The organism is Streptomyces sp. CLV115 (assembly GCF_038448545.1).
GTDB lineage: Bacteria > Actinomycetota > Actinomycetes > Streptomycetales > Streptomycetaceae > Streptomyces > Streptomyces sanglieri.
This window is the reverse complement of the sequence record NZ_JBCEWQ010000056.1, coordinates 1-49,433: the sequence shown is the minus strand read 5'-3', so window position 1 is coordinate 49,433 and position 49,433 is coordinate 1. Positions and strand designations below refer to the sequence as shown.

42 protein-coding genes are annotated in these 49,433 nt (G+C 72.2%); 26 read left to right on the top strand and 16 right to left on the bottom strand.

The features are described 5' to 3' along the window. From AADR41_RS20465 to AADR41_RS20455, 3 genes are all read left to right on the top strand, one after another. Window positions 1-1,105 (top strand): S1C family serine protease (locus AADR41_RS20465; RefSeq protein WP_342282831.1); only part of this gene is annotated, 1,105 nt, incomplete at its 5' end. Window positions 1,106-1,204: 99 nt separating this feature from the next. Beyond that, entirely contained in the window at window positions 1,205-1,690 is a 486-nt protein-coding gene (locus tag AADR41_RS20460) for a sec-independent translocase (protein WP_342282830.1), read from the top strand. A 120-nt stretch (window positions 1,691-1,810) separates the two neighbouring features. Further along, window positions 1,811-2,470, top strand: coding sequence for a hypothetical protein (locus AADR41_RS20455; RefSeq protein ID WP_342282829.1), 660 nt, complete (start codon window positions 1,811-1,813; stop codon window positions 2,468-2,470). A gap of 101 nt (window positions 2,471-2,571) precedes the next feature. Here AADR41_RS20455 and AADR41_RS20450 read toward each other — a convergent pair whose 3' ends face one another. Genes AADR41_RS20450 through AADR41_RS20440 form a run of 3 tightly spaced genes read right to left on the bottom strand, consistent with a single transcriptional unit; the run spans window position 2,572 to window position 5,572 of the window. Further along, window positions 2,572-3,705, bottom strand: a complete 1,134-nt coding sequence (locus tag AADR41_RS20450) for an Mrp/NBP35 family ATP-binding protein (protein ID WP_124716552.1) — start codon at window positions 3,703-3,705, stop codon at window positions 2,572-2,574. 45 nt (window positions 3,706-3,750) lie between these two features. Next, on the bottom strand, window positions 3,751-4,308 hold the full coding sequence (locus AADR41_RS20445) for a DUF1003 domain-containing protein (RefSeq protein WP_342282828.1): 558 nt from the start codon (window positions 4,306-4,308) through the stop codon (window positions 3,751-3,753). Beyond that, window positions 4,298-5,572: a magnesium transporter MgtE N-terminal domain-containing protein gene (locus tag AADR41_RS20440; RefSeq protein ID WP_342282827.1), complete on the bottom strand. Its 1,275-nt coding sequence runs from the start codon at window positions 5,570-5,572 to the stop codon at window positions 4,298-4,300. The genes AADR41_RS20445 and AADR41_RS20440 overlap by 11 nt, the downstream gene beginning before the upstream one ends. A 204-nt stretch (window positions 5,573-5,776) precedes the next feature. On the opposite strand from AADR41_RS20440, the gene AADR41_RS20435 reads away from it, so the two are divergent. Beyond that, window positions 5,777-6,541 carry a hypothetical protein gene (locus AADR41_RS20435; protein ID WP_342282826.1) on the top strand — a complete coding sequence of 255 codons (765 nt, stop codon included), beginning with the start codon at window positions 5,777-5,779 and terminating at the stop codon, window positions 6,539-6,541. A 50-nt stretch (window positions 6,542-6,591) separates the two neighbouring features. On the opposite strand, the gene AADR41_RS20430 is transcribed toward AADR41_RS20435, so the two are convergent. Together AADR41_RS20430 and AADR41_RS20425 are read right to left on the bottom strand one after the other, a co-directional pair. After that, the gene (locus AADR41_RS20430) at window positions 6,592-7,113 is read right to left on the bottom strand and encodes a hypothetical protein (RefSeq protein ID WP_342282825.1); all 522 of its coding nucleotides are present in this window, start codon (window positions 7,111-7,113) and stop codon (window positions 6,592-6,594) included. Between the two features lie 35 nt (window positions 7,114-7,148). Beyond that, the gene (locus AADR41_RS20425; protein WP_342282824.1) at window positions 7,149-8,264 is read right to left on the bottom strand and encodes a magnesium and cobalt transport protein CorA; all 1,116 of its coding nucleotides are present in this window, start codon (window positions 8,262-8,264) and stop codon (window positions 7,149-7,151) included. Between the two features lie 407 nt (window positions 8,265-8,671). On the opposite strand from AADR41_RS20425, the gene AADR41_RS20420 reads away from it, so the two are divergent. Further along, a complete protein-coding gene (locus AADR41_RS20420) occupies window positions 8,672-9,256 on the top strand; it encodes a suppressor of fused domain protein (RefSeq protein ID WP_342282823.1) in 585 nt (194 codons plus the stop codon). A gap of 192 nt (window positions 9,257-9,448) precedes the next feature. Here AADR41_RS20420 and AADR41_RS20415 read toward each other — a convergent pair whose 3' ends face one another. Next, entirely contained in the window at window positions 9,449-10,681 is a 1,233-nt protein-coding gene (locus AADR41_RS20415; RefSeq protein ID WP_342282822.1) for an MFS transporter, read from the bottom strand. A 156-nt stretch (window positions 10,682-10,837) separates the two neighbouring features. Between AADR41_RS20415 and AADR41_RS20410 the strand changes: the two genes are divergently transcribed. The 3 genes from AADR41_RS20410 to AADR41_RS20400 all read left to right on the top strand — a co-directional run bounded on the left by AADR41_RS20410 (window position 10,838) and on the right by AADR41_RS20400 (window position 13,189). Next, the gene (locus tag AADR41_RS20410) at window positions 10,838-11,476 is read left to right on the top strand and encodes a DUF6758 family protein (RefSeq protein ID WP_342282821.1); all 639 of its coding nucleotides are present in this window, start codon (window positions 10,838-10,840) and stop codon (window positions 11,474-11,476) included. Window positions 11,477-11,575: 99 nt separating this feature from the next. Beyond that, the gene (locus tag AADR41_RS20405) at window positions 11,576-12,442 is read left to right on the top strand and encodes a PHP domain-containing protein (protein ID WP_342282820.1); all 867 of its coding nucleotides are present in this window, start codon (window positions 11,576-11,578) and stop codon (window positions 12,440-12,442) included. A gap of 141 nt (window positions 12,443-12,583) precedes the next feature. Further along, on the top strand, window positions 12,584-13,189 hold the full coding sequence (locus tag AADR41_RS20400) for a MarC family protein (RefSeq protein ID WP_342282819.1): 606 nt from the start codon (window positions 12,584-12,586) through the stop codon (window positions 13,187-13,189). 76 nt (window positions 13,190-13,265) lie between these two features. On the opposite strand, the gene AADR41_RS20395 is transcribed toward AADR41_RS20400, so the two are convergent. After that, complete coding sequence (locus tag AADR41_RS20395) at window positions 13,266-13,418, bottom strand: hypothetical protein (protein ID WP_266729866.1); 153 nt, start codon at window positions 13,416-13,418, stop codon at window positions 13,266-13,268. 221 nt (window positions 13,419-13,639) lie between these two features. Between AADR41_RS20395 and AADR41_RS20390 the strand changes: the two genes are divergently transcribed. Continuing rightward, entirely contained in the window at window positions 13,640-14,527 is an 888-nt protein-coding gene (locus tag AADR41_RS20390; RefSeq protein ID WP_342282818.1) for an NYN domain-containing protein, read from the top strand. 18 nt (window positions 14,528-14,545) lie between these two features. Here AADR41_RS20390 and AADR41_RS20385 read toward each other — a convergent pair whose 3' ends face one another. After that, the gene (locus tag AADR41_RS20385) at window positions 14,546-15,391 is read right to left on the bottom strand and encodes an alpha/beta fold hydrolase (RefSeq protein ID WP_342282817.1); all 846 of its coding nucleotides are present in this window, start codon (window positions 15,389-15,391) and stop codon (window positions 14,546-14,548) included. A 109-nt stretch (window positions 15,392-15,500) separates the two neighbouring features. After that, entirely contained in the window at window positions 15,501-17,348 is a 1,848-nt protein-coding gene (locus tag AADR41_RS20380) for a DEAD/DEAH box helicase (RefSeq protein ID WP_342282816.1), read from the bottom strand. A gap of 484 nt (window positions 17,349-17,832) precedes the next feature. On the opposite strand from AADR41_RS20380, the gene AADR41_RS20375 reads away from it, so the two are divergent. Beyond that, window positions 17,833-18,567 (top strand): ferritin-like fold-containing protein, encoded by a 735-nt coding sequence (locus AADR41_RS20375; RefSeq protein ID WP_342282815.1) that lies wholly within the window; start codon window positions 17,833-17,835, stop codon window positions 18,565-18,567. A gap of 34 nt (window positions 18,568-18,601) precedes the next feature. Here AADR41_RS20375 and AADR41_RS20370 read toward each other — a convergent pair whose 3' ends face one another. The 4 genes from AADR41_RS20370 to AADR41_RS20355 form a co-directional block, all read right to left on the bottom strand. Beyond that, window positions 18,602-18,871 carry a hypothetical protein gene (locus AADR41_RS20370; protein WP_342282814.1) on the bottom strand — a complete coding sequence of 90 codons (270 nt, stop codon included), beginning with the start codon at window positions 18,869-18,871 and terminating at the stop codon, window positions 18,602-18,604. Window positions 18,872-19,086: 215 nt separating this feature from the next. Further along, window positions 19,087-19,314 carry a DUF3107 domain-containing protein gene (locus AADR41_RS20365; protein WP_266748385.1) on the bottom strand — a complete coding sequence of 76 codons (228 nt, stop codon included), beginning with the start codon at window positions 19,312-19,314 and terminating at the stop codon, window positions 19,087-19,089. A 142-nt stretch (window positions 19,315-19,456) separates the two neighbouring features. Beyond that, window positions 19,457-20,098, bottom strand: coding sequence for a TetR/AcrR family transcriptional regulator (locus AADR41_RS20360; protein ID WP_018105511.1), 642 nt, complete (start codon window positions 20,096-20,098; stop codon window positions 19,457-19,459). Between the two features lie 168 nt (window positions 20,099-20,266). Next, window positions 20,267-20,482, bottom strand: coding sequence for a hypothetical protein (locus AADR41_RS20355; protein WP_342282813.1), 216 nt, complete (start codon window positions 20,480-20,482; stop codon window positions 20,267-20,269). Window positions 20,483-20,591: 109 nt separating this feature from the next. Between AADR41_RS20355 and AADR41_RS20350 the strand changes: the two genes are divergently transcribed. From AADR41_RS20350 to moeZ, 12 genes are all read left to right on the top strand, one after another. After that, window positions 20,592-21,557: an alpha/beta hydrolase gene (locus AADR41_RS20350; RefSeq protein ID WP_342282812.1), complete on the top strand. Its 966-nt coding sequence runs from the start codon at window positions 20,592-20,594 to the stop codon at window positions 21,555-21,557. Between the two features lie 8 nt (window positions 21,558-21,565). Then, window positions 21,566-22,909 (top strand): DUF3152 domain-containing protein, encoded by a 1,344-nt coding sequence (locus AADR41_RS20345; protein ID WP_342282811.1) that lies wholly within the window; start codon window positions 21,566-21,568, stop codon window positions 22,907-22,909. A gap of 167 nt (window positions 22,910-23,076) precedes the next feature. Then, window positions 23,077-23,172: an Ms4533A family Cys-rich leader peptide gene (locus AADR41_RS20340; RefSeq protein WP_323180069.1), complete on the top strand. Its 96-nt coding sequence runs from the start codon at window positions 23,077-23,079 to the stop codon at window positions 23,170-23,172. 221 nt (window positions 23,173-23,393) lie between these two features. Further along, window positions 23,394-25,118, top strand: coding sequence for an ABC transporter substrate-binding protein (locus AADR41_RS20335; protein WP_342282810.1), 1,725 nt, complete (start codon window positions 23,394-23,396; stop codon window positions 25,116-25,118). A 2-nt stretch (window positions 25,119-25,120) separates the two neighbouring features. Continuing rightward, on the top strand, window positions 25,121-26,104 hold the full coding sequence (locus AADR41_RS20330; RefSeq protein ID WP_342282809.1) for an ABC transporter permease: 984 nt from the start codon (window positions 25,121-25,123) through the stop codon (window positions 26,102-26,104). Further along, entirely contained in the window at window positions 26,101-27,090 is a 990-nt protein-coding gene (locus AADR41_RS20325; protein ID WP_342282808.1) for an ABC transporter permease, read from the top strand. Before AADR41_RS20330 ends, AADR41_RS20325 begins: the two co-directional genes overlap by 4 nt. After that, a complete protein-coding gene (locus tag AADR41_RS20320) occupies window positions 27,087-28,664 on the top strand; it encodes an ABC transporter ATP-binding protein (protein WP_342282807.1) in 1,578 nt (525 codons plus the stop codon). Before AADR41_RS20325 ends, AADR41_RS20320 begins: the two co-directional genes overlap by 4 nt. Before the next feature lie 190 nt (window positions 28,665-28,854). Then, window positions 28,855-30,663 (top strand): DUF3492 domain-containing protein, encoded by a 1,809-nt coding sequence (locus tag AADR41_RS20315; RefSeq protein ID WP_342282806.1) that lies wholly within the window; start codon window positions 28,855-28,857, stop codon window positions 30,661-30,663. Window positions 30,664-31,216: 553 nt separating this feature from the next. After that, the gene (locus AADR41_RS20310) at window positions 31,217-32,398 is read left to right on the top strand and encodes a hypothetical protein (RefSeq protein WP_342282805.1); all 1,182 of its coding nucleotides are present in this window, start codon (window positions 31,217-31,219) and stop codon (window positions 32,396-32,398) included. A 148-nt stretch (window positions 32,399-32,546) separates the two neighbouring features. Further along, window positions 32,547-33,512 carry an NAD-dependent epimerase/dehydratase family protein gene (locus AADR41_RS20305; protein ID WP_124716526.1) on the top strand — a complete coding sequence of 322 codons (966 nt, stop codon included), beginning with the start codon at window positions 32,547-32,549 and terminating at the stop codon, window positions 33,510-33,512. Beyond that, window positions 33,500-34,330: a spherulation-specific family 4 protein gene (locus AADR41_RS20300; protein ID WP_342282804.1), complete on the top strand. Its 831-nt coding sequence runs from the start codon at window positions 33,500-33,502 to the stop codon at window positions 34,328-34,330. The genes AADR41_RS20305 and AADR41_RS20300 overlap by 13 nt, the downstream gene beginning before the upstream one ends. Before the next feature lie 85 nt (window positions 34,331-34,415). After that, window positions 34,416-35,594: an adenylyltransferase/sulfurtransferase MoeZ gene (gene moeZ / locus AADR41_RS20295; RefSeq protein ID WP_124716524.1), complete on the top strand. Its 1,179-nt coding sequence runs from the start codon at window positions 34,416-34,418 to the stop codon at window positions 35,592-35,594. 85 nt (window positions 35,595-35,679) lie between these two features. Here moeZ and AADR41_RS20290 read toward each other — a convergent pair whose 3' ends face one another. From AADR41_RS20290 to AADR41_RS20280, 3 genes are all read right to left on the bottom strand, one after another. Beyond that, a complete protein-coding gene (locus AADR41_RS20290) occupies window positions 35,680-37,260 on the bottom strand; it encodes an alpha/beta hydrolase (RefSeq protein WP_342282803.1) in 1,581 nt (526 codons plus the stop codon). 107 nt (window positions 37,261-37,367) lie between these two features. Beyond that, window positions 37,368-38,960 (bottom strand): alpha/beta hydrolase, encoded by a 1,593-nt coding sequence (locus tag AADR41_RS20285; protein WP_342282802.1) that lies wholly within the window; start codon window positions 38,958-38,960, stop codon window positions 37,368-37,370. Between the two features lie 145 nt (window positions 38,961-39,105). Beyond that, on the bottom strand, window positions 39,106-41,868 hold the full coding sequence (locus AADR41_RS20280) for a lysylphosphatidylglycerol synthase domain-containing protein (RefSeq protein ID WP_342282801.1): 2,763 nt from the start codon (window positions 41,866-41,868) through the stop codon (window positions 39,106-39,108). Between the two features lie 221 nt (window positions 41,869-42,089). Between AADR41_RS20280 and AADR41_RS20275 the strand changes: the two genes are divergently transcribed. The 4 genes from AADR41_RS20275 to AADR41_RS20260 form a co-directional block, all read left to right on the top strand. Further along, a complete protein-coding gene (locus tag AADR41_RS20275; protein ID WP_342282800.1) occupies window positions 42,090-42,509 on the top strand; it encodes an MGMT family protein in 420 nt (139 codons plus the stop codon). Further along, window positions 42,496-42,972: a hypothetical protein gene (locus AADR41_RS20270; RefSeq protein ID WP_342282799.1), complete on the top strand. Its 477-nt coding sequence runs from the start codon at window positions 42,496-42,498 to the stop codon at window positions 42,970-42,972. The genes AADR41_RS20275 and AADR41_RS20270 overlap by 14 nt, the downstream gene beginning before the upstream one ends. 58 nt (window positions 42,973-43,030) lie before the next feature. Next, entirely contained in the window at window positions 43,031-46,684 is a 3,654-nt protein-coding gene (locus AADR41_RS20265; protein ID WP_342282798.1) for an ATP-dependent helicase, read from the top strand. A 76-nt stretch (window positions 46,685-46,760) separates the two neighbouring features. Then, the coding region (locus tag AADR41_RS20260) for an ATP-dependent helicase (RefSeq protein ID WP_342282797.1) at window positions 46,761-49,433 on the top strand (2,673 nt) is incomplete at its 3' end.

The window sequence follows — 49,433 nt, the reverse complement described above, 5'->3', positions numbered from 1 at the left end:
CCGGCGCGGCTCGCTCCTGGTCGGCGCGGTACTGCTCGCGCTGGTGGCGGGCGGCATCGGCGGCGGCATCGGGGCCTACATAGAGCGCAACGGGGGCCTCACCCGGGTCGAACTCCCGCAGGCCGGCCGCAGCAGCGGCGGCCGTGCCCCGGACAGCGTCGCCGGTATCGCCGCCAGTGCCCTGCCCAGCGTGGTCACCCTCCACGTCAGCGGCTCCACCGAGTCCGGCACCGGCACCGGCTTCGTCCTCGACAACTCCGGCCACATCCTCACCAACAACCACGTCGTCGCCCCGGCCGGCCAGGCCGGCGAGATCACCGTCACGTTCAGCGGCGGCGAGACCGCGCGCGGCGAGGTCGTCGGCAAGGACAGCGGCTACGACCTGGCCGTGGTCAAGGTCACCGGGGTCTCCGGCCTCAAGCCGCTGCCGCTGGGGAACTCCGACAATGTGCAGGTCGGTGACCCCGTGGTGGCCATCGGCGCCCCCTTCGACCTGTCCAACACGGTCACCTCCGGCATCATCAGCGCCAAGGACCGGCCGATCACCGCGGGCGGCGAGAAGGGCGACGGCAGCGACATCAGCTACGTCGACGCGCTGCAGACCGACGCGCCCATCAACCCCGGGAACTCCGGCGGTCCGCTCGTCGACGCCGACGCCCATGTCATAGGCATCAACAGCGCCATCCGGGCCGCCGACAGCGGCGCGTCCGAGGAGGGCGGGCAGGCGGGCTCCATCGGCCTGGGCTTCGCCATCCCGATCAACCAGGGCAAGCGGGTCGCCGAAGAGCTGATCAACACCGGCAAGGCCACCCACCCCGTGATCGGTGTCACGCTCGACATGAAGTACACCGGGGACGGTGCCAGGGTCGGGTCGAAGGGCACCGAGGGCAAGCCCGCGGTGACGCCGGGCGGTCCCGGTGCCAAGGCCGGGATCAGGCCCGGGGACGTCATCACCGAGGTCGACGGACAGCGTGTGCACAGTGGTGAGGAGCTGATCGTGAAGATCCGCGCGCACCGCCCGGGCGACCGTCTGGACCTCGCGCTGACCCGCGGTGGTAAAGACCTGTCCATCTCTTTGACGCTCGGCTCCGCAAGCGGCACGTGACGAGCCCGGGACGCTACCGCGCGGACAGTTCCGGCGGGTACCGTGGGCCGGGTCCGGACCTCGACCGACATGGTCTCGGAGAACACGAAGGGCAACAGGGTGTTCAATGACATAGGCGCACTCGAGCTGGTGACGCTCGCGGTTCTGGGCGTGCTGATCTTCGGCCCGGACAAGCTGCCGAAGGTTATCCAGGACGCCTCGCGCTTCATCCGCAAGATCCGCGAGTTCTCGGAGAGCGCCAAGGAAGACATCCGCACGGAGCTCGGCCCGGAGTTCAAGGACTTCGAGTTCGAGGACCTCAACCCCAAGACGTTCGTCCGCAAGCAGCTCATGGACGGCAGCGACGATCTGGGGCTGAAGGAGATCCGCGAGAGCTTCGACCTCCGCAAGGACCTGGCCGAGGTGACCGACGCGGTGAACGGTCGCGAGAGCAAGGAAGTGGAGTCCGAGGACTCCCGGGCAAGCGTTTCGAGTGGCTCCGCGATCACCGCCGCCAATGGCTCCGCCGGTGCTCCGGACCTGCTCAAGAAGCGTGACCAGCCCGCCAAGGACGACCGGCCGCCGTTCGACGCCGACGCCACCTGACCCCCCGCCAATCCCGGCTCGTCGGGAGGCTATGGCTATTCTCCATCTGTCCGGTTGTGAGTACGCCCGTTGGGGGGCGGGCCGCTCCGGACCCAACGGATCGAGGAGGCGGCCGGGCAGATGGAGACGACAAGTCGGGTGGGCGCGGAAGATGCGCCGAGCACAGGCACGGCAGAGGGGATGCCGGCGGCCCGGCGCACTGTCGACGGCTATCTGGCGGCCACGTTCCCCTGGTACGGACTGGACGAGGCCTTCACCGGGCCCCGCCGGCTGATGCAGGTCGGCACCGCGGCGGACGGCACGGTCCAGCACGGTTCCATCGGACACGGTGACGAACCGTCGGTCCGGGCCGATGCGGGCGCCGAGAAGCAACGGTTCGCCGTCGTCGTGTCCATGGCCAGCAGCCCGGTGCGGCACAGCGGCGACGGCACGGGAGTGCTGGACGCGACCACGGTGTCCTCCGCGGCCTGGCTGGCCGGCTCCGGCCTGCTCGCCTGCACCTGGCCGCCGCAGATGGACCACGCGCTGCGCGACGACTGGCTGGACCAGCAGACGGAGACGGCGTTCGAACTCGCCGACGACCTGGACGGCCCGGCGTGGTCGGTGCTCTCACTGCCGGTGGACGGCGTCCCCGTCCCGTTCCACTACCGCGAGTCCGAGTTCGGCTGGGTGCTGGCCGGATCGGCGCTCGGCGGGGTGCACATCGGCGCGTACGGACGCGGGATGAGCGCGTACGGGCTGGGCTTCTCGGTGATCGGTGACATCACGACGTACGCGTAGTACGGGGACGTACCCGCGGCACGGGGACGTACCTGCAGCCACGAGGACGTACGCGGAACACGCAGCGGTGACCGGCCCGGGGCCGGTCACCGTCCGCCGTCTCAGAACTTGTTGCGCGGGGTGATGCCCAGCGACATGCCCGACAGGCCGCGCTGACGGCCGCCCAGCTTGTCCGCGATGGTGCGCAGCGCCTTGCCGGCCGGGGAGTCGGGGTCGGACAGGACGACCGGCTTGCCCTCGTCGCCGCCCTCACGCAGCCGCACGTCGATCGGGATGGAACCGAGCACCGGTACCTCGGCGCCGACCGTCTTCGTCAGCCCCTCGGCCACCCGCGCGCCACCGCCGGTACCGAACACGTCGACCATCTCGTCGCAGTGCGGGCACGGCATGCCCGACATGTTCTCGACGACACCGACGATCTTCTGGTGGGTCTGCACGGCGATCGAACCGGCCCGCTCGGCGACCTCGGCCGCCGCCTGCTGCGGGGTCGTGACGACCAGGATCTCGGCGTTCGGCACCAGCTGCGCCACCGAGATCGCGATGTCGCCGGTGCCCGGCGGCAGGTCGAGCAGGAGGACGTCGAGGTCGCCCCAGTACACATCGGCGAGGAACTGCTGGAGCGCGCGGTGCAGCATCGGCCCGCGCCAGACCACCGGGGCGTTGCCCGGGGTGAACATGCCGATGGAGATGACCTTCACGCCGTGCGAGGACGGCGGCATGATCATGTTCTCGACCTGGGTCGGCTTGCCGTCCGCGCCGAGCATCCGCGGCACACTGTGCCCGTAGATGTCCGCGTCCACGACGCCGACCTTGAGGCCGTCGGCGGCCATCGCCGCCGCCAGGTTCACCGTCACCGACGACTTGCCGACGCCGCCCTTGCCGGACGCGACCGCGTAGACCCGGGTCAGCGAGCCGGGCTTGGCGAACGGCACCTCGCGCTCCGCCGTGCCGCCGCGCAGCGAGGAAGCGAGCTCCTTGCGCTGCTCGTCGCTCATCACGTCGAGCGTCACGTCGACCCGCGAGACGCCCTCGACGCGGGCCACCGCGTCCGTCACGTTCTTGGTGATCGTCTCGCGCATCGGACAGCCTGAGACCGTGAGATAGACCGTGACAGCGACCGCACCGTCAGCATCGATCTCGACCGATTTCACCATGCCGAGCTCGGTGATCGGGCGGTGGATCTCCGGGTCGTTCACTGTCGCCAGTGCTTCAAGCACAGCGTCTTCCGTAGCCATACGGACGATGTTACGGCGCTTGTCGCTACGCGCGAGTAGCCCCCGTCAGCGGTCTTCGTCACTCTCGGCCGCGAACAGGGCCCGGCGGTCGTCCAGGTCCCTCACGAGGTCCTCCAGCTCGGAGCGGATCCAGTCGCGGGTGGCGACCTCGCCGAGCCCCATCCGCAGCGAGGCGATCTCCCGGGTGAGGTACTCGGTGTCCGCGATGGAGCGCTCGTTCTGCTTGCGGTCCTGCTCGTGGGTGACCCGGTCGCGGTCGTCCTGCCGGTTCTGCGCGAGCAGGATCAGCGGCGCCGCGTACGAGGCCTGGAGCGACAGCATCAGCGTCAGGAAGATGAACGGGTACTGGTCGAACCGCCAGTGCTCGGGCGCGAAGACGTTCCACACCACCCAGACGATGATGACCAGCGTCATCCAGACGATGAACCGTCCGGTGCCCAGGAAGCGGGCGATCCGCTCGGAGAACCGGCCGAACGCCTCCGGGTCGTAGTCCGGCAGCATCCGCCGGCGCGGATCCTTCGGCTGGTCCAGCCGGGAGCGGGGCGGGCGCGCGATGCCCGAGGCCCCCACCGGCGCCGCCCTGGCGCGTTCCTCAGCGGCCACCGGCCACCCCCTCCTCGCTGTGGAAATCCGTCTCCCGCCAGTCCTCGGGCAGCAGGTGGTCAAGCACGTCGTCGACCGTCACCGCACCGAGCAGCGAGCCGCTCTCGTCCACCACGGGCGCCGAGACCAGGTTGTACGCGGCCAGATAGCTCGTCACGGCCGGCAGCGGGGTGTCCGGGGCCAGGGGGACGAGATCGCTGTCCACGATCGAGCTGACCAGGGCGTACGGCGGATCCCGCAGCAGCCGCTGGAAGTGCACGGTGCCCAGGTACTTGCCGGTCGGCGTCTCGTCGGGCGACCGGCACACGTACACCTGGGCGGCGAGCGCCGGGGACAGGTCCGCCTGCCGGACCCGGGCGAGCGCGTCGGCGACCGTCGCGTCCGGCCGCAGGATGATCGGCTCGGTGGTCATCAGCCCGCCCGCGGTCCGCTCCTCGTACGACAGCAGGCGCCGCACATCGGCCGCGTCGTCCGGCCGCATCAGCGTCAGCAGCCGCTCCTTGTCCTCCTCGGGCAGCTCGGACAGCAGGTCGGCCGCGTCGTCCGGGTCCATCGCCTCCAGGACGTCGGCGGCGCGCTCCTCCTGGAGCTTGCCGATGATCTCCACCTGGTCGTCCTCGGGCAGCTCCTCCAGGACGTCGGCGAGCCGGTCGTCGTCGAGAGCGGCCGCGACCTCGGCCCGCCGCTTCGGCGACAGGTGGTGCAGCGCGTTGGCCACGTCCGTCGGGCGCAGCCGTTCGAACGTGGCGACCAGGGATTCGGCGCCCTGCCCGTCCTCCTGCAGCGAGAACCCGCTGACCGCCGACCACTCGACCGTCAGCGTCTCGCCCTTGCGGCGCAGCGCCCCGCCCTTGCCCTTGCGTACGAAGTACTTGTCGATCTCCCAGTCGCGGCGGGCCGGGAGCTGCTGGACGGAGACGTCGAGGACGGTGACCTCCTCGCCGGTCTCCACCAGGCGGACCCGCCGGTCGAGGAACTCGCCGAGCACCAGACGTTCGGTGGGCCGCTGTTCGAAGCGCCTCATGTTGACCACGCCGGTGGTGATGACCTGGCCGGACTCGATCCCGGTCACCCGGGTCATCGGGAGGAAGATCCGGCGGCGGCTGAGCACCTCGACGACGAGCCCGAGCAGCCGGGGCGGCCTGCCGCCGACCCGGAGCATCGCGACCAGATCGCGGACCCGGCCCACCTGGTCGCCGTTGGGGTCGAAGACCGGGACACCGGCGAGGTGCGAGACGAACACCCGGGGGGCGCCTGCCGCCATGGTGCGCCTCCTTCTTCCGTGTGCGACTTCACCGACTGGTCCGTTTAGCAGCCAATCAACCGTTATGACGGGATCAGGCTAGCCCGTACCGCTCCGGGTTGCCCCGGTGGAGCCGTCCGTACGGCTCCCTGCCGGAAGGTGTGCACGGCACAGGTACGCTGCCGTCTGCCACCCCCCGAGATGCAGATGAGAGGCAGTGCGCCCGTGACCTCCTCCGTTCCGCCCGTCCGGGCCCGACGCCGGACCGCTCTCGCCGCCCTGCTCTGTGCGGGGCTGGCCGTGACCCTCACGGCGTGCGGCGGCGAGGACCCGGACCAGGGGACCAACGGCGTCGGCAAGCTGGAAGCCGGCCAGATCGAGAAGAAGGCCCAGGACGCGGCGGACGCCGCCGGCACGGTGCGCCTCGCCGGGACGCTGGTCAGCAAGGGCGGCACGTACAAGCTGAACATGCAGCTCAAGGAGGACGGCGGCACCGGCTCCGTGGTCTCGAAGGACAGCACCTTCGAGCTGCTGCGGATCGGTGACGAGCTCTACCTGAAGGCGGACTCCGGGTTCTGGAGCCACGAGGAGAAGTCCGGCGCCGACAGTACGGCGGGCGGCACGGCCGCGGACAAGCTGAACGACAAGTACGTGAAGGTGCCCCAGGACGACCCCACGTACAAGCAGCTGCGCGGCTTCACGGACAAGGAGACCCTGCTCGACGGCCTGCTCTCGCTGCACGGCACCCTCAACAAGGGCGACCGGGAGAAGGTCGGCGCGGCCCGGACCATCCAGATCACGGGCGGCAAGGGCGAGGGCGGCACGCTCGACGTCTCACTGGAGGGCACGGCGTATCCGCTGCGGTTCGCGCGCGGCGGTGGCGGGGGGACCGTCACCCTGTCGGACTGGGGCAAGGACTTCGCGCTGGAGGCACCGGCGCAGGAGGACACGGTCGACTACGGGAAGCAGCTGCCCAAGACCTCGTCCTGACGGGTGCGGGGCGCGGGGCCGCCACGCGCCCGGGCCTCCGGGCCCGGCCGTCAGCCCTTGCGCCCGCGCTTCAGCAGTCGCGGCAGCCCCGCGGGAACCGGCCGTCGCGTGGTCGCGGGCGTCGCCAGCGGCGCCGCGGCCAGCGAGCCGTCCGGCAGCTCCGTGCGGAACTCGCCGGGCGTCAGCCGCAGCACCCGGCACTCGCGCGCCCACCGCTCCGTCAACTGCTCGGCGTCCGGCGCGTTCAGCCGCTTGCCCTTGAGCTCGGCGACCGCGGCCTCCCATTCCTCGGAGTGCGGGGCGAGCTGCGTCACCGCGGCCGTCCAGGCGACCAGCCGGCCGCCCTTGTCCTTGCTGCGCACGGTCACCTCGGCGGCGGACCCGTCGGTGAGCCCGGCCGGCAGCGGCTGCTCGCCGGGGCCGTCCCCGACCAGATGCGCCGCGCCCTCGTGCCATACGTGCCACAGCGCCCGGGCGGGCCCGGTGCCCCGCACCCAGATCAGGCCCGACTTCTTGGTGGCCTCCTCGACGAGGGCCCGGCCCAGTGGCGCGTCAGCGGCAGCAGCAGTCATGCCCGAACTCTATGGGAGGCGCACCGGGGCCGGGATCAGAGCCAGCCGTTGCGCTTGAGCATGCGGTGGATGGAGAAACAGACCACGCCGATGAAGCCCAGCACCATCGGGTAGCCGTACCGCCAGCCCAGCTCCGGCATGTGCTTGAAGTTCATGCCGTAGACGCCGCAGATCATCGTCGGTACGGCGACGATGGCCGCCCAGGACGTGATCTTGCGCATGTCCTCGTTCTGCGCGACGGTCGCCTGCGCCAGGTTGGCCTGGAGGATCGAGTTCAGCAGTTCGTCGAAGCCGATGACCTCCTCGTGCACCCGTGCCAGGTGGTCGGCGACGTCACGGAAGTACTTCTGGATGTCCGGGTCGATCAGCCGCATGGGCCGCTCGCTCAGCAGCTGCATCGGCCGCAGCAGCGGCGACACCGCCCGCTTGAACTCCAGGACCTCACGCTTGAGCTGGTAGATCCGGCCGGCGTCGGAACCGCGCGGGCTGCCCTTCGCCGGGGTGGAGAAGACCTCGATCTCCACCTCGTCGATGTCGTCCTGCACGGCCCCGGCCACCGCGATGTAGCCGTCGACGACATGGTCGGCGATGGAGTGCAGCACCGCGGACGGGCCCTTGGCGAGCAGCTCGGGGTCGTCCTGCAGCCGGTGACGCAGCGCGCGCAGCGAGCCGTGGCCGCCGTGCCGCACGGTGATGACGAAGTCCCGGCCGGTGAAGCACATCACCTCACCGGTCTCGACCACCTCGCTGGTGGCGGTGAGTTCGGTGTGATCGACGTAGTGGATGGTCTTGAAGACGGTGAAGAGGGTGTCGTCGTAACGTTCCAGCTTCGGCCGCTGGTGGGCGTGGACGGCGTCCTCGACGGCCAGCGGGTGCAGCCCGAACTCCCGGGCGATACCGGCGAATTCCTCCTCGGTCGGCTCGTGCAGGCCGATCCAGGCGAAACCGCCCTCCTCCCGCACCTGGAGCATCGCCTCGTGCGGCGTGCGGCAGTTGCCGCTCTCCAGGCGCCGCCCGTCGCGGTAGACCGCGCAGTCGACGACCGCGCTGGAGGCGGACGGGTCACGGGTGGTGTCGTAGGCGTTGTGCAGTGCGTTGCTCTTGCGCAGGGACGGGCGCACGGCGGCGCGCAGGTCGCGGATCATCGACATGGCTGGCTCCTTCACGGAGGGCCGTGGTCGGGCACGTGGAACAGCCCGGAATGGGGACGTGTGCTCACGTCCGCAAAGCGGGCGGCACCGCAGCGGCACGACGACGGCGTTCGCTACAGACAGGCAAAAAAGGAGTGCTCTTCCGTCGTGCGCAAAGCAATGGGCCTCGACCGGGAGGCTTCAGATCACCGGGAAAGGCGGAGGGCGGAAGAGCGGTTGGTACTGCACGATCGACTTCGATCCATTGCAGCCCCACCTCCTCCAGCCGGTCCCCCTTGGGGGATGACGTGTCGTCGGGGCTGAGAGCGACGCTTCTGCGTGCTGCCCCGACCAGCGGCCAAGACTATCAGCCGACTGACGGCCAATCCCTTACTTTGCCCGTTCCATACGCGTCCTATGCTCGCGGGATGGGAGAAATTCTTGCTCTGGTCGAGGCCCGGCTGCTGACGGCCCTCGGTGAACCGGACGCGCGCGCGGCGGTGACGTTCCTCGGCACGGACCGGATCGAGGTGCTCCGCTTCGTCGACGGCGATGTGGTGCGCTACGCCACGCTCGGCATGTCGGCACAGCCGATGGCCGATCCGACCGCGGTCCTCGCCGACCCGGTGAAGGGGCCGCGCGCCGAACTGGTCATCTCCGTACGCGCCGGACTCGCCGACACCGACAAGGTGCTCCGCCCGCTCGCCGTGCTGGCGGCCTCCCCGCAGGTCGAGGGGGTGATCGTGGCGCCGGGCGCCTCGCTGGAGGTCGGTGAGCCGCTGTGGCCCGGGGCGCCGTTCAGCTCCGTGCTGGTCGCGGAGCCGGGCGGTCTGGTGGAGGACCTGGAGCTGGACGCGCCGATGGAGCCGGTGCGGTTCCTGCCGCTGCTGCCGATGACGAACAACGAGGCCGCGTGGAAGCGGGTCAGGGGGGCGCAGGAGCTCCAGGAACGGTGGCTCTCGCACGGTACGGACCTGCGTGATCCGCTGCGTGGCTCCGTAACCCTGGACTGATCCGCAGCCCGGACCGATCCGTACTTCCCGGACCTGCCCGCGCCGCCGGACCGATCCGTAGCCCCGGACCGATCCCGTACCCCGGGCCGATCCCGTACCCCGGGCCGATCCGCGCCGCCGGAGGCGCGGCGAAGCCCCGCCGCGCGGCCAGGAGGGGGAGCCGCGGGCGGGGCCGGTGCGGGGGAGGGGAGGTCAGTCGGCGAAGACCGTGACGCCGTCCTCGGTCGCGTGCTTCGGCTCCAGCTCCGCCGCCTCGTGGGTCAGCGCCGAACGCCGGATCCAGACGACGAGCGCACCGGCCACGGCCGTGACCGCGGCGACCACGAACGGGATGTGGATGTTGCTCCACTCCTCGATCTTCGGCGCGAGGTACGGGGCGGCGGCCGCGGCGAACCAGCGGACGAAGTTGTAGCCGGCGCTCGCCACCGGGCGCGGTGCGTCGGACACACCGAGCGCCAGTTCCGTGTAGACGGTGTTGTTCATCCCGATGAAGGCACCGGAGACGACGGTGCAGACGATGGCGGTGGTGTGGTCGCCGTAGCCCAGGACCAGGAGGTCGACGGCGAGCAGCACCAGCGAGGCGCCGAGCACCTTCAGCGAACCGAAGCGCTCCTGGAGCCGCGGGGCGACCAGCACCGAGAAGACCGCGAGCAGCAGGCCCCAGGCGAAGAACACCGCGCCCGACTTGTACGGCGTCATGTTCAGCACGAACGGTGTGAACGCCAGGATCGTGAAGAACGAGTAGTTGTAGAAGAACGCCGAGGTCGCCACCGAGGCCAGCCCGCCGTGGCCGAGCGCCTTGATCGGGTCGAGCAGCGAGGTCTTCCTGGCCGGCCTGGGCTGTTCCTTCAGGAGCGCCGTGATGCAGATGAAGCCGATGGCCATCAGCGCGGCCGTGCCGAAGAACGGGTAGCGCCAGCTGGCGTCACCGAGCAGCGCGCCGACCAGCGGCCCGCAGGCCATGCCGAGGCCGAGCGCCGACTCGTAGAGCAGGATCGCCGCCGAGCTGCCGCCGGCCGCCGCGCCGACGATCACGGCCAGCGCGGTCGACACGAAGAGCGCGTTGCCCAGCCCCCAGCCGGCCCGGAAGCCGACGAGTTCACCGACCGAGGACGAGGTGCCGGAGAGCGCGGCGAAGACGACGACGAGCGCGAGGCCGGCCAGGAGCGTCTTGCGGCCGCCGATCCGGCTGGACACGAAGCCGGTGACCAGCATCGCCACGGCGGTGATCAGGAAGTACGAGGTGAAGAGCAGGGACACCTGGCTCGGCGTCGCCTCCAGGCCCTTGGCGATGGACGGCAGAATCGGGTCCACCAGGCCGATTCCCATGAACGCGACGACAGAGGCGCCCGCCGTGGCCCAGACGGCCTTCGGCTGACGCAGGATGCTGCCCGCGCCCTGATCGAACGGATCCTCTCCCTGCATGGGTCTTCTCGCTCTCCGCTAGATAGTTGCGATCTGCATAGAATAAGTTAGAGAACCTAATGAGTGCAAGTTACATCTATTTCCGCAGGTGGAGCCGCGCTGCGGACGGGTGATCTTCCTTGACGCGGCGACGCTCCTGGAGGACCGTTGGTCGCTATGAGGGGCGAACCCAGTTGCCCGAAGTGCGGAGGCCGGGTCAGAGCACCCGGTCTGTTCGCCGACACCTGGCAGTGCGCCGTGCACGGCAGCGTGCAGCCGCTCCAGCCGGTCGTCCCGCCCAGCGTCGAAGGGCTGGGGGTGGTGGTGCGCCGAGCCCAGGTCCCGGTCTGGATGCCCTGGCCGCTGCCGGTGGGCTGGCTGTTCACCGGGGTGGCGAGCGCGGGTGACGACCGCAGCGGTGGCCGGGCCACCGCCGTCGCCTGCTCCGGCCCCGGACCCGTCGGCGGCATCGGCGAACTGCTGCTCGTCACCGAGGAGCTCGGCATCGGACTCGGTGCGCGCTACGCGGGGATCGACGGCCCCGACCCCGGCCCGCACCTGGACGTCGAGGGCCCGCCGGACGTCAAGATGCTCGCCGCCGGACGCCCCACCCCGCTGTGGCACGTCAAGGGTGCCCCCGCCGACCGGGCGGTCTTCGCGGGCGAGGCGCGCGGGCTCTGGCTCTGGGCGATCGTCTGGCCCGAGCAGTCCGGACTCCTGATGTACGACGAGCTGGTGCTCGCCGATCTGCGCGAGGCGGGGGGCGAGATGGAGCTCGTACCCTGCGGGGCGCTCACCCCGCGGCTGCTCGGCTGAGGGGCGTTGCCGGGGACCTCGCACCCGGCCGGGTGCCGTTCGAACGCCGGTTATCCTAGAACGTCCCCTTGATCCGCCCCGAGCACTGGAGTACGCGTCGTGCGCATCGACCTGCACACCCACTCCACCGCATCGGACGGCACGGACACCCCCGCGCAGCTGGTGGCGAACGCCGCCGCCGCGGGCCTGGACGTCGTCGCGCTCACCGACCACGACACCGTGCGCGGTCACGCCGAGGCGGCCGCCGCCCTCCCCGAGGGGCTCACCCTCGTCACCGGCGCCGAGCTCTCCTGCCGGATCGACGGCGTGGGCCTGCACATGCTGGCGTACCTCTTCGACCCCGACGAGCCCGAGCTGGCCCGCGAACGCGAACTCGTGCGCGACGACCGGGTGCCGCGCGCCCGCACCATGGTGCGCAAGCTCCAGGAGCTCGGCGTGCCCGTCGAGTGGGAGCAGGTCGCCAGGATCGCCGGAGACGGATCGGTCGGCCGGCCGCACGTCGCCACCGCACTCGTCGAGCTCGGCGTCGTCGAGACCGTCTCCGACGCCTTCACGCCCGAATGGCTCGCGGACGGCGGGCGGGCCTACGCCGAGAAGCACGAGCTCGACCCCTTCGACGCGATCCGGCTGGTCAAGGCCGCCGGCGGCGTCACCGTCTTCGCGCACCCGGCCGCCGCCAAGCGCGGCGAGGTGGTGCCCGAGTCGTCGATAGCGCGGCTCGCCGCCGCGGGTCTCGACGGCATCGAGGTCGACCACATGGACCACGACGAGCCGACCCGGGCCGCACTGCGCGGGCTCGCCCGCGATCTGGGCCTGCTGACGACCGGGTCCAGCGACTACCACGGCAGCCGCAAGACCGTCGGGCTGGGCGAATACACCACCGACCCCGAGATCTACGGCGAGATCACCCGGCGCGCCACGGGAGCCTTCCCGGTGCCGGGCGCCGGCGGGCGCGGCCCCGCGTAACGACGCACGCGCCGGGGCCGGAGCACGGACCCGTACCGCCGTCCCTGCACCTCTCCACGTTCCACTTCCACGCACCCGGCCGCCGTCATGGCTTCGGGGTGCGCTCCTTCAGGCCGTTTCTCTCTTCTCGCAAGGCTCACTGTGTTCGACGTCGCTGTCTTCGGATCCCTTTTTCTCACGCTTTTTGTGATTATGGATCCCCCTGGGATCACCCCGATCTTCCTCGCGCTCACCGCGGGCCGACCCGCCAAGATGCAGCGCAAAATGGCGTTGCAGGCGGTCGCCGTCGCCTTCGGCGTGATCGCCGTCTTCGGCGTGCTCGGCCAGCAGATCCTCGACTACCTGCATGTCTCCGTCCCCGCCCTGATGATCGCGGGCGGACTGCTCCTGCTGCTGATCGCGCTCGATCTGCTCACCGGCAAGACCGACGAGCCGACGCAGACCAAGGACGTCAACGTGGCGCTCGTACCGCTGGGCATGCCGCTGCTCGCCGGGCCCGGCGCGATCGTGTCGGTGATCCTGGCCGTGCAGCACGCCGACAGCGTGGGCAGCCAGATCTCGGTCTGGTCGGCGATCGTCGCCATGCACATCGTGCTCTGGCTGACCATGCGCTACTCGCTGCTGATCATCCGGGTCATCAAGGACGGCGGCGTCGTGCTGGTGACCAGGCTGGCCGGAATGATGCTCTCCGCCATCGCCGTGCAGCAGATCATCAACGGCGTCACCCAGGTCGTCCAGAACTCCTGACGGGCCCCCGGACGCCACAGCGCCCCCGTACGGACCTTCCGTACGGGGGCGCTTCGTCTCTGTGCGTCGTCGTGCGTTACGAAGCCGAGGTTTCGGCCGGGCGGATATAGATGCGCTGGCCCACGGCTGCGGCCTGCTGCACGATCCGGTTGACGGAGGCGGCGTCCACGACGGTGCTGTCCACGGCGGTACCGTCGACATCGTCGAGTCGCATGATCTCGAAGCGCATAGGGCTTCCCTTCGTCTGATCCTCCTGCTGGAGAACTACTGGGAGGACGGGTGGCCCGTCCGCAAGGATGAGAGCCCAGAACATCCCTGTCCTGCGCTCCACGAGGTGTACAACGGCTTGCTTCCTGCAAACATTCCCTACGCTAAGGAAATTTTTTGGATGTCTAAGTATCAGCAGGTCACCGAGCATGCGCGGGCGACAAGGTCCACGACGAGGCCCGAATGAACGAGGCAGAGATCCGCGAGCGCCTGGACCTCACCAACGAACTGCTCCAGCGCATGCTCGCCGAGGTGTCGAAGACCCCCTCGACCCACGCGATCTTCGTGGACGCGGGCTATGTGTACGCCGCGGCCGGACTGCTCGTCACCGGCACCGAGGACCGCCGCTCCTTCGACCTCGACGCGGAAGGCCTGATCGAGGCCTTCATCGACAAGGCCCGGACGATCTTCGCGGACAGCAGACTGCTCCGCGTGTACTGGTACGACGGAGCCAGGCGGCGCATCCACACCACCGAGCAGCAGTCCATCGCCGAACTCCCCGACGTCAAGGTCAGACTCGGCAACCTCAACGCCAACAACCAGCAGAAGGGCGTCGACTCACTCATCCGCACCGACCTCGAATCGCTCGCCCGGCACCGCGCCATCAGTGACGCCGCACTGGTCGGCGGCGACGAGGACCTGGTCTCCGCGGTGGAGGCGGCGCAGGGCTACGGGGCCCGGGTGCACCTGTGGGGCATCGAGGCGGGCGAGGGGCGCAATCAGGCCGAACCGCTGCTCTGGGAGGTCGACAGCCAGCGCACCTTCGACCTGGACTTCTGCCGCCCGTACGTCACCAGACGCCCCGTCACCACCTACGAGGACGACACCCCCGCGCCCGCGCGCGAGGACGTCCGCTTCGTCGGCGCGCAGATCGCCGCGGCCTGGCTGGCCGCCCGGGGCCGCGAGTCGCTCGCCGACCTGCTGCCCGGCCACCCGTATCTGCCGGGCTCCGTCGACCAGGACCTGCTGGTCGAGGCCGAACGGCTGCTCCAGCACTCGCTGCGCGGCCACGCACACCTGCGGCGGGCCCTGCGCGACGGCTTCTGGCAGCACCTCCAGTCGCAGTACTGAGCCCTCGCGGCCCGGGTCCTACAGGCTGTCCCAGTACGCGGCGATCGCGGCCGCCGTCTCCTGCGGGCGGTCCGTGTTGGGGGAGTGCTCGGCGCCCGCGATCCGGGTGCGGTGCGCGCCGAGCCGCCGCGCCATGTCGTCGAGCAGCGGCACCGGCCAGGTGTCGTCGCGCTCGCCGGAGAGCACATGGACCGGGAGCGGTACGGCGGCGAGTTCGGCCACCCGGTCCGGCTCGGTCACCAGCCGGCGCCCGGTGGCGATCAGCTGGGCCGGCCGGTGGCGCAGCCAGCGCCGGCGCAGCGCCTCGCCGTCCGCCGACGCCACCTCCTCCGGCGGATCGAGGGCGCGCATCGCCTCCCAGACCCGGGCCATGCTCAGCGTCGCCAGGGCGTCGCCCAGGACCTTCACCTTGAGCTGCTGGGCCTCGACGACCTCGGCGGGCCCCGACGACATGAGCGTCAGCGAACGGAACGGCGAGGCGTCGAGCAGCACGGCGGCGCGGGCGATCTGCCCGCCGAGCGAGTGCCCCAGCAGATGCACGGTGCCGGCGGCACCGAGCACGGTGGCCTGGGCGAGCACATCGCGGGCCAACTCGCCCTGCTCGTAGTCCTCCTGACGGTCCGTCCCGTCCGTCTCGTACTGCCCGCGGCCGTCCACGGCGACGGTCCGGTACCCGGCGGTCGAGAGCGGTTCGAGGAGCGCCACGAAGTCCTCCTTGCTGCCCATGTAGCCGGGCAGCAGGAGGGCGGTGCCGCGGACGGCACCGGGCGGCGAGGCGTCCAGCACGGCGAAGTCACCGCGCGAGGTGCGCAGCTGGTGGGCGTGGGCGCAGGGGGGCGGGGTGAAGGTGTGCGGCCGGCTCATGGGACGAGGTTATGCCGTGGCACGTCCCACGGTCAGCGGGGGACGTGCCACGAACGCCGGACGGGCCCGAGGAAGTCCTCGGGCCCGTCCGGCGTTCGTCGGCTGCTGCTCAGCCTTCGGCCGCGGCGGCGGCCGCACGCGGCGCCCGACGCCTGCGCGGCTTCGCCTCGGCCTCCTCGGCGGCCGGGGCCTCGGCCACGGTCTGAGTCTTCGGCTTGGCGGCCGCACGGGTGCGGCGGCGCGGCTTGGTGTCGGTGACCGGCTCGGAGATCGGGGCGATCTGGAAGTCGACCTCGTCCTCGACAGGCTTGACGACACGGGCCCGGCGACGCGGCTTGGTCACCGTCTTCGTCTCGGCGACCGGCTCGGAGATCGGGGCGATCTGGAAGTCGACCTCGTCCTCGGCAGGCTTGACCACGCGGGCCCGGCGGCGGCGCGGCTTGGTCTCGGCCACGGCCTCGGCCGGCGCGGCCTTGGCCGCCTTCGGCTCCACCACGACCTCGACCACGGCCTCCACCGTGCTCACCACGGCCTCGGCGGCGGCCTCGGCCGCGCCGACCCGGGTGCGGCGGCGGCGACGCGGCGTACGCGGCTCCGCCGGGGCGTCGACGGCCTCGGTGGACGGGGCCGGCACCGCGGCGGCGGACGCCGCTTCGGAGACGGCGGAGCCGCCCCGGGTACGACGGCGCTGACGCGGCGTGCGCGGCGCACGCTCCTCGCGGACGGCGGGCGCCGAGGCAGCGGCGGACTTGCGGCCGCGGCCGCCCGTCTCGCCGAGGTCCTCGATCTCCTCGGCCCGCAGACCCGCCCGGGTCCGCTCGGCGCGCGGCAGGACACCCTTGGTGCCGGCCGGGATGTCGAGTTCCTCGAAGAGGTGCGGCGAGGTGGAGTAGGTCTCGACCGGGTCGTTGAACTTCAGGTCGAGCGCCTTGTTGATCAGCTGCCAGCGCGGGATGTCGTCCCAGTCGACCAGCGTGATCGCGATGCCCTTGGCACCCGCGCGACCGGTCCGGCCGATGCGGTGGAGGTACGTCTTCTCGTCCTCCGGCGACTGGTAGTTGATGACGTGGGTCACACCCTCGACATCGATGCCGCGCGCCGCGACGTCGGTGCAGACGAGCACGTCCACCTTGCCGTTGCGGAAGGCGCGCAGCGCCTGCTCACGGGCGCCCTGGCCGAGGTCGCCGTGGACCGCGCCGGACGCGAAGCCGCGCTTCTCCAGCTGCTCGGCGATGTCGGCCGCGGTGCGCTTGGTACGGCAGAAGATCATCGCGAGCCCGCGGCCGTTGGCCTGCAGGATGCGGGAGACCATCTCCGGCTTGTCCATCGAGTGGGCCCGGAAGACGTGCTGCGAGATGTTCGCGACGGTCGCGCCCTCGTCGTCGGGCGAGGTGGCGCGGATGTGCGTCGGCTGCGACATGTAGCGGCGCGCGAGGCCGATGACGGCGCCCGGCATCGTCGCGGAGAACAGCATCGTCTGGCGCGTCGCCGGCAGCATCGTGATGATCTTCTCGACGTCGGGCAGGAAGCCCAGGTCGAGCATCTCGTCGGCCTCGTCGAGGACCAGCGCGCGGACGTGCGAGAGGTCGAGCTTGCGCTGTCCGGCCAGGTCGAGCAGGCGGCCCGGGGTGCCGACGATCACGTCGACGCCCTTCTTCAGCGCCTCGACCTGCGGCTCGTACGCGCGGCCGCCGTAGATCGCGAGAACGCGGACGTTGCGCACCTTGCCGGCGGTCAGCAGGTCGTTGGTGACCTGCTGGCAGAGCTCACGGGTGGGGACGACGACCAGCGCCTGCGGCGCCTCGGTCAGCTTCTCGGGCCCGGCCCGGCCGGCCTCGACGTCCGCGGGGACGGTGACGCGCTCCAGCAGCGGCAGACCGAAACCGAGGGTCTTGCCGGTGCCGGTCTTGGCCTGGCCGATGACATCGGAGCCGGAGAGCGCGACGGGGAGCGTCATCTCCTGGATGGGGAACGGGGACACAATGCCGACGGACTCAAGGGCCTCGGCCGTCTCGGGAAGAATCCCGAGTTCACGAAACGTAGTCAGGGTGCTGCCTCTTCTGTGAGACGCGGCCCGAGGCGAACGCTGGGGGTCGTACCGTGCCGGGGTTGGTCATCCGGCCGTGGATGGGCCGGGTGGCGCGGGACCACTGCCGTCGCTCGAGCGCTCGTGCCGCTGAGGGGGCCCCTCATCTGCGGTCGTACGTGTCGTACGCCCCGCGTGGAGGGCTGTCGGGTCGGAGCCGATCGGGCCACCGACCGGGCATCCTCATTCGTTTTCACCATTTTCGCGCCACCGGTACATCCAAAATACTCAGTAGGCGCAATACCACTGTACCCCGGATTCGCGCATGTGTGTTGGGCGAATTCATCGGAACGGTGTGATGTCACTGGCTGACCAGGCCCTTCCGTCCCCCGCCGGGCGGGCTATTCTGCGCTCCATGGAGACGCCTGACAACGCCACTGAAACCTCCGAGCCCACCGGAATCGCCGCCCAGGACTGGGCCACCGCTTCCGCGGAGCCGCAGTACCGGGCAGCGGTCGTGGACCTGCTGGGAGCACTCGCGTACGGGGAGCTGGCGGCCTTCGAGCGGCTCGCCGAGGACGCCAAGCTCGCGCCGACACTGGCCGACAAGGCGGAACTGGCGAAGATGGCCTCCGCCGAATTCCACCACTTCGAGCGGCTGACCGACCGGCTGGCCGCGGTCGACGTGGAGCCGACCGGCGCCATGGAGCCCTTCGCCAAGGCGCTCGACGACTTCCACCGCCAGACCGCGCCGTCGGACTGGCTGGAGGGTCTGGTCAAGGCGTACGTCGGCGACTCGATCGCCAGTGACTTCTACCGGGAGGTCGCGGTCCGGCTCGACTCGGACACCCGCTCCCTCGTCCTGGCCGTGCTCGACGACACCGGGCACGGCAACTTCGCCGTCGAGAAGGTGCGCGCCGCGATCGAGGCGGACCCGCGCGTCGGAGGCCGGCTCGCGCTCTGGGCGCGCCGCCTGATGGGCGAGGCCCTCTCCCAGGCCCAGCGGGTGGTGGCCGACCGCGACGCGCTGTCGACGATGCTCGTCGGCGGTGTGGCCGACGGCTTCGACCTGGCCGAGGTCGGGCGGATGTTCTCGCGGATCACCGAGGCGCACACCAAGCGGATGGCCGCGCTGGGACTTGCCGCGTAGCCGGATCACCGGGGCCGGCCCGCCGGGGCCGGCCTCAGGCCGCCGCTGATCGTCTCAGCGGGCGGCTGCGGGGGCGGATCAGCAGCGAGAGCGTCACGGCCCCGATCAGCGCCGAGCCGACCAGCGCGGCCACGGCATGGCCCGGACCCAGCACCGAGTGCATGAGATACGCGCCGAACAGACCTCCCAGGGCGCCGGTGGCGAAGACGGCACGGCGGGACGGAAGCCGGTCCGGCAGCGAGCGGAGCGCCAGCCAGGCGAGGACGAGTCCGAGCAGTACGGAGCCGAGCGGTACCAGGATCACAGATGATCACCTCGCGAGTTGCGGGGCGGCTAGGGCCTCTCCGGCAGGTCAGGCCCTAAATCGGTCGTTAGCGGTCCTACCCGTGGGTTGCGGAACGCAACCCTCCTGGGCGCAGGCTTCGCACAGGGATCGCCGGTACCGGCCGGAACGGGGAGCGGCCCGGCGGGAGATCCCACCGGGCCGCTGCCTCGGTCACTGCTTGAGAGCGTGCTGGACTACAGCGCGCCGAACCCCACCCGACGGGTGCTGGGCTCGCCGATCTCCACGTAGGCGATCCGGTCGGCCGGCACCAGGACCTTGCGGCCCTTCTCGTCCGTGAGGCTGAGCAGCTGCGCCTTGCCGGCGAGAGCCTCGGCGACCGTGCTCTCGACCTCTTCGGCGGAAAGCCCGCTCTCCAGAACGATCTCCCGGGGCGTGTGCTGCACCCCGATCTTGACCTCCACGGCTATGTCCCTCCGACGGTCAGTCCCTGCGCGGTGAGCCGCGCCGTACGCAGCACACATTAGCCCGCTGCGGGGGACCGCCAGTGGTCGGTGGGCAACGCCCGCAGCGAACACGGGCGCGGCCGCGCCGGGCGGCCCCGCGTCAGTGCTGATCGATGCCGTGCAGCGGGAAGCCCGCGATGCCCCGCCAGGCCAGCGAGGTGAGGAGCTGGACCGCGGTGTCGCGCGGAATGGCCGAACGGCTGGAGAGCCAGTAGCGGGCGACCACCTGGGAGACACCGCCCAGGCCGACCGCGAGCAGCATCGACTCGTCCTTGGACAGCCCCGTGTCACCGGCGATGACGTCGGAGATCGCCTCGGCGCACTGCAGCGAGACCCGGTCGACGCGTTCGCGCACCGCCGGCTCGTTGGTCAGGTCGGACTCGAAGACCAGCCGGAAGGCGCCGCCCTCGTCCTCCACGTACGCGAAGTACGCGTCCATGGTCGCCGCGACCCGCAGCTTGTTGTCGGTGGTCGACGCCAGGGCCGTGCGGACCGCCTGCAGAAGCGATTCGCAGTGCTGGTCGAGAAGGGCCAGATAGAGCTCCAGCTTGCCCGGGAAGTGCTGGTAGAGCACCGGCTTGCTGACCCCGGCCCGCTCGGCGATGTCGTCCATCGCGGCGGAGTGGTAGCCCTGCGCCACAAAGACTTCCTGCGCGGCGCCCAGCAACTGATTGCGTCGGGCGCGGCGAGGCAGGCGAGTGCCTCGCGGGCGCGCCGCCTCGGTCTGCTCGATGGCTGTCACGCCGCCTCCCAAATTTGTGATCGGACACAGCTTTTCCGTGCACGCTGCGCCGTACAGCCATCGTACTTTTGGGTAACCCGGGTATGCGCGGCGCGGACGCAGAATTTCATGGACCGGACGGCTGCGGTAGCCACAGATTCCACGGCCACCGGAACAAATCAGGTTGTATCAGCGGTATTCGTCCTCATCCTGTGTGACGACTCGGGCCTGCTCCGCCGCATCCGCCTCGTCGGCACCGTCCCGGTCGATCTCGGTGAGCGGTTCGTCGCTCCGCTGCTGGAGATCGGCCCGCTGCTCGGCGGCGTCCGCCCGGGGCGTCTCCTGGCCGGGTTCGTCCGGCTGGATGTCCTCGAAGGTCTCCGGGTCGCTGGGGTCGACCGTCATGGTGACTCCCTTCCTTGCTTCGAGCGTAGGAGCTGCGCCCCCGGGCCGCTACGCGGTCTGTGACCGCGAACACATGAATCGGGGTGTGATCGTCTCGTAACATTGCCGCATGTCTTCGACCGAACTGCCGGGAGTCCGTGCCGTCGCCGCCGCGGTGTCCCCCGCGGTGGGCACCGTCGGGGTCGCGGAGGGGGAGGAGCTGCGCTCCGTCACGCTGCCCGGGCTGACACTGACCGTACGGTCCCGGCCGCCGGAGCGGACCGGACTGCCGCCCGCGCTCTATGTGCACGGGCTCGGCGGCTCCTCGCAGAACTGGTCGGCGCTGATGCCGCTGCTCCAGGACGTGGTGGACGGCGAGGCCGTCGACCTGCCCGGCTTCGGCGACTCCCCGCCCCCGGACGACGGGAACTACTCGGTCACCGGGCACGCCCGTGCCGTGATCCGGTTCCTCGACGCGGACGGGCGCGGACCGGTACATCTGTTCGGCAATTCGCTCGGCGGTGCCGTGGCCACCCGGGTCGCCGCGGTCCGTCCGGACCTGGTGCGCACCCTCACCCTCGTCTCGCCCGCCCTCCCGGAACTGCGGGTGCAGCGCTCCGCCGTGCCGACGGGGCTGCTCGCGGTGCCCGGCGTGGCCGGCCTGTTCGCCCGGCTGACCAGGGACTGGTCGGCCGAGGACCGCACCCGAGGGGTGACCGCGCTCTGTTACGGCGATCCGGGCCGCGTCTCCGAACCGGGCTTCCGCGCCGCGGTGGCCGAAATGGAGCGCCGGATGGAGCTGCCGTACTTCTGGGACGCGATGGCGCGCTCGGCACGTGGCATTGTCGATGCGTACACGCTCGGCGGTCAGCACGGACTGTGGCGCCAGGCCGAGCGGGTGCTCGCACCGACCCAGCTCGTGTACGGCGGACGGGACCAGCTCGTCTCGTACCGGATGGCACGCAAGGCGGCCGCGGCCTTCCGGGACTCCCGGCTGCTGACGCTGCCCGACGCGGGGCACGTGGCGATGATGGAGTACCCGGAGGTGGTCGCCCAGGCCTTCCGGGAACTGCTCGACGAACGCGGCGGGAGCTGATCCGGGGCGTGGGACGACATAGTCGAAAGGGCCCCCAGCCGTCGGGGCCCGACATCGAGGCCGCCGCCGCGACCGCGGGCGGCGACCGCGAGGGCACCGGGCAGCCGGGCCCCGGCACGGGCCGGCGCCGGAGGGCGGCGGAGGCGCCGGGAGGCGCCGACGGGCACGCCCCGTTCCAGCAGGCCGGACACGTCCGCGGCGGCCACCCCGAGCAGCGCGAACCCGGCGGCGGCTGGGGGACCGGGCCGCAGCCCCGGTTCCGCGCCGAGGACCACCGGACCGCGGGGCGCCAGACCTCGGCCCAGCCGCAGGGGACGCCCCGTCAGCAGTCGCAGACCGGCACCCGGCCGCTGATACCGGGACCGCGCCGCGAGTTCGTCGAGGCGTTCGACTCGGCGCCCGCCCCGCCCGCAGGGCGCGGGCCCGCCGTCCCGCCGGCCCGCCCCGCCGATCCGCACGCCCCGGCAGCCGAGGGGGACGAGCGGCCGCCCGGAGGTACCGACGGCCCGGCACCGGCCAAGGACGGCCAGGGCGCCAAGGACGGCAAGGGCGCCAGGGGGCGCACCTTCACCGGGATCGCGGCCGCCGCGGTGACCACCGTGCTCGCGGTGGTCGTGGCCGGGCAGGTCGCCCAGGACAACGGCGGCGGGACCACCGCCGCGCAGCCCGCGGGCGTCGACCGGGACGGGGCCGACGGCACCTCCCGCTCGGACGACCGGGAGACCCCGAAGCCGGTGCGGGTCAAGCCGCTCTCGTACGAGCAGAAGATGGCCAAGGCCTATCCGCTCGCGCCGAAGCTGAAGGCTTCGGGGAAGTTCGAGGCGGTCCCGGGGACGGCGAAGGCGCCGGGCAGGGGGCACAAGTACAAGTACCGGATCGACGTGGAGAAGGGCCTCGGTCTCGACGCCGCGCTCTTCGCCAGGGCTGTCCAGGAGACGCTCAACGACGACCGCAGCTGGGCGCACGACGGGGAGATGACCTTCGAGCGGATCTCCTCCGGCGACCCCGACTTCGTGATCACCCTGGCCAGCCCCGGGACCACCGGCGAGTGGTGCGAGAAGTCGGGCCTGGACACCACGGTGGACAACGTCAGCTGCGACTCCGCCGCGACCGAGCGCGTGATGATCAACGCCTACCGCTGGGCACAGGGGTCCTCGACCTTCGGTCCGGACAAACTCTTCGCCTACCGCCAGATGCTGATCAACCATGAGGTCGGTCACCGGCTGGGGCACAACCATGTGAGCTGCGGCACGCCCGGCGCCCTCGCCCCGGTGATGCAGCAGCAGACCAAGTCGCTGAACATCGACGGAATCAAGTGCCGTCCCAACGCCTGGGTGCATCCGCCCAGTTGATCCGGGAAGGGGCGGCCCCGCAGGTGCGACGGGCCGCCTCCCGGGCCCGCCGGACCCCGTGCCCGTACGTGGAACCGGCACACGCATGCCCAGAGGCTGTCCGAATGGCGAGACGACCGTCTCAATTCGCGTTGACATCCCCTGGGTGGTGAACCATATTTCTCGGCATGTCACACGGCCCCGTCCTCCCCGATCGCGCAGTCATAGAGCTGGCGCTCATCGGTGTGACCGGGCACAGTGTCGCCGACATCCACTGTTGCTGACGCCTGCCCGAGCGCGCGTCCGCCCGCGGTCCGAGCCCTGAACGGGCCGGGCCGCCACGCATGACCGCCGCGCCGGGCGCATTCCTTCCGCAGGCGCGGCAGTCCGTTGTTTCCGGTCACCTTCTCCACCGACCGGCCGTGTGCACTCGCTCTCGTCGCCGCCTGCTCGGAACCATTCCTTCCGTTTTCTCCAGGCAGTACACCCGAGAGGTCATCTTCCGATGCGTCAACCGTCCGTCATATCGCGCCGCGTGGCCGCGGCCACCGCAGTACTCGTCGTGGCGGCGGGTGCCGCGGCCTGCGGGCCCAAGGACAACAAGGGCGCAGACAGCGGCTCCGGCGCGGCGGGCAAGCCGCAGAAGGGCGGCACGCTCACCGTCCTCAACAGCAAGCCGCAGGAGGACTTCGACCCCGCGCGGCTCTACACCTCCGGCGGCGGCAACGTCCCGTCCCTGGTCTTCCGTACGCTCACCACCCGCAACCGGGAGGACGGCGCCGCCGGCGCGAAGGTCGTCCCCGACCTCGCGACCGACCTGGGCACGCCCAGCAAGAACGCCACCGTGTGGACGTACACCCTCAAGGACGGCCTGAAGTACGAGGACGGCACGGCGATCACCAGTGCCGACATCAAGTACGGCATCGAGCGCTCCTTCGCCGCCGAGCTCTCCGGCGGTGCGCCCTATCTGCGCGACTGGCTGATCGGCGGCGCCGACTACCAGGGCCCGTACAAGGACAAGAAGGGCCTCGACTCGATCGAGACGCCCGACGCGAAGACGATCGTCTTCCACCTCAACAAGCCGGAGGGCGAGTTCCCCTTCCTGGCCACCCAGACCCAGACCACCCCGGTGCCCAGGGCCAAGGACAACGGCACCAAGTACGAGGAGCACCCGATCTCCTCGGGCCCGTACAAGGTGGTCAGGAACGAGGGCGACGGCGAGCGCCTGATCCTGGAGCGCAACCCGCACTGGTCGGCGTCGACCGACGAGGAGCGCAAGGCGTACCCCGACCGGATCGACGTGCGCTCCGGGCTCGACTCCGCCGTCATCAACCAGCGGCTGTCCGCCTCGCAGGGCGCCGACGCCGCCGCCGTCACCACCGACACCAACCTGGGCCCGGCCGAGCTGGCCAAGGTCACCGGCGACAAGAAGCTCGCCGCCCGCGTCGGCACCGGACACTTCGGCTACACCAACTACATCGCCTTCAACCCGAAGGTGAAGCCCTTCGACAACCCGAAGGTGCGTCAGGCGATCTCGTACGCCGTCGACCGCTCCTCCGTGGTCAACGCGGCCGGCGGCTCCTCGCTCGCCGAGCCCGCCACCACCTTCCTGCCCGACCAGGCGGCCTTCGGGTACACGCCGTACGACCACTTCCCGGCCGGCAAGAACGGCGACCCGGCCAAGGCCAAGGAGCTGCTGAAGGAGGCCGGCCACCCCAAGGGGCTGACCGTCACCCTCACCCACTCCAACGACAAGGACTTCGCCACCAGCCCGGAGATCGCCACCGCGCTCCAGGAGGCGCTGAAGAAGGCCGGCATCACGGTCAGGCTCCAGGGACTGGAGAGCAACGACTACTCCGACACGGTCTACAACCTGAAGAGCGAGCCCGGCTTCTTCCTCGGCGGCTGGGGCGCCGACTGGCCGTCCGGCGGCCCGTTCTTCGCGCCGATCTTCGACGGGCGCCAGATCGTCAAGTCCGGCTACAACTTCAACTCCGGTCAGCTGAACGACCCCGCGGTCAACAAGGAGATCGACGAGATCAACAAGCTGACCGACCTGGGCGCCGCCGCGAAGCGCTGGGGCGCGCTCGACAAGAAGGTCGGTGAGCAGGCACTCACCGTGCCGCTGTTCCACCCGGTCTACAAGCGTCTGTACGGCGAGTCCGTCAAGAACGTCGTGATCAGCGACTGGACCGGCGTGCTCGACATCTCGCAGGTCGCGGTCAAGTAGTCATGGCAGAAGCAATTCCGGTCGAGGGGGCGGAGGCCGCGAAGGCCCCCGCCCTCGGGGCCCATCCGTTCTGGCGGCGGCTGCGCGCCCGGCGCTCGGCCCTCGTGGCGGCCGCGATCGTCGCCCTGCTGGTCCTGGCCGCGCTCGCCGCGCCGCTGCTCGCGGGCATCGAGGGCCAGGACCCCACCACGTACCACCCGGATCTCGTCGACTCCGCCTCCGGCGGGGTGCCCGTCGGCTCCTTCGGCGGGATCAGCGCCGAGCACTGGCTCGGCGTCGAACCGCTCACCGGACGCGACCTGTTCGCCCGCATCGTGTACGGCGCCCGGGTCTCGCTCGGCGTCGCGCTCGGCGCCACCCTGCTCCAGGTGATCATCGGCGTCGGCATCGGGCTCGCGGCCGGGCTCGGCAACCGCTTCGTCGACCAGGCGCTCAGCCGGGTCACCGACGTCGTGGTCGCGCTGCCCGTCATGGTGACCGCGCTCGGCGCGCTCGCCGTCGTACCCGCGGGCTTCCCCCGCCCGGTCCTGATCGCCGTGATCATCGGCCTGGTCGGCTGGTCCGGAACCTCGAAGATCGTGCGCGCCCAGACGCTCTCGCTGAAGTCGCGCGACCACGTTGCCGCCGCCCGGCTCAGCGGCTGGGGCTCCTGGCAGATCGCCAGGCGCGAACTGCTGCCCGCGCTGGCCGCCCCCGTCATCACCTACGCGGTGCTGCTCTTCCCGTCCAACATCGTCGTCGAGGCGGCCCTGTCCTTCCTCGGCGTGGGCATCAAGCCGCCCACGCCGTCCTGGGGACAGATGCTCAGCGACGCCGACACCTGGTACCAGGCGGCACCCACCTATCTGCTGATCCCCGCCCTGCTGCTCTTCGTCACCGTGCTGGCGCTGACCGTCCTCGGCGAAGGCGTACGCACCGCGCTCGACCCGCGCGCCGAGTCCCGGCTGCGGATCGGCACCGGACGGAAGAAGGAGGCCGACGCGTGAAGTGGTTCCTGCTCCGACGCCTCGGCGGCGCGCTCTTCGTGCTGCTCGCCCTCAGCGTCGTCGTCTACGCCGCCTTCTACGTGGCCCCCGGCAACGTCGCGCAGATCGCCTGCGGTCCGCGCTGCTCGCCCGCACAGGTGGCGCAGGTCAGCGAACAACTGCACCTGGGCGACCCGCTGTACACGCAGTACTGGCACTTCCTCCAGGGGATCTTCGCCGGCCGCGACTACTCGACCGGCACCGGGGTGCTGCACTGCCAGGCGCCCTGCCTGGGGCTCTCGTACCAGAGCGACCAGCAGGTCACCGAGCTGATCCTGGCCAAGCTCCCCGCCACCGCCTCGCTCGCCGTCGGAGCCTTCGTGCTGTGGATGCTGCTCGGCGTCGGCACCGGACTGCTCTCGGTGTGGCGGCGCGGCCGGCCGACCGAGCGCGTCCTCACCTGGATCACCCTGGCGGGCATGGCCACCCCGGTCTTCGTCATCGGGCTGCTGCTGATCATCATCCTGGTGACGGCGCTCCAGATCCTGCCGTTCCCGGACTACGTACCGCTCACCGAGGACCCCGAGCAGTGGGCCTGGAACCTGCTGCTGCCCTGGATCTCGCTGGCTCTGGTGTCCGCGGCCCCGTACGCCCGGATGACCCGGGCCTCGATGATGGAGACCCTCGCCGAGGACCATGTGCGCACCTTCAGGGCGTACGGGGTCGGCGAACGGGCGCTCGTCGGGCGGCACGCGCTGCGCGGTGCGCTGGCGCCGGTGATCGCGCTCGGCGCACTCGACATCGGCTCGATGTTCGGCGGCGCCGTCCTCACCGAGTCGCTCTTCGGGATTCCGGGGGTCGGCCGGGAACTCGTCGACGCCGTGAAGCACGTGGACCTTCCGGTGGTCGTCGGTCTGGTGCTGGTCACCGGCTTCTTCGTGGTCCTCGCCAATGCCGTCGCGGACATTCTCCAGGCGATGGCCGACCGACGGGTGGTACTGGCATGAGCCTGGTCGAAGTCTCCGATCTCACGATCTCGTTCGGCGACGTACGGGCCGTGGACGGGCTGTCGTTCTCGCTGGAGGCCGGCGGCGCGCTCGGCGTGGTCGGCGAGTCCGGCTCCGGCAAGAGCGCCTCGGCGTACGCCCTGCTCGGACTCCACCGGGGGACCGGCGCGAAGGTCGGCGGCTCGATCCGGGTCGCCGGGGTGGACGTGGGCGCCGCGGACGACGCGGAACTGCGTGCGCTGCGCGGCGCGAAGGCCGCGATGGTCTTCCAGGACCCGCTGTCCTCGCTGGACCCGTACTACGCGGTCGGCGACCAGATCGCCGAGGTGTACCGGGTGCACAACCGGGCCTCGCGCCGGGCGGCGCGGGCGCGGGCGGTGGAGGTGCTGGACCGGGTCGGGATCCCCGACGCGGCGCGGCGCTCCCGGTCGCGGCCGCACGAGTTCTCCGGCGGCATGCGCCAGCGTGCGCTGATCGCCATGGCGCTGGCCTGCGAGCCCGAGCTGCTCATCGCCGACGAGCCGACGACCGCCCTGGACGTCACCGTCCAGGCGCAGATCCTCGACCTGCTCCACGATCTGCGCCGCGAGACGGGCATGGGGCTGCTGCTGGTCACGCACGACGTGGGCGTGGCGGCGGAGTCGGTCGACGAGGTGCTGGTCATGCAGTCGGGCCGGGCGGTGGAACGGGGGCCGGTGGGCGAGGTGCTGGTGGCGCCGCGCGAGCCGTACACGAAGGCGCTGCTGTCCGCGGTGCCCCGGGTGACGGAGCCGCGCGTCGCGTCCGGCACGGCGGCGGACGACGGCGAGGTGCTCGTCGAGGCCGTCGACGTCCGGCAGGTGTTCGGCAGGGGGAAGACCGCCCTCGCGGCCGTCGACGGGGTCTCCCTCACCGTCCGGCGCGGCGAGACCCTCGGCGTCGTCGGGGAGAGCGGCAGTGGCAAGACCACCCTCGGGCGGATGCTCGTCGGACTGCTGGAGCCCACCTCGGGGCGGCTCATCCGCGACGCCCGGGTGCAGATGGTCTTCCAGGACCCCGTCTCCTCCCTCAACCCACGCCGCTCCATCGGTGAGTCGGTCGCCGACCCGCTGCGCGCCTCCGGGCAGCGCGACGGGGCCGCGATCAGGGCGCGGGTGCGGGACCTGCTGACCCGGGTCGGGCTCGACCCGGACAGCTACGACCGCTACCCGCACGAGTTCAGCGGCGGACAGCGCCAGCGCGTCGGGATCGCCCGGGCACTGGCCGCCGAGCCGGAACTGATCGTCTGCGACGAGGCGGTCTCCGCGCTCGACGTGACGACCCAGGCCCAGGTGACCGCCCTGCTCGCGGAGCTCCAGCGGGAGCTGGGCCTCGCCCTGGTCTTCATCGCGCACGACCTCGCCGTCGTACGGCAGGTCAGCGACCGGGTCGCCGTCATGCGGCAGGGCCGGATCGTCGAGGAGGGCGGGGTGGACCAGGTGTACGGCGCCCCGCAGGACCCGTACACCAAGCAGCTGCTGGCGGCCGTTCCCGCGCTCGATCCGGCGCTCGCGGCGGTGCGTCGCGCGGCCCGCAAGGAGCTGGCCGCTGCCTGACCCTGAGTGACCGTGCGCTCCCATAGCGCGACAGAACGTCGCCGGGGCGGGAAAGTTACGACGGTTCACCCCTTTCGGTGGTGCGACGGACAACCGTCCGTCGCGCCACCGGCGTATCCGCTTACGGTCGTCCCGCTGTGATCCGCCATTCCAACGGCGGCCGCCCACAAGGGAGATCGGGGGTGTACTCGTGCGGATCGGACTGCTCACCGACGGTGGATACCCGTATGCGAACGGTGAGTCCGGGCTCTGGTGCGACCGCCTGGTGCGCGGGCTCGCACAGCACGAGTTCGATCTCTTCGCGCTCTGCCGCTCCGCCGAACAGGAGGAGCGGGGCCGGGTGCCGCTCCCGATGCAGGTCGGCCGGGTGCGGACGGCGCCGCTCTGGACGGCCGACGAGGACGGCCCGGGCGCCCGGGCCGCCAGGGGGCTGCTCGCCCGGATGGTGACCGGCGGCCACGCCCGCCCGTACGGGCGGCGCGAACGGCAGCGCTTCACGGCCCACTTCACAGCTCTCGCGGCCTCGGTCTGCGCGGCGGGCGCGGCCGGTGGCGAGGACGACGCCGCGGGCGGCGACGCACGTGGCGGCGCGGCCGACGGCGGGCGTACGTCCGCGGCCACCGACGCGCGGTTCACCCAGGGCCTGTACGGCCTCGCCGAACTCGCCCGTGAGCGCGGCGGACTCACCGCGGCCCTCCGCTCCGAGACCGCCGTGCGGGTGCTCGAAGCGGCCTGTCGCGCCCCCGGCACCGGGCGCACCGTCCAGACCGCCACCGTCCCCGACCTCCTCGCCTTCGCCCGGGAGCTCGCCCGGGTGCTCCGCCCGCTCTCCTTGGACTGGTACGACGAGGAGGGTCTCGGCGCGGTCGACCTCTGTCATGCGACGTCCGGCGGGGCCGCCGCTCTGCCGGGACTGCTGGCCAAACGCTTCTTCGGGGTGCCGCTGCTGGTCACCGAGCACGGCGTACAGCTGCGGGCGCACTACCTCGCGGCGACCGGAGCCGAGCTGAACGCGCCGGTACGCGCCCTGCTCGCCGGCTTCCACGGGCGGCTCGCCACCGAGGTGTACCGGCAGGCCGCCGTCGTCACCCCGGGCGACACCCATGCCCGCCGCTGGCAGGAGCGGTGCGGCGCCGAGCGGGAGAAGCTGCGCACCGTCCACCCCGGCATGGAGTCCGAGCGCTTCACGGCGCTGGGGGAGAGCGGCGACAGCGGCCCCGACGACACCCTGGTCTGGGTCGGCCGGATCGAGCCCGCCAAGGACCTGATCGCGCTGCTGCACGCCTTCGCCGAGGTACGGAAGGCCGAGCCGGACACCCGGCTGAGGATCATCGGCGCACCGGCGCCGGGACCGGAAGGCGCCAGCTACCTCGCACACTGCCGGGCGCTCGCCGCCCAGCTCTTCCCCGACGAGGCCGCGGACGCGCACGCCGTCGGCGACAACCCGGTCTCCTTCGAGGACATCGGCGGGGCCGAGGTGCCCGAACTGCCGGACGCCTACGCGGCGGGCGGGGTCGTCGTCCTCTCCAGCGTGATGGAGGGCTTTCCGACCGGTCTCGTCGAGGCGATGTTCTGCGCCCGGGCCACCGTGTCCACGGACGTCGGCGCGGTCGTCGAGGTCATCGGCGGCACCGGGCTCGTGGTGCCCCCGCGCAACCCCCGGGCGCTGGCCGACGCCTGTCTCGCGCTGCTGCGGGACCCCGAGCGCCGGGCACGGCTCGGAGCGGCGGCACGCGCCCGCGCACTCGAACTCTTCACCGTCGAACAGAACCTCGCGGCATTTCGCGGGATCTACCTGGAGCTGATCGCACAGGCCCCGGCGCGCAGGGAGGCCGAAGCGGTGGATGCCGACGGCGGACCACGTCCGTTCGCCACCCCGCCCGAGGCGCACGTCCTGGGCCCGTGGACCGCCCCGGCCGGCCGCACCCCCAGCTGGGCCGTCGCCGGATCCCGGACCGTCTGCGCGGGAGCGCGGGGAGCGGGCGGCGGCGATGAGTGAACAGGAACAGGAACAGGAACAGGGGCAGGCCGGGCCGGGACGCGGCGGACCCGAGCGGTCCGAAGCGGCCGACGACGATCACGGAGGAACCACCATGGGCCGCCCGACCGAGGTGTCCGACGCACCTGCCGCACCGAGCACCGGCGGAAGCTGGGACCTCCGCTCCCGGGCGCTGGTCTCCGGGCCGTCCGCCGCCGGAGAGCCGGAACCGGGGCCGCAGCGGGCGCCGGTGGACCCGGCGGGCGCCGTTGGCCCTTCCGGGTCTCCCGCCCGCGGGGACTCGGCAGGCGCCACTGGTCCTTCCGGGTCTCCCGCCTGCGGGGATTCGGTGGGCGCTGCCGGTCCTTCCGGGCCTTCTGCCTGCGGGGGCTCGGTGGGCGCTGCCGGTACTTCCGGGCCCTCTGGCCGCGGGGACTCGGTGGGTGCCGTCGGTCCTTCCGGTCCTTCTGCCTGCGGGGGCTCGGTGGGCGCTGCCGGTACTTCCGGGCCCTCTGGCCGCGAGGATTCGGCGGCCGCCACCGGTACTTCCGGGTCTCCCGCCTGCGGGGATTCGGTGGGTGCCACCGGTCCTTCCGGGCCCCCCGCCCGCGCCCCCGAGATCGCCCGCACCGCATCCGCGCGCCGGCCCAGTGCCTCGCGCCGCGGACCCGTCGACCCGGTGAAGTCACTGATGCACCGGCACCGCGAGCTGTGCGAGCGGGCCGTCGATCCGCTGGAGGTCGCCGCCGGGCTCGAAGCCCATGGCGTCACCGACCGCACCGCCGCCCGCTACCGGCACCGCGACGTCTTCTCGCTCGCCGAGGAACTGTTCGCACGGGTACCCGGCGTGGCAGCGGACACCACGACCGGCCCCGAAGCGCCGGAGCGCGCCATCGCGACCCGCGCCGCCTGGTCGCTCCGCGCGCTGCTGCCGGGCGCCGCCTGCATCGCGACCGCCGGCGCACTCGGACTCACCGAGGGAACGCTCGACGGCCCGGCCCGGCTCGCCATCGCCCTGGCCGGGGCGCTCCTCGCCGCCGCCGGGCTCGCGCTCGCGCTGCGCAGCGGCCCCCTGCACGCCGAGGGCCGCTCCTCGGGCGCCGCCCGCGTGTACGGCTGCTGGCTCCTCGGCTACGTCCTGTACGGCGAACCGCTGCTCGACCAGGTGCTCGGCGGCGGCCCCGAGGGCCCCTGGGACCTCACCCCGGCGCCGCTGCTGGGCCTGACCCTCGCACTCGTCCCGGCCACCTGGTGCGCCCACCTCTTCTCCGTGCACGCACGGCGCAGACTCATCGGCAGCCGCGCGCTGGAGGAGTTCGCCGCGGGCGTGCGCCCCCTGCTGTTCGGGGCGGTCGCGCTTCATCTGTGCGCCCTCGCCGGTCTGCTGTACCTCGCGCACCTGGGGTACGGCGGCGGCGGGGCGTTCGCCGGGGCGGCCGCACTCGGGGTGCTGCTCCTGCTGGCCCGGCTGCTGACCGTGCACGGGTTCCCCGGGATCGCGGCCGGCGGACTCGCCCTCGCCTGCGCGGCCGAGGCGCTGGCCCCCGCGCTGGTCCTGGCCGGGCGGCTGCCCGGCCTGCACTTCCTCGCCCGCCCCGTCGACCTTCTCGTCATGACGTCCGGCACCGGATCCGTACCCGCCATCGCGTGCGGAGGAGCCGCGCTCGGGCTGCTCGTCGCAGCCACCGTCGTCCTCTCCCGGGCGTCCGCCCACACCACCGCCCGGCCGGTCGACGAAAGCCCGGTCGCCGCGTAACCACAGCCGTACCACTGCCATCGCACGCCCCGCGGAGCCGACGCCGCGGGTCATTGCCCAACCGAACCTCACTTCTCAAGGAGACACCGGACATGACCCCCCAATCCCCTTCACCGGCAGCTCGCCGTCGGCGCCGAGGGGGCGCGCGATGAGGGTGCTGCTGCTCGGAGCCAACGGATTCCTCGGCCGGTTCGTGGCCGACCGCCTGCTCGCCGACCCCGCCGTGCACCTCACGGCGCTCGGCCGCGGCGACGACGCCGACGTACGGTTCGACCTGGCCAGCGGCAGCCCCGGAGCGCTGACCCGCTTCCTGGACGCCGTGCACCCCGGAGTGGTCGTCAACTGCGCGGGCGCCACCCGTGGCGGGGCCCGCGACCTCACCCGCCACAACACCGTCGCCGTCGCCACGGTCTGCGAGGCGATGCGGCGCAGCGGCTGTACGGCCCGGCTCGTCCAGGTCGGCTGCTCCTCGGAGTACGGGCCCTCGCAGCCCGGTTCGTCCACCGCCGAGGACGCCGTCCCGCGCCCCGGCGGCCCGTACGGCGTCAGCAAGCTCGCCGCCACCGAACTCGTTCTCGGCTCCGGCCTCGACGCGGTCGTGCTGCGGGTCTTCTCCCCGGTCGGCCCGGGCACCCCGGCCGGATCCCCGCTCGGCAGGCTCGCCGAGGCGATGCGCCGGGCCATGCAGTCCGGCGACGGCGAGCTGAAGCTCAGCGGCCTCGGCGTGCAGCGCGACTTCGTGGACGTCCGCGATGTCGCCCGAGCCGTGCACGCGGCCTCGCTCTCCGCCGCGCAGGGCGTCGTCAACATCGGCACCGGCCGTGCCGTGCGCCTGCGGGACGCGGCCGCCGTACTCGCCAGGGTCGCCGGGTACGCCGGAGCGCTCCACGAACTCGACGCGCCCCCGCCCCGGCTGCCCATCGGTGCCCCGCGCACCTCGACCGAGTCGGTCATCGAGCACCTCTCGGCGACCCCGTCCCCCTACCCGGACGGCTGCGGAGCCTGGCAGCAGGCCGACGTCCGCACCGCCAGGGACCGGCTCGGCTGGCGCCCCCGGATCAATCTGGAGGAGTCCCTCGCCGACATCTGGATGGAGGCGGCGTGCCGTATCTGACCACCACCGGAACGGCCCGCCGGACCAGCGGCGCCGAGCAGCTCGGCTTCGGCGTGCCCGGCTACGCGCATCCGCTGCTCGCCCCGACCGAATGGGCCGAGCTGGCCCGCCCCGGAACCCCGCTGCACTGGGCCGTCCTCAACATCGACGACGGCCCCGGCACCCGCCCCGATCCGCACTGCCTGGAGGCCGCGGGCCGGCTCCGCAACGCGCGGGAGCGGGCCGTGCACGGCGAGGACCCGCGGGACTCGGCCCGCGCGGCGGGCGGCCGGCTGCTCGGCCATCTCGATCTGGCCTTCGGCAGCCGCCCCTTCGGGGAACTGATCGCCGACGCGCAGTCCTTCCTCGACTGGTACCGCGTCGACGGCTTCTATCTCGGCCGCTGCCCGGCCGGGCGCCCCGAGCTCCCGGCGGTGCGCCGTCTCACCGCCACGCTCGCCACGCTCCTGGAGCACGGCGAGCCCCCGTACGGGGAGGGGGGCGGGCAGCTGGTGCTCGGTCTCGGCACCCATCCGCACCCCGGCTACGCCGAGGCCGCCGACCAGCTGGTCACCTTCTGCGGACCGTGGACGGACTACCGCTGGTCGCAGGTGGCGGAGTGGACCGCCTCCTACCCGCCGGAGCGGTTCGCGCACTTCGTCCACGGCGTTCCACGCACCCACCTGGACGAGGCCATGCGCATCGCCCGCTGGCAGGGCGCGGGCACGATCTTCTTCACGGATCGAGACGGCCGGCAGGGACAAACCGATCCATTCGCGGCGCTGCCCAGTTACTGGGACGAAATTGTCTCGCGGATCGGACCTGGTATCTCGGAATGAGAAGGGGCGTGGCAGTGTTACGGCAAGAACAACCGTACGTAGCTGAAGTACGTAGAAACCGACCACCTGCATTGTTGAGGTTCCTGTGTCGCTGCCACCCCTGGTCGAGCCAGCTGCTGAGCTCACCGTCGACGAGGTCCGCAGGTACTCCCGCCACCTGATCATCCCGGATGTCGGGATGGACGGACAGAAGCGGCTGAAGAACGCGAAGGTGCTCTGTGTCGGCGCCGGTGGTCTCGGGTCGCCGGCCCTGATGTACCTGGCCGCGGCCGGTGTCGGCACGCTCGGCATCGTGGAGTTCGACGAGGTCGACGAGTCGAACCTGCAGCGCCAGATCATCCACAGTCAGTCCGACATCGGGCGTTCCAAGGCCGAGTCCGCCAAGGACTCGGTGCTGGGCATCAACCCGTACGTGAACGTGGTCCTTCACGAGGAGCGGCTCGAAGCCGACAACGTGATGGACATCTTCGCCCAGTACGACCTGATCGTGGACGGCACGGACAACTTCGCCACCCGCTATCTGGTCAACGACGCGGCCGTACTGCTGAACAAGCCGTACATCTGGGGCTCGATCTACCGGTTCGACGGCCAGGCGTCCGTCTTCTGGTCGGAGCACGGCCCCTGCTACCGCTGCCTCTACCCGGAGCCGCCCCCGCCGGGCATGGTCCCGTCCTGCGCCGAGGGCGGTGTGCTGGGCGTGCTCTGCGCGTCCGTCGGCTCCATCCAGGTCACCGAGGCCATCAAGCTGCTCGCCGGCATCGGCGACCCGCTGGTCGGCCGGCTGATGATCTACGACGCCCTGGAGATGCAGTACCGCCAGGTCAAGGTCCGCAAGGACCCCGACTGCGCGGTCTGCGGCGAGAACCCCACCGTCACCGAGCTCATCGACTACGAGGCCTTCTGCGGCGTCGTGTCCGAGGAGGCCCAGGAGGCGGCGCTCGGCTCCACGATCACTCCCAAGCAGCTCAAGGAGTGGATCGACGCGGACGAGAAGATCGAGATCATCGACGTCCGTGAGCCGAACGAGTACGAGATCGTCTCGATCCCGGGCGCGAAGCTGATCCCGAAGAACGAGTTCCTGATGGGCAGCGCCCTCCAGGACCTCCCGCAGGACAAGCGCATCGTCCTGCACTGCAAGACGGGCGTCCGCAGCGCCGAGGTCCTCGCGGTTCTCAAGTCGGCGGGCTTCGCCGACGCGGTGCACGTGGGCGGCGGCGTGATCGGCTGGGTCAACCAGATCGAGCCCGAGAAGCCGGTCTACTAGGACGAACGCCCGGCACGAACGCTGCGAAGGGGCCGGTCCGCAACCGCGGACCGGCCCCTTCGTCGTCCCTGCCCCCGGACCGGGGCTACGAGCAGGTCTTGCCGTCCTCCGGGACCATCCCGTCCAGGAAGTACGCGTCCACGGCCGAGGTCACACAGGATTTCACACCGTACGCGCCGTGCCCCTCGCCCTTGTTGGTGAGCAGGACGCCCACGCCCTTGCCGAGCTCGTCCGCCATCTTCCGGGCGCCCTCGTACGGCGTCGCGGGGTCACCGGTCGTCCCGACGACCAGGACCGGACCGGCGCCCGGAGCGCTCGTCTCGGGGGTGTCGTGCTCACCCTCCACCGGCCACTGCGCGCACCAGCCGGCCGTGTCCCATGCCAGGAACGGGCCGAACACCGGGGACAGCTTCCGGAACTCCGGCAGCAGCGCCCTGGCCTCGTCCGCCGTCGGCCGCAGCTTGCTGTCCGCGCAGGAGATGGCGCGCTGCGAGTGGTTCTGGGTGTCGTAGTGCCCCTTCGCGTCCCGCCCGTTGTACGAGTCGGCCAGCTGGAGCAGCATGTTCCCGGCGCCGCTCTTCTCCGCCTCGTCCAGCGCCCGGGTCAGATACGGCCAGTTGCTCTTGGAGTAGAGCGGCATGACGATGCCGGTGACGGCCAGCGACTCGTTGAGCTCGCGGCCCGAGGTGGTCGGCAGCGGCTTCTTGTCGATCCGCTCCAGCAGCCGGGTGATCCGCCGGGTGCCCGCCTTCGGGTCCTGGCCGCGGTCCTTGAGGTAGTTCTCCAGCGCCCGCTGGAAGCCGGTCGCCTGGTTGCGGGCGTGCCCGATGGTGTCCGCGGTCGGGTCGACGACGGCGTCCAGCACGGTGCGTCCGACGTTCGAGGGGAAGAGGTGCGCGTAGGTGCCGCCGAGCTCGGTGCCGTACGACATCCCGAAGTACGTGAGCTTCTTGTCGCCGAGCACCGCACGGATCAGGTCCATGTCCCGGGCGGCGTTCGTCGTGCCGACGTGGGGCAGGACCTTCCCGGAGCGGCGCTCGCAGCCGGCGCCGAAGTCCGCGCCGTCCTTCATGAACGCCGCCTCCTCGGCCGCCGTGTCCGGGGTCATGTCGACCTTCCGGTAGGCGGTCTCCTGCTCCTTGTCGGTGCGGCAGCTCACCCCTTCGCTGCCGGCGACCCCGCGCGGGTCGAAGCCCACCAGGTCGTAGCGGGAGTTGAGGTTTTCGTACGAGCCGGCGGCCCGCGGCAGTATCGAGACGCCGGAGCCGCCGGGGCCGCCGAAGTTGAACAGCATCGAGCCGAGGCGCCGGCCCGTGTTCCCGGCCTTCTTGCGGATCAGCGCGATCCCGATCGTCTCGCCGTCGGGCCTCGCGTAGTCCAGCGGCACCCGGACCGTCGAGCAGCGCCACTCGGAACCGGGCGCGCTCTCGCCCGCGCGGGCCTCGCAGCCCTTCCAGTCCAGCCGCTGGGAGGTGAGGGCAGCGGGCAGCCGGGGGGTGCCCGGCTCCTCGCTCGGCCCGGTGGACGGACGGCCGGCCGAGGACGCGGGATCGCGGTCCGTTCCCTCGGCCGGCTTGTCGTCCGTACCCCCGCCGCAGCCGGCGAGCAGCCCCGTCAGCAGAAGTGCGGCGCCGGCCAGAGCCCCGGCTCGTGCGTGTGCGACCACGTGTGCGTCCTCCCCGATGTGCCTGTACTCACGACGTACAGATGTGCCCGTACCTGCGACGTACAGAAAGTCCGCTCATGTTAGGGGGTTCCGCCGGGCGCGCAGCGCTACTTGCAGACGGTTCCGGCCGCCGGAACCCTGCCGTCCAGCAGGTAGCCGCCCACCTCCTTCTGCACGCAGGCGTTGCCGCTGTTGTACGCGCCGTGCCCCTGGCCCTCGTACGTCATCTTGACGCCGACGCCCTTGCCCAGTGCGTCGGCCATCGCCGCGGCGCCCTTGTACGGCGTCGCCGGGTCGCCGGTGTTGCCGATGACGAGGATGGGCGCCGCGCCCGGGGCGCTGACGTCGGGGGTGTTCCAGGCGCCCTGCACCGGCCAGCCGGTGCAGGCCATCAGGGACCAGCCCAGGTAGTTGCCGAAGATCTTCGAGGCGGAGCGGAACTCGGGGAGCTTGGCCTCGGTCTGGTCCGCGGTGAACCGCTGCTTGGAGTCGGCGCAGTTGATCGCGGTGTTGGCGGCCATCGAGTTGTCGTACCGACCGTTGTCGGAACGGCCGTTCAGCGAGTCGGCGAGGGCGAGGAGCAGCGCGCCGTTGCCGCCGTCGGCCTCGTCCAGCCCCTGCTCCAGCAGCGACCAGGTCTGCTTGGAGTAGAGGGCGGCGGCGATGCCGGTGGTCGCCAGCGTCTCCGTCAGCCGACGCGGACCGAGCCCCTGGATCGGCTGCTTCTCCAGATTCGCGAGCAGGCCGGAGATCCCCTGCTCGACCTCCTTCGAGGTGGAACCGGGAAGCTTGCACTCGGCGCCGCGGTCGACGCAGTCCTGGGTGAAGTTGTCCAGCGCGAGCTGGAAGCCCTTGGCCTGGCCGAGCGAGGACTGCTCGGAGTCCTGCGTCGGGTCGACCACCGCGTCCAGCACCGCCCTGCCGACGTTCTTCGGGAACAGGTTGGCGTAGACGCCGCCCAGTTCGGTGCCGTACGAGATGCCGAAGTAGTACAGCTTCTTGTCGCCGAGCACCTGGCGCATCAGATCCATGTCGCGGGCCGCGTCGGTGGTGCCGACGTAGGGGAGCTGCCTGCCGGAGTTCTTCTCGCAGGCCTGCGCGAACGTCTTGGTGTCCTTGACGAAGGCGTCCACCTCGGCGCTGGTGTCCGGGGTGCCGTCGGTCTCGAAGCGGGCGTCGAGCTGCTTGTCGGTCTCGCACTTCACGCCGTCGCTGCGGCCCACGCCGCGCGGGTCGAAGCTGACCAGGTCGTAGCCGGCCCGGAGCTTGTCGTACTCGGTACCGAAGGCGGGCAGGGTGGCGACGCCGGAGGCGCCGGGGCCGCCGAAGTTGAAGATGAGAGAACCGATCCGCTTGTCCTGGCTCTTGGCCGCGGCTCGGATCAGGGCCAGCTCGATCGTCCCGCCCCCGGGCTTCGCGTAGTCGAGCGGGGCCCTCATGAAGGAGCACTCCCAGGGGGTCCCGCCGGGCAGCGGGGTCGGCGCCTTTCCGCCGCCCTGTGCCGTGGACGGGGCCGGGCAGGGCTTCCACGTCAGCTTCTGGGAAGCGAGGTCGCCGGAGCTGCTCGCCTCGGCGGCGTTCGCCGCGAGCGGCTCGTCCGGGCCTTCCTTGTCGCCGCTCTCCGAGCAGGCGGTGATGGGCAGGAGCACGGTGACGGCGGCGGCCAGTGCCGCGGCGCGCAGGGCAGGGGAGGTCCTCATGGCCCCATGGTGCGGTGGGAACCCGGTCGTTGCACGGAGCACCGGTCCAAGCGGGTGGCGTACCCCGCGGCCGTCCCCCGACTGGCCTTGCGGGCCGCCCCGTATGGCGGCTGAGGGGGGAGTCAGTACCGGTCCCGACGGGCCGTCAGAGCTCACCCCTGCGGGTCAGACGGGTGAAGCAGAGCCAGCCGGGAAGCACCGGCAGCCAGAGCGTCAGCAGGCGGAACAGCACGACGGCGGGCGCCGCGACCTCCTTCGGCAGACCGACCGCGATCAGACCCAGTGTCAGCGCGCCCTCGACCGCGCCCATTCCGCCCGGTGTGGGCGCGGCCGACCCCAGCGCGTTGCCGGCGAGGAAGACCACCGCGATGCTGGCGTAGCTGAGCTGCGGTACGTCGGGGCCGCTGAACGCCCGTACCGAGGCGTCCAGACACATCACGAACAGGCCGGTCAGCAGCAGCATTCCGCCGATGCCGGTCAGCAGCTTCTGCGGCCGCTGCACCACGTCGAGCATGCGCGGCACGACTCCGGCGAACAGCGACCGCACCCGGGTCACCACGAACTTCCGCAGGAACGGGACCGCCGTCACCACCAGCACCAGCACGGCGACGGTCAGCAGTCCGGCGATCACCGTCCTGGACGGGGTGAGCGAGGACGGGGTCTTCTCCGTACCGGTCAGATAGCCGAAGGCCGCCAGCAGCAGGATGTGGCAGCCGAGGCCGAACAGCTGCGAGGCGCCGACGCTCGCCACGGCGAGCCCCGGACGTACCCCGGCCCGCTGGAGGAAGCGGGTGTTCAGCGCCACGCCGCCGACCGCGGCCGGGGCGACGATCTTCACGAAGGAGCCGGCGACCTGGGCCAGCACCGTCCTGCCGAACGACACCCGCTCGGGCACGAAGCCCAGCAGGCTCATCGCCGCCGCCACGTAGGTGAGCGCGGAGAAGCCGACCGCGGCCGCCACCCAGCCCCATTCCGCCTGTTCGACGACGGTTCCGAAGTCGGCCTGGGTGACCTGGGAGATGAGGAAGTACGCGGCGATCGCACCGGCGATGCAGCTGAGCAGGGTGCGGGCCTTGATGCGTTCCAGCCGCACCGGCTCGACCGGGGCCTGCGGGCGGATCAGCAGCACCTGCTGCCGCATCTGGGAGAGCAGGTCCTCCTCGCGGGCCCCCTCCAGGGCGTCGTCCAGGGCGCGCTTCTCGGCCTGCTTCTGGTTGCGGAGCGTCTTGCGGTCGGCTTTGCGCTCGGCGTCGTCGTCCGGCGCCCCGGAAACCGCTCCGTGCTCGTGCGCCCTGGCCCGCTTGGCCGCGTCCGAAGCCTCCAGCACCGCCTCGCGCTCCCGCTGCGAGCGCTCCCGGGCGAGCCGGCGCAGCGCCGCGCGGGTGGAGCGGCTCAGCGCGATCGGCTGGAGCAGCGGCAGGCAGTCCGCGACGGCGTCGGGTCCGAGCACCGCCAGCGCACCGGCGACGGCCCGCTCGGCACCCACCCGCAGCCCGGTCGTGGTCAGCAGCTGGGCGACGTCCATCCGCAGCACCAGATCGCCGGCCGCGATCTCGCCGCCGCGCAGATCGGTGACGAACACCTTGCCGGAACGATCCACCAGGATGGCGTCGCCGGTGAGCCTGCGGTGCGCGATCCGCCGCGACTGGAGCGCCTTCACCTGACGCCAGGCGCCGTGCAGCAGCTCGTCGGTGATCTCCGCGTCCTCCAGCGCGTCCAGCGAACGGCCGCCGATGTGCTCGTACACCAGCATCACGGCGTCGGGGCCGAGCTCGGAGGTGGCGATCAGCTTGGGCGCGTTGGCCCCGGCGGCGATCGCCGCGTAGGCGAGCAGCGCCTCCTGCTCCAGGGCCTGGCGCAGCGACTGGATGGAGCGGCGCTGGGTGATGCCGCGCAGAGTGAGCCTGCGCCACACCCGGTAGAAGAAGCCGTGGGCCTGCTGCTCACGGTCGACGACCGTGACATCGAGCGGTGACCCGTCCTCCAGGGAGACCAGATAGCGCCGTCCCCGGTCGCTCTGGTCGCCCGAGTCCGGGGCGTCGTCGGCACGCATCGCGCTGACCGGGCGGAAGCCGACATGGCGCAGACCGGCCATCAGATGCTGGCCGGTCGGCCGCACGTTCGGCGAGCCGACCGCGTACAGCGTGCCGTACGCGACGGTCCAGCCGATCAGCACGGTGAGGATGATCGAGAACGGGGTCGTGTAGCCGCCCACCAGCATCGCGAACGCGTCGAGCAGCAGCACCACCCACAGCACGACCCGCCAGCGCGGCCGTCTCGCCATGCCGACCGCCGTCATGTACGCGATCACCGGTGCGAGATAGCCGTGCACGGGGTCGGTGAGCGCGTCACCAGGCTGCGGCTGGGTCAGGGCGTCCTGGATGGTGCCGGGGGCGGACTTGGCGACCCAGAGGTCGGCGGCGAGCGTGACGCCGTGTGCCAGTACGGCGGCGAGCACCCCGTCGGCGATCCGCAGCCCGTCGCGTTTGATCAGCCGCTCGATGGCGAAGGCGACCGGGACCAGCAGCACGGCGATGCTGGAGACCAGGCCCGCCATCTTGATCAGGATGTCGGGTGCCTGGCCGGTGCCCTTGTTGATGTCCTGTTCGAGACCGGTCGTGGTGCCGTGGGCGAACGCGGCGATCGAGAACAGGACGACGACCGCCAGGACTCCGATGAGGAGCCGCATGAGATCGGAGGGGCGGTGCACCCGGGCGGGGAGCAGCGGTTCGTCGCCCGAGACGCGCTCGGCCTGTTCCTCCGCTGCGGTCGAGAGCGTCGAGCCGGCCAGTCGCCCGGGGGTCTCCCCGGCCTCGTCCCGGCCGGCACCGGGCTTCCCGGGGGATGCGGTGGTCTCGTCCGGGTGGGGCTCGGCGTCAGGGGCGTCCGCCGCCTTCGGTGGCTGCACGCCCTGCTCCTTCGTCGCCTCTGATTGGTCTTCGTGTTCTCGTATCACCGGTCACCGCCCGCACGATGGTGGCACGGCCCGGCGACGGAGGGGGGCATCAGGGTGCACTGCACGGACACGCGAAGCGCAAGATACGCCCCTTTGCCCTCGCGCGCACGCCCTGTGATCGGGCGCACACGGGCCCGGCCGGGATGTCGGTGGCGTACGGCAGGATGGGGCGGATGAGCCAACACCGGACGAGCGGCGACGGGGCGGGCGGCGACCCGATGAGCCACGCATTGCCGGAGTACGCGGAGCGGGTCCTCGATGTCGCCGACCTGATCCCGCCCGGCCGCGTCATGACGTACGGCGATGTCGCCGAGTGGCTGGGCGAGGGCGGGCCGCGCCAGGTCGGCCGGGTCATGTCGCTGTACGGGGCCGCGGTGCCGTGGTGGCGCGTGGTGCGCGCCGACGGGGCGCTGCTCCCCGGCCACGAACTGCGGGCGCTGGACCAGTACCGCGCGGAGGGCACCCCGCTGCGCGAGGCGTCGCGCGTCGTGGAGGGCCATCTGCCGCGCCTCGACATGAAGCGGGCGCGGTGGGACGGCGTCACCACGGGCGGCGGCGCGGACCGGGACAAGGGCGGAGGTGCTCACACCTGACAGCTTCCGCCATCCGGCGGCACGGCGGGCGGCGCCGGGGCCGTACGAGGTGCGGGAAGTGGCCCGGTCCGGGAGCCGTGGTGTACGGCAGGACGCGATCCGGCAGGCGAATCGCGCGACGGAACACCGTGACGCGGAACACCGTGACGCGGGGTCCGGCGGCGTGGAGTTCATCAGCGGTGCGGAGGCCGACGGTGCGGAGTCCGACGGTGCGGAGGCCGACGGTGCGGAGTTCATCAGCGGTGCGGAGGCCGACGGTGCGGAGTCCGGTGGCGTCGAGGAGCTCGGCGGCACCCGCCACGTGGTGCGGGACAGGGCCCGTGACGGTGTCCGCGCTCCGGAGTCGGCCGGTGGCGGCGTCCGTACGCCGGAGGCGGCCCATGAAGGCGTTCGCGCCCCGGAACGTGACCAGGCACGCAGCGCTCTCGTCCCGGATCGGGCCTCCGCTGGCGTAGCTTCGTAAGTTCGCGGCACGCACCACACCCTCGGCATCAGCACACCCACCAGGACCGGCGAACCACGTGAGCTCCTCCTCCTTCACCCGGCACAGTCCGCACCGCCAGACACGGCAGCGGGCCGCGGGCGCGTACCGGCTGGTGCGCACTCCTCCGGGCTCCGTGGACCCTCCTCTCCTGGACGCAGCACAACGCGCCGTGGTTGATCACCCCGGCGGACCGCTCCTGGTCCTCGCGGGCCCCGGCACCGGCAAGACGACCACGCTCGTCGAGGCGGTCGCCGCACGCATCGCGCGGGGCGGCGACCCGGCCCGCGTCCTGGTCCTCACCTTCAGCCGCAAGGCCGCCGTGGAGCTGCGCGACCGGATGGCCGCCCGGCTGGGCGCCGCCCGCGGACCGCAGGCCACCACGTTCCACTCCTTCTGTTACGCGCTGGTCCGCGCCCACCAGGACGCCGACCTCTTCGCCGAACCCATGCGGCTGCTCTCCGGTCCGGAGCAGGACGTCACCGTCCGAGACCTGCTCGCCGGGCAGCTCGAACTGGAGCGGGACGGCTTCGCGCACATCCGCTGGCCCGACGAGCTGCGGGCCTGCCTGACCACGCGCGGCTTCGCCGACGAGGTACGAGCGGTGCTGGCCCGCAGCCGCGAGCTGGGCCTGGGCCCGGACGCGCTGGCCGCCTTCGCCCGCCGCACCGGCCGGCCCGACTGGGGCGCCGCCGCCGAGTTCCTGGCCGAGTACCTGGACGTGCTGGACGCGCAGGGGGTGCTGGACTACGCGGAGCTGGTGCACCGGGCCGTGCTGCTCGCGGAGCGCCCGGAGGTGTCGGCGCTGCTCGCGGGGCAGTACGACGCGGTGTTCGTCGACGAGTACCAGGACACGGACCCGGCGCAGGTACGGCTGCTGCACGCGCTGGCCGGCAACCGGGGGAGCGCACGGGGTGCGGGGGGCGGCCGGGACCTGATCGCCTTCGGCGACCCGGACCAGTCTATCTACGCGTTCCGGGGCGCCGATGTGAACGGCATCCTCGACTTCCCGGAGACGTTCCGGCGGGCGGACGGCGCCCCGGCCCCGGTCGGCGTGCTCACCACCTCGCGGCGTTCCGGCGGACAGCTGCTGGCCGCCACCCGGCTGCTCACCCGCCGGATGCCGCTGACCCGGCTGCCCGCGGCCAAGGTCCGCGCCCACCGCGAACTGGCCGCGGTCCGCGAGGGCGGCAGCGTGGAGGTGTACACCTACCCGACCGCGTCCACCGAGCTGGAGAACATCGCCGATCTGCTGCGTCGTGCGCATCTGGAGGACGGCGTCCCGTGGAACGAGATGGCGGTTCTCGTACGGGCCGGCGGCCGCACGCTCCCCTCGCTGCGCCGGGCCCTGACATCGGCCGGCGTGCCCCTGGAGGTCGACGGCGACGACCTTCCCCTGCGCCATGAACCGGCTGTGGCCCCGCTCCTGACAGCCCTGCGCACGGTCGCGACCGCGGCCCTGCGCCGGGGCGCGCCGGGCGCGGAGGATGCGGAGGGCGCAGAGGCGGGGGCTTCGGAGGCAGAGGGCGCGGAAGCGGCGGGTACGGAAGCGACGGGCGCGAAGACGGCGGCTTCGGAGGCCGAGGGCTCAGCGACCACGGGCGCGGAAGCGGTGGGCACGGAGACGGGGGTTTCGGAGGCAGAGGGCGCGGAGACGGCGGACACGGAAGCGACGGGCGCGAGGACGGCGGCTTCGGAGGCCGAGGGCTCAGCGACCACGGGCGCGGAGGCCGAGGGCTCAGCGACCACGGGTGCGGAAGCGGTGGGCGCGGAGACCACGGGTGCGGAAGCGGTGGGCGGCGAGGACGCGGCGGCGTCCTCCTGGCTGGACACCGAGACCGCCCTGGCCCTGCTCGCCTCCCCCCTCGGCTCCATGGACGCGGCCGACCTGCGCCGCCTCGGCCGGGCCCTGCGCGACGAGGAGCGGGCCGCCGGGAACCGCCTGCCGGCGCCCTCCGGCGACCTGCTGGCGCGGGCGCTCGCCGAGCCCGAACGGCTCGTCGCGCACGATCCGGCGTACGCCCGCGGCGCCCAGCGCCTCGGCGCACTGCTGCGCAAGGCGCGCGAACTTCTCGAAGGCGGCGGCACCGCGGAGGAGGCCCTGTGGGCCCTGTGGTCCGGCACCCCGTGGCCGGGCCGGCTGGAGCGCGCCGCGCTGCGCGGCGGAGCGGGCGGCCGCAACGCCGACCGCGACCTCGACGCAGTCTGCGCGCTCTTCGACACCGCGGCCCGCGCCGAGGAGCGCACCGGCGGGCGAGGGGCGCTCAACTTCCTGGAGGAGGTCGACGCCCAGGACATCGCCGCCGACACCCTCTCCCGGCGCGCGGTGCGCCCCGACGCCGTACGGCTGATGACCGCGCACCGTTCCAAGGGCCTGGAGTGGCGCCTCGTCGTCGTCGCGGGCGTGCAGGAGGGGCTCTGGCCGGACCTGCGCCGCCGCGGTTCGCTGCTGGAGGCGGACCGGATCGGCCGCGACGGCCTGGCCGAACCGCTCACCCCCGGCGCCCTCCTCGCCGAGGAACGCCGGCTCTTCTACGTCGCGGCGACCCGCGCCCGTGAACGGCTCGTCGTCACCGCGGTCAGGGCGCCCGCCGACGACGGCGACCAGCCGTCCCGCTTCCTCACCGAGCTGGGCGCCGAGCCGCGCGACGTCACCGGCCGGCCCCGCCGCCCGCTCGCCGTCGCCGCGCTGGTCGCCGAGCTCCGCGCCACCACGGTCGACCCCGAAGCCTCCGACGCCCTGCGCGAGGAGGCCGCCCACCGCCTCGCCCGGCTCGCCGCGCTCACCGACGACGAGGGCCAGCCGCTCGTACCCGCGGCCCATCCCTACCGCTGGTGGGGCCTGTACGAACCGACCCGCTCCGCCGTCCCGCTCCGCGACCGGGACCAGCCCGTGGCCCTCTCCGGCAGCGCGCTCGACCAGCTCGCCAACACCTGCGCGCTCCAGTGGTTCCTGGGGCGCGAGGTCAAGGCGGACGCCCCGGCGACGGCCGCGCAGGGCTTCGGCAACGTGGTCCACGTACTCGCCGACGAGGTGGCCTCCGGACGCACCCCCGCCGACCTCGCCGTCCTGATGGAGCGGCTGGACTCGGTCTGGGACGGGCTCGTCTTCGACGCCCCCTGGAAGTCCCGGCAGGAGAAGGAACAGGCACGGGCCGCTCTCGAACGCTTCCTGCGCTGGCACGTCATGGACCGCGCCGCCCGCACCCCCGCCGCGAGCGAGCACGACTTCGACGTCACGCTGGGTGCGGGGGAGTACCAGGTGCGCATCCGGGGCTCCATGGACCGTGTCGAACAGGACACCGAGGGCCGCGCCTACGTCGTCGACTTCAAGACTGGGAAACAGTCCCCGACCAAGGACGAGGTCGCCCGCCACCCCCAGCTCGCCGTGTACCAGCTGGCCGTCCGGGAAGGCGCGGTCGACGACGTCTTCGACGGCAGGCGCCCCGAGCCCGGCGGCGCCGAACTCGTACAGCTGCGCCAGCCCGCCCCCAAGAAGGAGGGCGGAGACGCCCTGCCCAAGGTGCAGGCACAGGAACCGCTCGCCGGTGAATGGGTCTCCGACCTGCTGGCCACCGCAGCCGGCCGGGTCCTGGACGAACGCTTCACCCCCACCACCGGCCAGCACTGCACGCACTGCTCCTTCCGGGCCTCGTGCAGCGCCCAGCCGGAGGGCCGCCACGTCCTGGAGTGAGCGGGTGAGCGAGTGGGCGGGGGCGGAGGTTCTTCGGCACGGCCGGTTGTCGGTGCGGCCGGTTAGCCTTTCTGGGGTGTCCCCACGTATCACCGATCCCGAGCAGCTCAAGGAGCTCCTCGGGATCCCGTTCACCCCGGAGCAGACGGCCTGCATCACCGCGCCGCCCGCCCCGCAGGTGATCGTGGCCGGAGCCGGGTCGGGGAAGACCACGGTGATGGCGGCCCGCGTGGTGTGGCTGGTGGGCACCGGCCAGGTCGCCCCCGAGCAGGTCCTCGGACTGACGTTCACCAACAAGGCCGCCGGTGAGCTCGCCGAGCGCGTCCGCAAGGCCCTGATCGCGGCAGGCGTCACCGATCCCGACGCCATCGACCCGGACAACCCCCCGGGCGAGCCCAGCATCTCCACGTACCACGCGTTCGCCGGCCGGCTCCTCACCGAGCACGGGCTGCGGATCGGCCTCGAACCCACCACCCGCCTCCTCGCCGACGCCACCCGCTACCAGCTCGCCGCCCGTGTGATGCGCGAGGCCCCCGGCCCGTACCCCGCCCTGACCAGGTCGTTCCCCACACTGGTCAGCGATCTGCTGGCGCTCGACGCCGAGCTCGCCGAACACCTCGTACGCCCCGAACAGCTCGCCGAGTACGACACCGGCCTCCTGGCCGCGCTCGAATCGGCCCGGCTCAGCAACGCCGAGCTGCGCAGGATCCCCGAGACCGCCGAGGCCCGCCGCGAACTGCTCCGGCTGACCCGGCGCTACCGCGAGGCCAAGAAGAGCCGCGACCTCCTCGACTTCGGCGACCAGATCGCGCTCTCCGCCGAGCTCGCGCTCACCCGCCCCGAGGTCGGCACGATCCTGCGCGACGAATTCCGGGTGGTGCTGCTCGACGAGTACCAGGACACCTCCGTCGCCCAGCGGCTGCTGCTCTCCGCCCTCTTCGGCAGCGGCCCCGAGGGAACGACCGGGCACGCCGTCACCGCCGTCGGTGACCCCTGCCAGGCGATCTACGGCTGGCGCGGCGCCTCCGTGGCCAACCTCGACGACTTCCCGCTCCACTTCCCGCACACCGACGGCACCCCCGCCACCCGCTACTCCCTCAGCGAGAACCGCCGCAGCGGCGGCCGGCTCCTGCACCTGGCCAACGGGCTCGCCGAACCCCTGCGCGCCATGCACGAGGGCGTCGAGGCGCTGCGCCCCGCCCCCGGCGCCGAGCGCGACGGCATCGTCCGCTGCGCCCTGCTCCGCACCCACGCCGAGGAGATCGACTGGCTCGCCGACTCGATCGCCCACCTGGTGCGGACCGGCAGGGCACCCGGCGAGATCGCCGTCCTGTGCCGTACCGCGGGCGACTTCCCGGAGATCCAGGCAGCGCTGGTGGCCCGCGACATCCCGGTCGAGGTCGTCGGTCTGTCCGGGCTGCTGCACCTGCCCGAGGTCGCCGACCTCGTCGCGGTCTGCGAGGTGCTCCAGGACCCCGGCGCCAACGCCTCCCTGGTCCGGCTGCTCACCGGCCCCCGCTGGCGGATCGGCCCCCGCGACCTGGCCCTGCTCGGCCGCCGGGCCCGGCTCCTCGTGCACCGCGCGGCCCACGGCGACGACGAGGACTTCGACCCGGACCGCCGGCTCGCCGAGGCCGTCGAGGGCATCGACCCGGCCGAAGTGATCTCGCTCGCCGACGCGCTGGACACCTTCCTCGAATCGGGCGGCGAGGAGGACGACGGGCTTCCGTTCTCCGCCGAGGCCCGCATCCGCTTCGCCCGCCTCGCCGCCGAACTGCGCGACCTGCGCCGCTCGCTGGCCGACCCGCTGATGGACGTGCTGCACCGGGTCCTGGCCACCACCGGCCTGGAGGTCGAGCTGTCCGCGTCGCCGCAGGCCCTGGCCGCCCGCCGCCGCGACACCCTCGCCAACTTCCTCGACGTCGCGGCCCGCTTCGCCGCCGTCGACGGCGACGCCACCCTCCTCGCCTTCCTCGGCTTCCTGCGCACCGCCGTCCAGTACGAGAAGGGCCTGGACAACGCCCTGCCCGGCGGCGAGAACACCGTCAAGGTCCTCACCGCCCACAAGTCCAAGGGCCTGGAGTGGGACGTCGTCGCCGTGCCCGGCCTGGTCGCCGGCCAGTTCCCCAGCAGCCAGTCCCGCGACGCCTGGACCGCCCAGTCGAAGGTCCTCCCGCACGCCCTGCGCGGGGACCGGGCGACCCTCCCCGACGTCCACTCCTGGGACGCCAAGGGGCTCAAGGCGTTCAAGGAGGAGATGAAGGAGCACCAGCACACCGAGGAGCTCCGCCTGGGATACGTCACCTTCACCAGACCCCGCACCCTGCTGCTCGGCTCCGGCCACTGGTGGGGCCCGTCCCAGAAGAAGCCGCGCGGCCCGTCCGGCTTTCTGCACGCGCTGTACGAGCACTGCGCGGCCGGACACGGCGAGATCGAGGTCTGGGCCGACGAGCCGGCCGAGGACGAGGAGAACCCGGCGCTCGACGCGAAGGCCGCCGACCGCGCGTGGCCGCTGCCGCTGGACGACACCGCGCTGATCCGCCGCCGCACCGCCGCGGACACGGTGCTGGCACACCTGGAGGCCCTGGCCACGGCGGGGGGCGTGCCGGACGTGTACGAGGCGCTGCCCGATGCCCCGGAGCCGTACGACGACGGGTACGACGAGCCCTACGACGACGGGTACGACGCCCCGTTCCCCGATGAGGCCGGCGTCGGGGCCGCCGACTGGGACACGCTGTCGACGGAGCCC

Excerpts from the sequence above, each read along its gene's own strand:
- AADR41_RS20415 (WP_342282822.1), bottom strand. The coding sequence starts at position 10,681 with ATGCAGGGAGAGGATCCGTTCGATCAGGGCGCGGGCAGCATCCTGCGT.
- AADR41_RS20375 (WP_342282815.1), top strand. The coding sequence starts at position 17,833 with ATGGAGACGCCTGACAACGCCACTGAAACCTCCGAGCCCACCGGAATC.
- AADR41_RS20330 (WP_342282809.1), top strand. The coding sequence starts at position 25,121 with ATGGCAGAAGCAATTCCGGTCGAGGGGGCGGAGGCCGCGAAGGCCCCC.
- AADR41_RS20285 (WP_342282802.1), bottom strand. The coding sequence starts at position 38,960 with ATGAGGACCTCCCCTGCCCTGCGCGCCGCGGCACTGGCCGCCGCCGTC.
- AADR41_RS20320 (WP_342282807.1), top strand. The coding sequence starts at position 27,087 with ATGAGCCTGGTCGAAGTCTCCGATCTCACGATCTCGTTCGGCGACGTA.
- AADR41_RS20380 (WP_342282816.1), bottom strand. The coding sequence starts at position 17,348 with ATGACGCTCCCCGTCGCGCTCTCCGGCTCCGATGTCATCGGCCAGGCC.
- AADR41_RS20410 (WP_342282821.1), top strand. The coding sequence starts at position 10,838 with ATGAGGGGCGAACCCAGTTGCCCGAAGTGCGGAGGCCGGGTCAGAGCA.
- AADR41_RS20355 (WP_342282813.1), bottom strand. The coding sequence starts at position 20,482 with ATGACGGTCGACCCCAGCGACCCGGAGACCTTCGAGGACATCCAGCCG.
- AADR41_RS20430 (WP_342282825.1), bottom strand. The coding sequence starts at position 7,113 with ATGACTGCTGCTGCCGCTGACGCGCCACTGGGCCGGGCCCTCGTCGAG.
- AADR41_RS20340 (WP_323180069.1), top strand. The coding sequence starts at position 23,077 with ATGTCACACGGCCCCGTCCTCCCCGATCGCGCAGTCATAGAGCTGGCG.
- AADR41_RS20385 (WP_342282817.1), bottom strand. The coding sequence starts at position 15,391 with ATGAGCCGGCCGCACACCTTCACCCCGCCCCCCTGCGCCCACGCCCAC.
- AADR41_RS20390 (WP_342282818.1), top strand. The coding sequence starts at position 13,640 with ATGAACGAGGCAGAGATCCGCGAGCGCCTGGACCTCACCAACGAACTG.
- AADR41_RS20335 (WP_342282810.1), top strand. The coding sequence starts at position 23,394 with ATGCGTCAACCGTCCGTCATATCGCGCCGCGTGGCCGCGGCCACCGCA.
- AADR41_RS20395 (WP_266729866.1), bottom strand. The coding sequence starts at position 13,418 with ATGCGCTTCGAGATCATGCGACTCGACGATGTCGACGGTACCGCCGTG.
- AADR41_RS20440 (WP_342282827.1), bottom strand. The coding sequence starts at position 5,572 with ATGGCGGCAGGCGCCCCCCGGGTGTTCGTCTCGCACCTCGCCGGTGTC.
- AADR41_RS20450 (WP_124716552.1), bottom strand. The coding sequence starts at position 3,705 with ATGGCTACGGAAGACGCTGTGCTTGAAGCACTGGCGACAGTGAACGAC.
- AADR41_RS20275 (WP_342282800.1), top strand. The coding sequence starts at position 42,090 with ATGAGCCAACACCGGACGAGCGGCGACGGGGCGGGCGGCGACCCGATG.
- AADR41_RS20305 (WP_124716526.1), top strand. The coding sequence starts at position 32,547 with ATGAGGGTGCTGCTGCTCGGAGCCAACGGATTCCTCGGCCGGTTCGTG.
- AADR41_RS20350 (WP_342282812.1), top strand. The coding sequence starts at position 20,592 with ATGTCTTCGACCGAACTGCCGGGAGTCCGTGCCGTCGCCGCCGCGGTG.
- AADR41_RS20455 (WP_342282829.1), top strand. The coding sequence starts at position 1,811 with ATGGAGACGACAAGTCGGGTGGGCGCGGAAGATGCGCCGAGCACAGGC.
- AADR41_RS20420 (WP_342282823.1), top strand. The coding sequence starts at position 8,672 with ATGGGAGAAATTCTTGCTCTGGTCGAGGCCCGGCTGCTGACGGCCCTC.
- AADR41_RS20425 (WP_342282824.1), bottom strand. The coding sequence starts at position 8,264 with ATGTCGATGATCCGCGACCTGCGCGCCGCCGTGCGCCCGTCCCTGCGC.